We start from the raw sequence: 56,044 nt of genomic DNA on the forward strand, positions 1-56,044 counted from the left end.
TTCTTAAGCTGCTGAAATAACGCGGTGCTATCATTTTTATAAGCATTGGGCCAGATGTGAAACCAGATGAAATCCAGTGACTCGGGAGAGTTGTTTTTATACACGATAGTGACATTGCCTTTCAGCGCATTGCTTTTGTCGTCCAGTGCCACGTCAATTTTATAATCCAGGTGCTGTTGCCAGTAACCGTTCTGCGCAAAAATGGTAGTTGTTAAAGTTAGCAAAAGGGATAGGGATAATAATCTCACCATACATAATAATTTTTTGAAAGATAAGGAGAAAATCGAAAGCTGCGACATTAGCAACAGCCTAATGCAAACAGCTGTCTGCCGTTAAGGGTTTTGTAAAAAAGCTAAAAAAAGAAAAATACGAGCGCTGATATAGGGGTATAAGTCTACTTGACTGTATTTCATTTATGCAGCGATCGTCGCACCATTTAAAACAAAAAATAAAAATCATGAAAACAATAATTCAAAATTTTACTTTATTGGTGTTTAGTCTGTTATCAGCACATTTTTGCGAGGCCGGGGATTTTGAATTGGTAAAGGCGGGGCAGAATATTGCTCTTTACGAAAGATGGGTAAAACATAACGGCAATACGGTAAGGGAGTTGAAAGCCGATTTTATGGTAAAAGCAGCATCAGCAGAAGCAGTGGTAGCGTTGTTGAAGAATCCATCTAAAGGGCCGAGATGGAACACCAATGCCAGGAATTATAAAATTGCCTATACCAGCAACGATGCCGTTTGGCTAACTTATGTAAGGTATAAAATTCCCTGGCCTATGGATGATCAGGACTGTAGCCTGAAGTATTCCTTTAACAAAAGCGATTTAAACAATCCTGTTTGCAATATTTATTTCGAAGGCATCTATACCGAAAAGTTCCCGGTGTTAAAGAATGTAACACGCATAACCGGCACCAAAGGAAAATGGATGGTTGAAAAAGCAAAGGATGGGAACGCGAAAATTACCTACCAGATTGTGACGGACAAAAGTGCCAGTGTGCCACGCTGGGTGTCAGATCCCATTATCCACGATAATCTTTTCAAAACAATTACCGAGTTCAGGAAGCTGCTGGAGCAACCTTCCTGATTAAAAATAGTATTGGTGGAGTCAACTGAACCGGCAGGAGGTAGCGATAAAGCTTATCTCCTAGCCGGTTGTTTATTTACGAAGAGGCTTACCAGGATGAGACCTGCCGCAAAGCCGCCCACATGCGCTGCATAAGCTACGCCGCTGCCTTCGCGGCCCATGGCGCCCCATCCTTCAATTAATTGGAGAGCAATCCACAATCCCAATGCAATAAAAGCGTTAACCCTGAAAACAAAGGGGATGAAAAATATGCGGATCTTATTCTTGGGAAATAATAATAGGTAGCCTCCCAACACCCCGGCAATAGCTCCTGACGCTCCTACACAGGGCGTATACAGACCGGTATTGGAATAAGCTGAAATGGCTACATGCGCAACGGTTGCGAGGATGCCGCATAAAAGGTAAAAAATAAGGTATTTTCTGTGGCCCATTACATTTTCCAGGTTATCGCCGAATATCAGCAGGTAGAGCATATTGCCTATAATATGCCCGAAGCCACCGTGCATAAACATAGATGTAATAATAGTGCCGTAAATGGGTATAGGAGTAGCCCTCAGGCCGCCACCTACTATATCGCGGTTGGATAAAATCTCTTCCGGTACGGCAGCGTAGCTTGCCAGGAAAGCTTCGTTGTGCCCAGGCCCTGGGCAAAAACAAATACAACTATATTAATAGCTATTAAAAGATAGTTGATGTAAGGAGTAAGCACCCGTCCTGAATTGTCATCTCCAATAGGAATCATAAGCGTTGAATTTTTATGAAGTTGTTGTATTAAAGCCTATCAAAAAACCTGCCGTCTAACGTCTTAGCGAGGTTCCCCAGATTAAAATACACAGCATTACCACTAGTAAAATAATAAATGCGGGCTTCCAGGTTTCCCAAAAACTTTTCCCGCCAATTCTTCCTCTTTTTGCTGAAGTATTTCGATATAATTACTTTGAATGGTTTGCAGCTTTTTAAGATAGTCGCTCTGCGCGGTAGTTGGTATGGCCATCGTCAACTGCAGCAGTTCTTTTACGATGGCGTCATTAATGCCCGGTTCATTAAAATCATTCAGCAGGTTAACTCTTTCCTCGGTTAGTAGCAGGTCCAGTTCTTCTTTAATGCCGATTTTATTCATGCGGTAAATATCCATGCGGTGTATTTTGTCACTGGCCGATAATACCAGCTTCAACAGGTCTTCGGGCGTTCTTACCGGCTGTTCAAATAATTGACCGTTGGCTTTACTCAACCATCGCTCCTGCAGGTATTGATCTTTTTTACCCGGATTGGAAAGCGTTTCATAGGCTTCCTTAATTAATTCAAAATAGGCTAATGCTGATTGATTTTCGGGGTTTTTATCAGGATGGTATTGATGCGCCAACCTGCGGTACGCCGATTTTATTTCAGCCAGGTCGGCTGACTGGGGAATTTGTAGTATCTGATAATAATCAATAGCCATTGATGCGGCAAAATATGTTAATTATTTAAATAACAGGCAGGTATAGGTTAGGTTCATTTTTCTGTTCCTGTGCTGCGGATACATCTGAATACATTTTCTGTTATCACTTATTAAAAAATGTAAAATAAATCATAAAACCATAACGGCTATCAATTTTGGCAGCCTGCATACAACTTAATTGATGATTCCACGTCATATAAACAGAAGCGCAACTTCTGCAATTATTAAAAAAAATTACAATAAAATGAAACGATTTATCAACTCTTTAGGTATTGGACTGATGCTTGCTTTTGCAATGCTGCTGTCTAAACCTGTTGATGCGCAGCCGAGGGGAGGGGTGAGTATCAATTTTCAAACTTTCTACGATGAATTGAGCCCCTACGGAGAATGGATCGACTATCCGGAGTACGGGTATACCTGGAGGCCGCGTGTGGGATCTGATTTCCGCCCTTACTCTTCCAATGGATCCTGGGCCTATACGGCCGATAACGACTGGATGTGGAACTCAGGGTATGATTGGGGGTGGGCGCCTTTCCATTATGGCCGCTGGTTCCAGGATCCTTACTATGGATGGCTTTGGGTACCGGGTTATGAGTGGTCTCCGGCCTGGGTGAGCTGGCGTGGTGGTGGCGACTATTATGGTTGGGCGCCTATCCGTCCGGGAATCAGCATCAATATTGGGTTCGGCGGTTACAATCCTCCGTATGATTACTGGACTTTTGCACCCTGCCGTTATATGACCTCGATACACATAGGTCGCTATTTTTATCCTTATCGTAATAACGTAACCATCTTTAACCGCACTACCATCATTAATAATTATAATTATGGTCCGCGCGGCGGGGGGAACTACAGAGGTGGCAGAAATACTTATTACACCAATGGACCCCGCAGAGGAGATGTGGAAAGGTATACCGGTCGTATTAATGCGGTAACGGTTCGTAACTCAGAAAGACCCGGCAGAGCTACCGTTTCAAGAAATGCCGTTTCCGTTTACCGTCCAAGTGTTAGCAGAAGTGACAACCGTTCAACCTATGCTCCGCGTGATGTACAACGTTATGACAGGAACAGTGTTGCCAGCAGGGGGACTGACAGAAGCGGGGAAGGACAGCCGATGTTCGCAACACCCAGAGAGATAATGACTCAAGAGATTACAGGGTAAACTCAGCTCCCCGCCGGGAGGATGCTGTAAGAACTGACAGAAACACTGAAAATCGCGAGGCTGCTACCAGGCAGGAATCCTCCCGCAGGTTTGGAAATGATGCAGACAGGAATAGCCAGCGTAACGAGCAAATGATACAAAGAAATAATGAAGCCAGGGATCGCCAGCCACAGATGCAACGTTCACAGGAGAACAGATCGTCTATAGATCGTTCAGCAGAAATGAGGCAACGTAGTGAGGCTGCGCAGCAACAACGCTCCAATGAGATGAGACAACGTAATGAAGCAGCACAACAGCAGCGTTCGTCAGAGATGAGACAACAACGTGAAGCGAGTGCTCAGCGTGAAAGTCAGGCCAGAATGGAGTCTCAGCAGAGGTCAGTACAACAAAGGCAAATGGAGAGCAGGAGCAGGGAAGTACAGGTGCAAAGACAGGAGTCAGCTCCCAGAGTAGAACGCCAGGCTCCAAGCAGAAGTTTTGAAAGCCGCAGTTCCAGCCCTTCCCGCTCAATGAGCAGCGGCGGTGAAAGAAGCAGCCGTGGTGGTGGAGAAAGCCGTGGAAGAGGCCGATAAAAATGGGTGAGGTTTAGTTTTTTATATATTTAAAGTTTGCAAAACAGCTCCGGTTTTCCGGGGCTGTTTTTGTTTTGGGATGGTGTAGTAAACGATTGTGGCTTAGAGTGGGCTGATTTGCGTTGATGGTTTTACATCGATTGAAATATAGACTTTCCACAAATGCTGTGCTTTTAGTCTATTTTAGCACCTTATGAGCTATTCAATGATACAAACCATGCGATGGTATGGTGATAACGATGCTGTTTCGTTAAGTGATATACGCCAGTCTGGCGCTACCGGGATCGTCACTGCTTTACACCATATTCCTGTTGGAGCTATATGGACTCCCGAAGAAATTATTAAAAGAAAAGAAACTATTGAAGCCGCAGGATTAACCTGGGAAGTAGTGGAAAGCCTGCCGGTGCACGAGGATATTAAAAAGGGCAGTGGGAATTATACCGAGTGGATAGAGAACTATAAAGAGAGTTTAAAAAATCTTGCAGCCAATGGTATAAAAGTGGTTACTTATAATTTTATGCCGGTACTGGATTGGGTAAGAACCAATCTTGATTATCCTACTGAAACCGGTGCTTTATGTTTAAGATTTGGATGGAAAGAGTTTATAGCTTTTGATGTATATATTTTAAAGCGCTCCGGAGCGGAAGACGACTATAACGAGAACGATTTAAGAAAAGCCAAGGAGTTTTTTGATAACCTCAGTATCAGTGAAATTGATACGCTTAAAACCTCCTGCTTAATGGGGCTACCGGGCTCCGATGGTTTATTCACTACGGAGCAGGTATTGGATCTGCTGGATGAATATGGCAACATAACTGCCGAACAGCTACAACAAAATCTTTTTCATTCTTAAATGCAATTACACCAACGGCAGAAGAAGCAGGTGTGCAACTGGCGATACACCCCGATGATCCTCCATATCCTATATTGGGGCTGCCCCGTGTAATGAGCACCGCGTCGCATATCGAAGCATTAATCAATAATGTACCCTCTAAAAATGCAGGGCTTTGTTTTTGTACAGGGTCCTATAGCGCCCGCAAGGACAATGATTTGCTGGATATGATCAAAAGATTTGGAGACAGGGTTTATTTCCTGCATTTGCGTAGCACTGACAGGGACGAAGAGGGCAATTTTTTCGAGGCCAATCACCTGGAAGGGAATGGTAATATTGTTTCCATTATTCAATATGTAAGTCAGCTGCAAAAAGACCAGCAGCGCCGTATTCCTATGCGCCCCGATCATGGCCACCAGATGCTGGATGACCTGCAGAAGAAAACTTACCCGGGCTATTCAGCAATCGGAAGGTTAAAGGGCCTTGCAGAAATAAGAGGAGTAGAAGCCGCTATCCAACAATTACAATTATAAGCCGTCGAAGATAATATACAAAATGCCAGCGATTGACCGCTGGCATTTTTAATTACCATATATTGGATTTTAGTTAATGTAAGCCGGGTGTGCGATATAATGCTCGTTTCTCTGATTTTTAGCTTAATAGTAGGTGGAAAGCCTGGCTTCGCTCACATAATTGTATGGATTTAACTGTATTCTCGTGTGTTTTTATTTATTATTTAAAATATTAATATTTAAAAATTGTTAAAATATTACATAACTTTGACTATGATTTTTACATGAGGAGTTGATGATTTCATACAGCGAGAAAATATTATTAGATAAAAGTAGTCAGGGAGATGAAGAGGCCTTTAGCCATTTGTTTCTACAAAAAAGGACCGTCTCTATAGTTTCTTACTAAGGTTTTCACAATCCCCGAAGTGGTAGAAGACATTATCCAGGATGTATTCTTAAAACTGTGGTCAAGTAAAGAGCAGCTAACTTCGATAGAAAATCTGGATGCTTACCTGGTAACGCTTTCTAAAAATCAATTAATCAATTTAATCCGTCGCCGGGCGAAAGAATCGGATATCCTGGCTATTTTAGGCAGGGAAGGCCAGCGACACGAAATAAATAATGCGACGGAGAATTTAACGCTGACCGAGACAAAGGAAAAGCTTTCCGCAACCATTGAAAAGTTACCTCATCAGCAAAAAGTAGCCTTTTACCTGAGCCGGCAGGCTAATCTTAAACACGAGGATATCGCATCAATTATGCAGATCTCCAAAAATACGGTACGAAATCACATTATCCAGGCTATGCGTACACTGAAAAAGAGCCTCACCTCCTTACTGGTATCCGTTGCGATACATTTTTTTATTTTTTTAGGATGCACTAGTTCTCCGGCAATATTTGTTTGTCTTTAATAGTAACTGGATATAATACCAGAACTATGAAGCATTTATCTTATTATAAAAGTTTGATCCACAAATGGGGACGTCAATTAATTTCCGAAGAGGAAAAGGGCGAACTTTTTACCTGGATCAATGAAACGGCTACTGATGATGAACTTTTAGACATCATGCAGCATGAATATACCCTGGAAGGTATGGATAGTAGTGTGATGCCTGTAGATATGCAGGAACGCATTATGAAGCGTGTATTCAAGGCAAATGATCGCAAGGTAAAGACTGGCTCACGGTTTTGGAGTAAAAGAATATACTGGGCTGCTGCTGCTGTTTTTGTAATGGCTATTGCAGGGTATATTGCCTTAGTGCAACCATCCGCGAAGCCGGCGGCCAATATTGTCGCGGATATACCTGCCCCCGTTCTCAACAGGGCAGTAATTACCATGGGTAATGGTAATACGTTTTATGTAGACAGTATCGGGGAGGGACAAGCCCTTCATGTACCAGGTGGAGTTTTGCAAAAAAATGAGGATGGGCAGCTGGAGTATACAATAGATAAACAAGCTGCCGCTGCCGGCACCATGCTCAGTACCTTGTCGAACCCTAAAGGTAGTCAGGTACTACACGTTAAACTTACGGATGGCTCCATAGTTTGGTTAAATGCGGGTTCCAGCATCACTTATCCTGTTGTATTTAACGAATCCTCCCGCAAAGTCTCTATGAGCGGCGAAGCATATTTCGATATTGCTCATGATAAGAGAAGACCTTTTATCGTATCCAAGAAAGGAGTAGTAAATATAGAAGTGTTAGGCACCCGTTTCAATGTGGCTGCCTATCAGCAGCAGGCCAGAGTAACCCTGCTGGAAGGATCAGTAAAAATTTCAGCAGATTCGTTACAGTCGCAGAACGGGAAATTTAAAATGCTGAAGCCCGGCCAGCAGGCGGTTGTAAGCAAAGAAGAAATTCAGCTTACAGGTACTGATGTAGCACAGCAGGTGGCATGGAAGGATGGTTTCTTTAGTTTCAAGGATGACAATCTTTCATCTGTACTCGGCCAGTTGGCTGTATGGTACGACCTGGAGATTGTTTATAATAAATCAGATGATAAACGTTTGTTCAACGGGGAACTGTCAAGAAGCCTAAGCCTGAAACAGGTACTGGCTGTTTTAGAAGAATCAAATGTATCATTCAAAATAGAAGGCAAAAAGCTAATTGTAGCGCCTTAATAAAAAACCGCTCCGGCTGGACCCCGAAGCGGATGATGTTTAGTGTACATAAGAACTCTGTCGAATCTCTTATTATTTAACCAAACTATGCAAAGCTATGCATTTAATGAATTCCTCCTGCCCTGAAGGAGCGAGGCCCGAACCTAAACCACAAACTGTGCGCTTAGCATGTCGTGGGAAAAATTGTTGGTGGCATTTTATAATGTCCTCCTTTAACAGCCTTAACATGGGCGTGTTGTACAAACAGGCAGTTTCGCGAGGGTACGGGGTCAGCAAAAAAACTGTTTTAAAAATGAAATTTTCAGCAATTGTACTACTGGCTGCGATTTTATCCTGTTCTGCGGCTGAAGGCTATACCCAGTCTGTTACGCTTAGAGAGCGTGGAATATCGATAGAGCAGGCTTTGAAGATGATTCAAAAGCAAACAGGGTATGGCCTCTTTTATGATGCCAGTTTATTTGATAAGAGTAGTAAACTGAACATCAATGTAAAAATGTACCGGTACAGGAAGCGTTGCAGGCCAGTCTCGGCAACGAACGCGTTACTTATACTGTTGTCAACGGCGTTATCATTATAAAACCCGCAGTGATAAGATCAGTACCTGGTTCGGCTTTGAGTGCTTTGTCTTTGGGTATAGACGTTACCGGTCGCATTATAGGGGAGGATGGCGTAGCTATTGGGGGTGTATCCGTTCAGGTAAAAGGCAATCCGGGCAAGGGAACGGTGAGCAATAGTGACGGACGGTTTGTGCTTACAGATATTGATGAAAGCGCTGTATTAATAGTAACTGGCGTTAATATTGAGCCTAAGGAGGTAAAGGTGGGCCGTAAAAGAGATCTTGGAGATATAGTTGTCTATATTAAAATAGCTGCCCAGGAAGAGGTGAAAGTTATTAGTAACGGCTATCAAACCTTAAACAAAAATACGTTTACCGGTACAGCAGTGGCCATAACCGGTGAGGAGCTGAAAAGAGTAAGTACACAAAACCTGTTTCAGGCAATACAGGTTCTTGATCCTTCCTTCCGGCTGCTTGATAATAATTTTGCAGGATCCAATCCTAATAGTCTCCCAACCATTAATGTACGGGGTACTTCTGCCTTGCCTACCGGTAGTAATGATATTTTGAGGCGGGATAATATCACTGGTATGACCAATATGCCTGCTTTTATTCTGGATGGCTATGAAGTGAACGTACAAAAAATATTTGACCTTGATCTGAACAGGGTTGCTTCAGTTACCTTATTGAAAGATGCAGCCGCTACTGCAATTTACGGGTCGCGGGCCGCTAATGGAGTATTGGTAATTGTGACTAAATTACCCAAGGAGGGCAAGCTTCAGTTTTCTTACCAGCACGAAACAAATGTAATGGCGCCCGATCTTACCGGTTATGATGTGCTCAACGCTGCTGAAAAGCTGGAGTATGAGAAGAAAGCAGGTGTTTATACCGCTGGAACTGTGAATACCATTACGCAGGATGAGCTGGATGAATTGTATTATCACCGGTATAAAAATGTAGTGGGTGGGGTAAATACTTACTGGCTTTCCCAGCCACTGAGAACAGCTGTCGGACAGAAGCATGGTTTGTCGCTTGAAGGAGGGTCTAACACTTTTCGTTATGGTGCGGACCTGCGGTATCAAACCCGGCCGGGCGTGATGAAGGGCTCGGGCAGGGATCAGTATTCGGGAGGAATGTTCTTCAGTTATAATCTCAATAATAAGATAAGATTTCAGAATGAATTATCCATTACATCTGTAGAAGGCAGGGAGTCTCCTTATGGCAGCTTTACCTCTTATGTAACAATGAACCCCTATTACCCTAAAACAGATGAGAACGGGAATACTATCCAGAATGTAGATATATGGACGAGGCGTTCGGCCAGCGGTACGTATATATATGACTACGTATTAAACCCTATGTATAACGCTACGTTGAGCAGCTTTGATAAAAGCAAATACAATGAGATACTGAACAATTTTGCTGCCGAATTTGAAATTATAAAAACCTGAAACTGCGCGGGCAGATCAGCATGTTGAAGCGAATGAGCACCGGTGACCGCTTTGTATCGCCACTGGCTAATGAGTTTTATTTCTATGAAGCGGCCAGAGCCGATGAAAGAGGGAGCTATACCAGTAGTGGAAACGATGTAACTACCTGGGATGGTAATTTGCGGCTTAACTGGATCAAACAAACCGGCGGGCATGTTATCAATCTGGTTGCGGGTTCTAACATCCGTACCGACCGTTCGGATGCACGCTTTTTTACAGCAATTGGATTTCCTAATGACCGCTTTACCAGTATTGGATTCGCGAAAGGGTATGCTGAAAATGCAAAACCTAGCAGCAGCTTATCGGAGTCGCGATTGTTGGGTGTTTTTTCGAGCGTAAACTATTCTTTTAAAAACCGTTACCTGTTAGATGGTACAGTACGAATAGATGGGTCTTCTTTATTCGGAGCTAATAACCGCACAGCTCCTTTTGGATCTTTTGGTGTAGGCTGGAATATAGATAAGGAAGACTGGTTCAATGTACCGCAAGTGAGCCAGCTCCGTTTACGCTTTACAACGGGCCTTACCGGTTCGGTTCAGTTTGCTCCCTTCATGGCACAAACCACTTATTCCTACGATCAGAATAATTGGTATTCTTCAGGTCTAGGAGCTTATGTAAACACTTACGGGAATAGCGGCCTGTCCTGGCAAAAGACAAGTAATATGGATTGGGGACTGGATCTTGGATTGTTCAGGGACCGGATCTTCCTCTCTGCAAGAATTTACCGGAAACTTACCCGGGATATACTAACTGATATCAGTATCGCACCTTCTACTGGGTTCTCTACCTATAAGGATAACCTGGGAGACATGGAAAACAATGGATTTGAGGTAAACCTGCGGACAAACCTGGTACAGGATAAAAACTGGACTGTTGGTCTTATGGGCAATTTTGCACGCAATACCAATAAGATCGTAAAGATCTCTAACTCCTTAAAAAGCTATAATCAGCGGGCAGATGAGGCACAGCAGGGAGAGGACCTGAAAGCCGTTCCGCTATTGCGTTATAATGAAGGGCAATCGATATATGCTATTTATGCCGTGCCTTCATTAGGCATTGATCCGGAAAACGGGAAGGAGGTTTTTGTGAAGAGAGACGGCTCGCTTACCTACGAATGGGATGCCAGGGATATAACAGTGGTGGGAGAGAATACGCCAAAGCTGGAAGGATCTTTTGGTACTACACTGCGATACAAACAATTGATGGTGGTGGCTTTCTTCCAAACAAGGTTTGGAGGGGATATGTATAATCAAACCCTGGTAGATCGCGTGGAAAACGCTGATCCCCGCTATAATGTAGACAGGCGTGTGCTGGAGCAAAAATGGCAGCAGCCGGGAGATATTGCATTTTACAAAAACATAGCAGATCTGGGAACAACCCGCGTTTCCTCCCGGTTCGTGATGCCCGACAATCTGATTAATTTTTCATCACTTAATCTGACCTATGATGTTGAGCCCCGGTTGGTTTCCAGGCTTTCACTTACCGGACTTCGGTTGGGGATCACCGCAAATGACCTGGCCCGGTGGTCTTCAGTAAGAGTGGAGCGCGGAATTGATTATCCATTTGCGCGCAATATCAGTATAACCCTGCAAGCCATTTTCTAATTAACAAAAAGAGACATTATGATAAAAAGAAATCATATCCTAATATATCTGTTGGTTCTGACATTTTTCAGCTCCTGTAAGAAGTGGCTGGATATACAACCTGAAAGCCAGATATCGGAAGAAGTTTTATTTACTACCGAAGAAGGATTTAAGGAAGCGCTTATAGGTATTTATACACGCTGCACCAGAACTGATATTTATGGAAAAGAATTAACCATTGGTACGCCCGAAGTACTGGCACAAAACTATAGTATCAGTGCTAATGACCCCTTGCGCTATATGAAGACCAGGGCTTACGATTATAAAGACCTTAATTTTATTTCTCGCAAAGATGATATCTGGAAAGGTTTATACAACGCAATCGTTAATTGTAACCTGATACTAGGTAAAATAGATGAGAAAAAGGCCCTGTTTATGCCTGGTAACTATGAGTTGATTAAAGGCGAGGCCCTGGGGTTAAGGGCCTATCTGCATTTTGATGCATTAAGATTATTTGCTCCATCCTTTACCAGTAATCCCGCTGCTGCAGCGATCCCCTATGTAACGCAATACTCGAATAAAACAACGCCATTATCTACGGTAACCCAGGTGCTTGACTCAGTAATCTTTGACCTGGAGCGTGCCAAACAACTGTTAAGCAAAGACCTGATTCGGAATACATCTTATCGTGTAGGTTATCCAACACAAACCGATACGACACTGAATACAGAAGAGGGCGCGCGTGACCTTTTTTACATAACCGCAGGCACCGCCTCAATTATTACGCTGTATGCGGAACATTGGCGAGGGTACAGTTGTATAAAAACAACAAAGCGCAGGCCCTGGCTAATGCGCAGGAAGTGATCAATGCCAATAAGTTTCCCTGGACAAAGGCTGAAGATTTTTTAGCAGTAGATGAGGATAAGAAAGATCTCATGCTTTACAAGGAACTGATTTTCGGCTGGTTTATTCCCACAAAGGATGCAACCTATAACAGCGGTTGGTTTTCAGGTGGTGTTACCGGTATGTATCTAACGCAGGAGGCTTCACAGGACTTTTATGAAACCGGGACTATAGGCGGCAATGATATGCGATACAAGCAATGGTTTGCTACCGTGAATAATCAGACAAGCTACATTTCAGAAATACATAAGTATCGTAGAAACAGTTCCAGTACCGCCAGCACCGCAAATCTAGCCTACATGGTGGCCCCGGCAATACGGTTAAGTGAAATGTATTTTATTGCTGCGGAATGCATGTATGCCGCTAATCCTGCTGCCGCCACAGCTTTTATCGATGAAGTACGCAGTCACAGGGGGATTGGTGAGAAGATTACTGTAGCGAATGAAGCAGCCCTCCGCAGCGAGCTCCTGAAAGAATACCGGAAGGACCTGTTTGCTGAAGGACAATTGTTTTACGCTTTTAAAAGATTAAACCTCGCTATAACCGGCCAGAATGGTATAAGTTATCCTGCTTCTAATAACCTTTTTGTGCTTCCTCTACCAGATGATGAGATTATTTATGGTAACCGTTAAAAATAAAATTATGCGTCAATATATACTGATATTATTAAGCAAAAAAGGCTGTTACCTGTTATGTATGGTATTGCTCACTGCTGCCTGTAAAAAGGCGGAGCCTCTTACTTTTGATCATGCTGCTAACATATATTTCGATTTGTCTCAGGAGCAAAGAGATAGTATTTCCTACACATTTGCTTATGACCTGGCAAAAGCTGCGGATACCATAAACATTCCCGTTACTATTTCCGGTAAACGAATTTCGCAGGATCGTTTTTATACCGCTTATGTAGAAGCGGACTCTTCAACGGCTGTAGCCGGAATCCATTATAAACCGCTTGAACAGCAATATCCGATCCGGGCAGATCAAGGCAAGGCTGTATTGCCGCTGGTGGTTTATAACCGGCCAGACCTCGAAGACAGTTCCAGGACGATCATTTTAAAATTAAAAGCGTCCCCGGATCTGGGCATAGAAAATCCAACTATCATCAGGACAAGGGTAGTGCTTTCAGCGAGGCTGGAGCAGCCTGCATGGTGGATTATGTGGTGCGGCGCTTATTCGAGAACGAAGCATCAGCTATTCCTAATTGTAACGGGTATCACAGAGTTGTCTACCGCAGGACTGGATGCGCCGAAGAATTTGTACATCGCCAATCTGTTGACGGTGATGTTGAATAATCCTTTTGATTGGGTAGCCAATAATGCAGGCAAAGGCTATGTTCTGGAAGCCGTTACTCCGGGCAATACCAATACTTATTATTTCTATACACCTCAAAATCCAAACAAGAAGATATTACTGCAGAAAAATACCGGATCGGGAAGGTATTTCTTTATAGATGAAAATGGACAGGAAGTAAGATGAGGGCTTATTCGGTAAACATATATGAATGAAAGTTAAACAAAATAAAATGATCAGACAATACAGCTTTTTGTTGACGGTTTGCAGTGTTATACTCGTTTCCTGTTTTAAGGATAAAGGTAATTACGATGTAGTGCTTCCTGTAGAGCCGGTAATCTCCAACCTGGATACGGTATACACTGCTTATGTAGGCGATAGCCTAATTATTGAACCCGGGTAACGGCACCTGCCGGTGCAGATCTGGAGTTTGAATGGAGGATTTATGTACCTGAAGCTATCAGTGACACTTTATATCGCTTTAAGGGTTCCTCGCTACGCACTGTTTTTGGTTTGCAATCGCGTCGGTATCGTACCAAGCTAACGGTTCATAACAAAGCTGACGGGATGAAATATTTTCATTGGTTTGAGATACAGGGTGTAACCGAATTTACCAGGGGAACTACTGTTTTAAGCATTGAAAACGGAACAACGCAATTTTCTTTTGTAAAGCCTGATGGCACTGTACAGCCCAGGGTTTACGAAGCGATCAACAATAAAACCCTGCCCAATGATCCGCTGCATTTATTTTATCTTACCAATCAATTTACCGGGAATACGCCATTGGGGTACTGGATCATCACCAGAAATGGAGGGGTTCGTTTAAACATCAGCACATTGATGGAAGATGCGATAAATCCCAATACTTTAAAGGATAATTTTTTTACCCCGCCTTCCGTTATACAAGTTGGTTCTCTGCAAAAAAATCCACAGGGCGTAATGGTTGGCGTGATCAATGGCAGGTTTTATGGAGGGGCAACCACCACCTGGGATCAGTCGCCTACATATGGCATGTTTGGAGGGTTCGCCAACGGAGAATATGAGCTCGATCCTCATTTTATAATGACTAACATCAACAATAATATAACCTATATCGCTTTCGAAAAAATAAAAAGCAATTTATACGCATCAATTCTTATGGAGTACCTACTTACTTCGGTACGGATTACACGGTAGTGAACCGTTCGGTTTTTGATCCAACCAGTGTGGGAATGGATCTTACAGCAATGATACAGATTAACAGCACAGATACTTATGCTTATTGCAGAGATAATACCGGAATTGTGCAGGAGCTGATGTTTAACGTAAACTTCAGCGGGCCCTTTACTTTTACTGCGCGTCATAAGCGACCTTTTATAAAGCAGGAATTGTTTAACGCCAAAACCAAACTGATAGCCACCAGGAGTGGCGCTATTTATATCGCTTCCGGAACTGCCATCTATCGTTACAATCCACTCAACGAAGAGATGAGGATCTTAAATACGACTTTCGAGCGTGACGTAACCATGCTTAAACTTTCCGATGATGAGAATACGCTCATCGTAGGAACGGCCAACAGCCTGGTGTATTTAAACATAAGTGTAGGTAATTACGGGGACCTGCTCAGCAGGGTAGACGGGATTCCGGGATCACCGGTAGATATACAGATAAGAAATTAATTAATCGATCACCAGAAAAAGGAATATAATGAAGTCAATAAAAATTACGCTTGTGGCGATGGTACTAACTCTAAGTACAGCTGCACAGAAAAAAGCATTCAAATTAGAAGGTACTGCGCCAGCCAGTAAAGAAGGGGCAAAAATATACCTCGATTATCAGAATGAATCGGGTAGTGTTGCTGATTCAGCAATTATCAAAAACGGAAAATTTTCCTTTAAAGGTACTGTAGACGAGCCTGCTTATTCTCGCCTGATTCTGGATCATAAAAACCAGGGTAAATACTGGATTGCGAATGTAGGTGATCGTTTGTTTTTTTACCTGGCCAATGAAAACTATAAGATTGAGATTAAAGATTCAGTACAACATGCCCGGATCACCGGCTCACCTACACAGGCTGCCTTTCAATCGTATTTAAAAGAGATTGGCGGCGACTTTATGGTTATAATAGAAACAGCGAAAGCTACCATGGCCGCTATCCCGCAAAATGCACCAGATGCTAACGAGAGAGCAAAAGCTGTTTATGATTCTTTCGAACAAAAATTTGAAGATCGCAGGCTGAAAGAAATTGAATTTGCCAGGCGTAATCCGGGGTCCATCTTTGCGATAGACGCGCTTACTGATGCCGCCAATAAGCACTCACTTAGTTCACTGGAGCCAATCTTCTTGGCTCTGACCGATGAAGTACGCAACCTCAAGGGAGGCAAAGCACTGGACACAAGAATACTTGCCGAAAAGACGATCAAAATCGGGAATATTGCTCCTGTATTTTCTCAGGCAGACACCAGTGGGAAATTGGTTCATCTGGCCGACTATAGGGGCCAGTATGTATTGGTTGACTTCTGGGCCAGCTGGTGTAAGCCCTGCCGGGCAGAAAACCCGAACCTTAAAAAGGCCTATGAGCAATACAAAGACAAGCTCACAGTGATTGGTGTTTCGTTAGATGATAAAGATACCCGGGATGCGTGGATTGCTGCAATACATAAAGACGACCTGCCCTGGATACATGTTTCCGATTTAAAAGGATGGAGCAATGAAATAGCATTGAGGTACGGAGTACGGGCAGTTCCTCAAAACTACCTGTTGGATAAGGAAGGGAAGATCATTGCTTCCAATCTGCGCGATGAACGACTGCACGAGGTTTTGAGCGATGTTTTTTCGGGTAAAACACCCGTAGCTGATAAAGCTGAATAGAAATTGTTGATTCGGCAGGATTTAAAAGGGATTATTCGCACTACTACGAATAGTCCCTTTATTATTAGATCTTTGTTACGACTTTAAAAAGTTTGCATCACACCTGTTACGATATCCGGCCTTTCTGCAATTGGAAGATTAAAAGGACTAACCAAAGGTTAGCGGAGTTGGAATGGCGATACAGCAGCTAAGCTCTTAGTATAGTATTTTTAAGCAGGCCTGCATCAATCGCGATGCAGGCCTGCTTTATAATAAGTTCGCTAGTTTTATTAACGCCCGTCACCATCGAGCAAATTACCCAATCCCCTAAAATGCTGCCTTCTTCCTTACGGCTGGTAGTGGCAAAAGACAAAATGCGTGAAGCCAGTCGGCTTACCGGCAATGTCTGTATCCAAACGCGCCCCGGACCTGTTAAAGTGGCAAAAAGAATCCTTCGCCGCCAAACAGTTTATTTCTGATACCACGTATCATTTCAATCTCATAGCGGATGTTTTGCGTAAATCCTACCAGGCAGCCAGTGTCTATTTTTAATCGCTCCCCCGCCTGCAGGTCTTTATGAAATACATGGCCTCCGGCGTGAACGAAAGACATGCCGTCGCCCTCCAGCTTTTGCATAATAAATCCTTCTCCTCCAAATAGGCCGGTGCCCAGTCTTCTTTGAAATTCTATGCCCACAGCAACACCTTTTGCTGCGCAAAGAAAAGCATCTTTCTGGCAGACAACCTTGCCTCCCAGTGCTGAAAGATCGAGTGGTATGATCTTGCCAGGATAAGGAGAAGCAAATGACACTTTCTTTTTACCCTGACTTATGTTCGTATACGCTGTCATAAACAAACTTTCGCCCGTAAGTATGCGTTTACCGGCACTCATTAGTTTGCCCAATATGCCGCTGCCCTGGCTGGCCTGGCTGCCGTCGCCAAAAATGGTAGCCATATGAATGTCTTCGTCCATCATCATGAAACTGCCTGCTTCTGCAATAGCCGTTTCATTTGGATCGAGCTCAATGCTTACATATTGCATTTCTTCGCCAAAAATTTCATAATCTATCTCGTGACTTGATTTCATTGTGTATTATTTTGATGTTAGATGCTAAATATCGGATGTTGAATATTGGATGCCGGACCTGTTTGGTTAATATTGAACGTTAGCTACTTTGAACAGGTGGAATAACATGCAGCGCTGCATTTAGCTGCTCTTTATCCAGCTGGTTTTCCCAACGAGCAATAACCACTGTAGCTACGGCATTGCCCACCATATTTGTAAGGGCCCGGCATTCGCTCATGAACCGGTCTATGCCTAATATTAATGTCATTCCTGCTATCGGAACTTCAGGAACAACAGCCAGGGTAGCTGCCAAAGTTATAAAGCCTGCACCGCTTACACCTGCCGCTCCTTTCGAACTTAACATCGCTACCAATAATAATACGATCTGGCTTTCGAGGGGTAAATCGATATTGCAGGCCTGTGCTATAAACAGCGCGGCCAGGGTCATGTAGATATTAGTACCATCGAGGTTGAAAGAGTAGCCGGTGGGTACAACCAGTCCAACGATGGGTTTTGCACAACCCGCTTTTTCCATTTTCTGCATCAGGCTGGGCAAGCAGCTTCAGATGAGCTGGTACCGAGTACCAGCAGTAATTCGTCTTTTATATATTTTAGAAACCGGAAGATAGAAAAGCCGTTGTAGCGGGCTACTGCTCCCAATATTACAATTACAAATAGTAAGGAAGTTGCATAAAATGTTACAACCAATGCCAGTAAATTCCCGATGGAGGAGATGCCATATTTACCAATGGTAAAAGCAATGGCGCCAAAAGCCCCGATGGGCGCCAGTTTCATTAAAATAGCTACTACTTTAAAAATAGGGTAAGCAAGGGCTTCCATGAAATCAAGCACGGGCTTGCTTTTGGGCATGGTGGTGGATATGCCAATGCCGAATAGAATGGCAATTAACAGCACCTGTAAAATATTATCGCCGGTAAGCGGGCTTACTAAAGTTTTCGGAATAATATCGAATATGAATTTAACCAGTGAGTTATCGTGTGCTTTGTTTATATATTGCTCAATAGACGAGGCCTGCAGGGTGGTGGGATCGATATTAAGTCCTTTGCCCGGCTGTACAATATTGCTTACGATAAGGCCTATGATAAGCGCCAGTGTAGAAAAGGTAATGAAATATAAAAGGCTTTGCCCGCTACACGGCCTACTTTTTCATGTCGTTCATAGAGGCTATACCCACGGTAATGGTAACAAATATTACCGGGGCAATGATCATTTTGATCAAGGCAATAAAGCCGTCTCCCAGCGGTTTCATTTGCTCGGCAAGCGAGGGCTTAAAATAGCCTAGCAGGGCGCCTATTGTAATAGCTATTAAAACCTGTATATATAATACCTGGTAAAACTTTTTCTTTTGGGCAGGAGTATCGTTTGGATGCGCTTCAACAATCATTCGTTCATTTCTTTCCGGAAATATCGGAAAAATTATTCAAGCAGTTCTTTTGGAACGATCTTTTTAAAAAAGGCATCTTGTCGTCCTCCATTACTATAAATTTCCAATCGGTCAGATTTTTAGATTTGGCAATCACATCTTTTACCGAAAGGATCGTATAATAGCCTGTTGTTTTATTATAGGTTACATGAGGTTCGCCAAATTTCGATTGCAGTGTTAAGGTCAGTAGCTCATTTTCTGCGGAGGTAGAATCTGTTTCTGTAGAATCTACACCAAACCGCATCCGAAGTATATTGGAGTATTGCAGTTTTACAAAATGAGCGCTGTCGATTAACCTGGAATCGCCAATCTTCAAAACTTTGGCAGAATCGATATGGTAATCAAAGTCGGGCATATTGAAAATACTTTCCATTGCGGTTATCATTTGTTCCTTGGGAACCAACGTATACAGATCTTCGATAATGAAATCAGCGGCTGATTTGAAATCTTTCTTAATGATCAGGTTCGTATAGTGCATGAATTGTTGCTCCACCAGCTTTTTATAATCCTGGGCAATAGTGCTGTTGCACCAAACAGAGAAAATGATCAAGAGCGATAAGGTCCGGCTTTTCATGTACCTGGTTTGTAGTTGAATAAATTAGAATTTCAGGTTTCGGAAGTAGTACTGCTTGTCTTCGTCGGTGATCTCACGTGTGACTTTGCAGGGACTGCCCACGGCAATTACATTAGCCGGGATGTCTCTGGTAACAACGCTTCCTGACCCGATAACCGTGTTGTCGCCAATTGTGATACCCGGATTAATAACGGTATTACCTCCGATCCATACATTATTGCCAATGGTTACCGGGAATGCATATTCATAAGCCTCGTTCCTGGGTTCATAATGTATCGGATGCCCTGCTGTGTAAATAGCCACATTAGGAGCCAGTAATACATTATCGCCAATGGTTACAGGCGCACAGTCGAGGATAATGCTGTTATAATTAGAATAGAAATTTTCGCCAATAGTGATATTGTAACCATAGTCGCAATAGAACGGCGGCTCTATATGAAATTGCTTACCTGTGCGGCCCAATAGCTTTCTCAGGAGCGCATTGCGTTCTTCCAGTTTAAACGGATGCAGCTGGTTGATCTGGTAATTCAGATCTTTCGCCAGTTGGCGTTCCTCAAATAACTGGGGCTCGAAAGATTTATAGGCTTTTCCCGCCAACATTTTTTCTTTTTCCGTCATGAGATATGCATTGTTTTGTTGGTAAATGTAAGGTTTGTTTATTGCTCCGAAGTATACTCAGGATGCTGTGGTGGCAACTCTCTTACATTTTGTTCTTCTGTTACTACTTCTACGTGAACGGCATATTTAGATGGTTTGATACCTTCACTATATTTTTCAGCATATACCTGTGTAAACTCGGCACCAAAGTATAAAATAAAAGACGTGTAGTAAACCCAGAGTAAGATGATGATGATGGTACCTGCAGCTCCGAAAATCAGACCGGGACTGGACTTTGTAATATATAAATCAATAAGGAACTTTCCAATCCCAAACAATACTGTGGTAAAAGCGGCTCCTACAAATGCGGGTTTCCATTTGATGATCACATCAGGTAAAACCTTAAATATAACAGCGAATAAAAAAGTAATAACACCGAAGGTTAGCACGTTATTTAATATAAAGAAGAGCCAGCCCGATTCAACCGGAACCAGGTTTTGAAAGCGGGTTTGAACGCTGCCTAAAATACTGTTTAACACCAACGATACCAATAGCAAAAATCCCAGCGAAACAATTAGCCCAAAAGATTTGACACGGTTGGTTAAGAGCCCCCAAATTCCCTTTCTGGGTTTGGCTCTCACTTTCCATATGGTATTCAAACTATCCTGTATTTCGAGGAACACGGCTGTGGCGCCTATAATGAGTGAAACAATACCAATAATTAAAGCCATGGTTGTTTTACCGCTTAAACTAGCCTGGGTTACGATATTTTGTACCTGCGCCGCAATATTTTCATCGGTTAATTTGACTACTTCATCGTAGATCTTGTTCTCGATAATTTCCTTCTTATAAATAAGGCTTGCTGATGCAATTACAATTGTAAGCAGGGGTGCCATGGAAAATACCGTGCAATAGGCAAGTGAGGAACTAAGCTTGGGTACTTTATCTGCCGAAAACCCTTTGGCTGATGCGATCAGGAGATTACCTGTGTTTTTAAAAAATCTTTTTGACTTGCTGAGTACTTGCTTCATAAGGTGGCACTTAATTGAATATATAATCAGGGACTTATATTCAAGAATAAAGCCACAATACCTGTTTGATACAAAGAATATTGTTAATGGATGGTATAAGATCTTTCCTTAGAAAGGATAACCGATACCGATATTGAGGATCAGGTTTTGCTTGCGCCAGGCCGGGTCTCCGAAGTTGATCTGGTTAAATACCCAACGCTCGCCTGTAGGTAACCATGGTTTTCTAAAGGGCATTGCCAGGTCAAACCGAATAACGAAAATACTGGCATCTACTCTTAAGCCAACGCCACCGCCTACTGCAAATTCGTTTATAGCGCTGCCCAGCCTAAACCTGCTGCCCGCGCGCGATGTATCGGTTTTGGCTGTCCATACATTACCCGCATCTATAAAAACGGCACCATGCACAACGCTAAATAGCTTGGCGCGCAGTTCTCCATTCAGCATCATTTTTATATCGCCACCCTGGTCGGGGAAGGCAGTGCTATCCGGGTACCGATAAGTGCCGGGACCCAAAGAGCGAGCTCTGAATGCTCTTATGTCATTGCTACCGCCTGCGAAAAACTGTCGTATATATGGTAATACACTGCTGTTGCCAAACGGTAGTCCCAGCCCTAAGTTAGCCCTTCCTGCCAGTATCATGCCTGGGGACAGTTTGTAATAATCTCTGAAGTCTGTTTCTAATTTTACAAATTGGTTAACTGCTGTGTTGAATAATGTTTTTTGTCCCTGTGCGTTTGGCTTTAAAAAAGCATTAACCAGGCTGCCTGCCGTTTCTACCGTTCCCAGGAAGTACATCGTATTGCGCCTGAAGTCCTGAAACTGGTTGGTAAAAGCAAATTGATAGTTGGTACTGAAAATAAACTGGTTTTCATAGTTGCCTCTGAGGCTGGGCACTCTCGCTAATAGAGCATCCAGGCTATCGGTCGTTTTCAGCGTACGTACATAAGTAACAGAAAAAGGGTTGAAGTTATGATCTACAAATTGATTGCCCTTCCAGTTATAGCCAAATTCGGCATTGCCGGATAGCATGGTAAAATAAAGGGCCCGGTTTAACAATTGCCCTCCTACCGTAATATGCGTTTTAGGTACATAATTGCTGGCACTTTTAAAATTAATAGGAGCAATGATACGTGGGAAAATAAGCCTCGCGTTAGCGCTTACAGAATACGAGTTAGTTTTGGTGCCGCTTACCTGTGTTTCAAACCCACCGGCGATACTGGTCACCAACTGTTCTGCGCCTTTAAATAAATTACGGTTGGTATTAGATAGTTTTATTTCTGAACCTACAAAGTTGTTCGATTTGCTGGTACCCGTTACCTGCAAAGACATCGAACGCTTTTTTGAGGAGTAAGATAAAAATTGGCATCCAGCAGGTCGCTCTCGAGGGTATCCAATGGCCTGAACTCGGCTTTTACAAAACGGAAAGTACCCAGGTTGACCAGCCTGTTGAGGCTTAGGCTGTGATCGGCGCGGTTATATAGTTCATCCTGCTGGAAGAAAACCAGGCGATCAAAGATCTGAGGTTTATAAGTGTTTTGCGGATCGTAAATCTTAAAGTCCTTATATCTCACGGGTTTCGACAATCTTAATGCAGAGTCGCGCCTGATATTGTAATTCGGATAAATATTGATCTCGTTAATACGATAAGGTTTGAGTCCTTCAATAGGTGTGAGGTCTTTTATTTTTACATATATATTAGCCTTGTTACCTCCAATAGTGCTATCTACCTGCAGCAATAAAAAGTCAGGATTGAAAAAGAAATATCCCCGTTCTTTCAGGTCATTATCAATGCGTTCTCTTTCGCTGGTAAACACATCTATGTCGTAGAAAATACCTGGCTTTAATAAAGATTGATCAGCGCCGCGGCGAATGATATTGTTCAGGGCTGTAGGTTCCCTGGGAAATTTAATTTCATTAAGTGTATACCGGTCATGGGTAATGGCTTTGTATTCTGCATGACCTGTTCGACCTTTTACAACAGCTTCGCCGGTAACAGCAGCCTGCAGGTAGCCTTTACTGATAAGGTGGCTTTGCAATACGTTGATATTGTTTTGCAGGCGCAGATCGCTCATTAAAACGGGAGGTTCACCTAACTTGGTCCGAATCCAGTTGCGTAATCCTTTGGGCTTTTTAGGCTCACCTGCAAGTGCGTAAAAAGAAAGTTTGTAACGCATACCCAGTATTTTTTATTGGGTACTGGCCGCGTCATCTCTTCTAACGCGCTTTTCAAAGCTTTTTCTCCGGGAACTTTTTTCGCGCTATCGGGATTTATTTTTACTGAAGCGCCGGTATATAAAACCTGTCCTTCCTTCAATGCCTTTAGACCAGAGCAGGAGGCCACAGTAAGGGTAATAATTGCTATTGATAGTATGTTATAAAATGTCCGCATTCTTGTTTTTATTATCGTCGTATCTGCAACAGTGTATTAGGGTTGCTGCTGCCGCTCTCTTTGCTGTCTGCGTTGTTCGCGTTCTTTTCTTAGCTTTTCTTCACTTTTAAAACTTCTGAATATTTCATTGAACTGGTTGTAGTCCACGACCATTACAAATCCCAAACCGGTTTCAATGATCTGCCCTTCCACTACCAGGGTAGATTGATTGCGCCGGTAGGCCCTTAGCCTGTATCGGCCATCACGCGACAGCGCATATTCAATGTTTACATTACCGGCGATGTTAGCGCCGTTATTATTGTTCTGACCGCGCGCTCCCTCAAGTGCAAAATCGCTGCCAATTGTTACGGTTAACCGATCGTTCAGAAGCCGTTTGGAGAGGGCTACATTCAGGTCGGTACGTGTTTGCTGTGTTCCGGTACTGAAATCGTCCTGCGAGGTAAGGTCAAATGCTACGTCCACTCCTTTGATCAGGTCCGAAGCCAGGTTGTTTAACTGCTGCGTTAACAACCGGCTAACACTCTGGCGGGCCAGCATTTCCGGAGACGACCCACCAGCAAGGCTTTCAAACGGATTTTCTGATATAAAACGGTTTAATGCCAACACTGCAAAAACCTGTTTGTTAAGCTCGCTTGGGTTAGAGTTCACCTGCATTAACCGGGCGTTTACAATACCATCGATGGCGTTTCTTTCATTTTCCGGTAGTGCAATTTCAAAGTTTATTTTGGGTTTTAACAGCTGATCGGTCATTTTAAGGTATACCATAAACGGTAATTTTTGCCTGGCCCTGGTTTGGGTAGATTGATCTAATCCTCCCAATTGATCAGCAATTAAGTCAATCGGTGCCGTGTTTACATTGTACACCGCAGTAAGATCTACATTGGCTTCCGTAGGTGCACCTGTCCATTGGATATAACTACCTTGTTGCAACTCGAACTTTCTTTTCGCTAATCCACCTATTGACAGGTTATAATTGCCACCAGAAATAAGATAGCGTCCGGTCATTGCTATTTTCCCGCTCGGGTCCATGGTTAAATTTAATTCCGCTTCTCCTTTAACTAATAGCGCATCTCCGTTCGCAGGATCGACCACCACTGTAATTTCTGCCTCTTTTTCTGTCATCAGGTCCATCGATACATTAAAGCCTTTTAGTTTAGACCTTGTTAAGCTGTCTACGTTCAAAGCCTGGCGGTCGTTATTTGGTGGCGCATCCATATCAACAAATTCTACGATACCTTCCTGGCTTACAATATCTGGATCACTGTCTGGTATGGCAAAAAAGAAGCGGGTATCCTTATTAATTCTTAAAGACCCGGTTACTTCTGGTTTATTTAGATCGCCACCTACATTGGCGTTCAGGGTTAAAAAAACTTTCCCGTAAAAAGTTCATTATCCGCTGAAGTAGAATTTAATGCCATGAAATTAGTAGCCCTTAATCGCAGATCAAATCCAAAATCCTGATAATTGCTTGTTTTGATTAAGCCGTTTACAGTAAAGGCCTGGTTGGCAGAATCTCTTAAAGTAAAGTTGTTAAATCTTATCCCACTATTAATGAAAGAGATGTTCTCATCATTCAGTTTGAAATAGGAATTGAGTTGCGCCACATTGAGACCTGCATTTTTAAATCCTAAATTACCCAGCACTTTAGGCGCCGTTAAAGGGCCTTTGGCGGTTAGCTGCCCGGTTAACATGCCGGAGCCGTTTCTTATCTGGCCACTGCTAAGACTTTCAATGAATTTGAGATCGAAGCGGTTAATATTAACCGTCATATCCAAAGAGCCTTTGTCGTTAGTATAGTAGTAGCCTCCTATTTTTACATCATGCACACCAGTTAAAGCCACATCAACTTTAAAAGCATCTTTGGTGTAATTGTCTGCTAAAATTTTTACATCACCTAGCTGATCTTTTTGATAACGTAATTTGTTTATGGTCAGGTTGCCTTCAAATTGTGGCGACTCCTGCAGGTTCTTTACATCAACAGTTCCGTTAAGGGTGCCTCCTACCAAAGCTGTATCCTGCTCTGCATAGCGGGTGAGGGTTTCCAGCATAAAGTTTTTAAACTCCACTTTCACCGGAGCATTAGCCGTTGTAGCAGTACTGTTAATAGATAAGGATTGTCCGTTATTGCTGATCTCAAAATCACGTACATAAACGCCTGCCTGGCCATATTGTAGCAGATTGTTGGGCGCTACCTGCCAGCGGTCGTAATTCAACAATAGTTTTTGAGGATCAAGCGAGAACTGGTAGGTTTGATCAGCTACTTTAAAGTTTCCGCCAATAACGTATTTGTCCTGGCTTTTGCTATCTCTTAAAAAAACATTCACACCCAGAATATTGTTAGCGGCCGCACCACTAACAGCTGAATTGTATAATTGTATAGATGGGCTTTCCAGGCTTTTAATATTGAGTGCATACGCCAGCTGGGCGCTATCTTTATTATCAATATTGAGCGTTACATTCTTTACGTCGAAACTATCATATACTATATGCGGGAAACTGGCATTTACAATAAGGCTATCCATTTCTGTATCTAAAACTCCATTTAAATAAGACGGCGCAAATGTATACAGGGAGGGCACAAACTCTTTTAATAGTTTTGAATCGTGCACTATTACATTGAACCTCATTTTTTGAGGATCTGTTTTTTCACCGGGGCAAAGGCGTAGTATTTGTCGATCTCATTGATAAAGGCCTGGCCGATCTGCGTCAACTGATATTTGCCACTTAAGTCTGCATTGAGGATATCTGATTTTAAGGTGAGGGCGTTTTCTGTTTCTGTTGATAATGCGTTCAGGTAAATAGTGTCCAGGTTAATGACCCTGCCATCCATTGCCACCTGCAAGCTGGCTACATTCGCATTGCCATTCAGATAATCCGGATCAACTGTGGGAAAGTCGAGTGTGGCAATACCTGCAACCTTTAACTCAGAACTCGCAAAATTTAGCTTTTGCAGATCGATGTTCCTGAGGTCTACAGTACCCTTTAACGATGGATATTTGCCTGCTATATTGATGTTGGTGGCAATATCGAAATTGGCGTTGGAGTCAGTACTGCTTGCCTGCAATTGCAGTGCCTGTTTTGCATATTTGCCGTCCAGCTGCAGATCCCTGTAATTGTATTTATTATAGTAGGCGCTGTAAATAGTGCCTTTTACTGTAGCGTTGGCTGTTTGTGCAGAAGTGCCTGAACCCGCCACGTCAAGGAAGAGACTTACGGTTCCTACATCCGTTCTTTGTAGTAACCGCCCTACGTTAAACTGGCTCATATCCACTCTTGCTTTATAAGAAGGATTTTTAGAAGAACCGCCCATTGCTGCATTCACTTTTGCAGAGCCCATATCCGTACGCACATTCAGGTTGGTAGCGAACTTGCTGATGCTACCGGTGAATTTTCCATTGACAGCTATCTGGTTGGGTAACTCTATACTCGTGGGTAATGTGCCTTTTGGTAGTAAGGCGTTAAGGTCAGATTTGGAAGTGGTAAACTTCGCGATGTTAATATTGAACAAGGTATTGTCTACTTTAGGCAGGCCCTTAATGGTGCCGGAAATATCTACATTGGTATTCCTTAATCCACTTAACTGTAGCTGGCTGATATGAATGTCGTTTAATCGTCCCTTAATAAGCGCAGCCATGTTTAACTGTTGGTTGCGATAGGTGGCAGGAATGGAGGATACAAAGTAAGCGGCGTCTGCAAGACCAAAACTGATTTACGGAATTGGATATCCATATCCACCCGTTCAGGATTTTTAGTCAGGTCATCTTGCGAAGTATAGGTTACCAGAGAATTATTGTCGATATAGGTGTGTGGCGTTTTTACCAGCAGATCTTCTACGCTGATCTGCTTGTCATCATAGATTACTTTACCCCTTAATTCATTTAATACAAAACCGCTTGTGTCTGCCAGCTTACCACCGTTAATCGTAGCTTTAATACCCGCGCTGTCAATAGCAATATTTTCTCCGCTGATACCCAGGTTTTTTATATTCAGGTGATTAAAGTCCATTACTCCTTTCTCACGAGGCGCGGCGAGATTATCATACTTAATTTGGTTATTAGACAGAATGATTTTATTAAGGTAAAGACTGAATGAAGATTCCTGGGTACTATCTGCCGTTTTTTGAATGGCTTCTTCATTCGAAGGCGTAGGGCGGTAAGCAAAATCAATAACTGAATTGCTCAGCTCTCCACTGCTTGTTTGATACTTGCCCTGCGTCAGGTCGATCAGCAGGTCGTTAAAGTTGAATGTTTTTAGAAAAGCAAATGCTCTTGTGTCGGATAGCCGGTCATCATATTTTAGATCGATATCACTAAAGGCAAAATTTTTAACTTCTATCAATGGCAAGCGCCCTCCTGACTCTTTCTCCGTACTGTCAATTGCCGCATCTGCTTTTTGTTGCAGCACGGTTAAAGGCTTGTTCTGAAAATAGTGAAGCTTTGTATTGGCAAGTTCCAGCTTGTTCAATACATAGTGCATTTGCTCCAGGTCGAACTTATCTACTCTGGCACTTAATTTACCTAAGGAAACACCCGCATCATTGCCCACTACATCATCTTTGAATTTTATGCGGATATCATTAAAAGTGATCTTATCTAATTTTAGTTGTAAAGGAGCCGTAGAATCTTTAGGTGTTTCGGGTTCTTTTTCTGCCGATACAAAAGCGTCTACCAGGAACTGGTAATTAAAGCTGGTGTCAGGATTAAGCCGGTAAAGATTTGCATTAACATTATCCAGTTCAATATTACTGACGGCTATTCGGCTTCGGATCAGGCCGATCATATCTAGTTGAACAGCCAGGCGGCCTGCGTATAATAAAGTGTCTTTTTTAGATCCTGTACATAAAATTTGTCCAACTGCAAACCTGTCGGAAAGTTAATCCTTATCCGGTCCAGGCTGATCTCCGTGCCCGTTTTCGTTTTCAGGTAAGATACTACCTTGTCTTTTACAAAATTTTGTACAGCAGGTACTGTTAGTGATACAGCCACCAATATAACAAGCATAATGATGCTTGCAATAACCCACAGTATAATCTTTAAAACCTTACGTGCTACGCTACTCAAAAAATATTGTTTTTCAATATGAGAAATAATAGCTATCTCTTATTTGTCGACTCTCATCGACATTTGAAGATAGTCATTCCCGCAAAAGTATAATTTATACAAATTGCGTGCTACTTTTCCTGGTGTGGTAAAATTTACACAGTAGTCCCCGTTTTTCCGGAGATTAGGTATAAATCAGTCAGTTGGCTTGGTTTTGGTATTGGTTAAAACATCGGTTTGATAACATTAAAATCACCAGTATGCCTTATTTAAACAATACAAACAACACAAATGAAGTAGCCATATTTTACGAAGACCACGGGGCGGGGAAACCGGTGATATTAATTCATGGCTGGCCATTGAGCCACCGGTCCTGGGACACGCAGGTAACGCCATTGATTGAAGCGGGATACCGTGTCATTGCTTACGATCGCAGAGGTTTTGGCCAATCTGCTACAGAATGGAACCGGTATGATTATGATACTTTGGCTGCTGATCTCAACGCGTTGATCACGGGATTAGATTTAAATGATGTAGCATTAGTTGGATTTTCGATGGGTGGAGGAGAAGTGGTGCGCTACCTGACTAATTACGGGGCAGGCCGTGTTTCAAAAGCAGCTTTGATCGCATCGATCATTCCATTGGTTCCGCAAAAAGAGGATAACCCGGATGGTGTACCCCAGGATGAGCTGGATAAGATTGCCGAGGCATTAAAAACAGATCGTGTTGCTTTCCTGAAAGATTTTCATAAGAATTTTTACAATTATAGTTTGCTAAAGAAAGATGTAAGTGAAGCCAGATTGGAGGCTGACTTTATTGTGGCTTCCGGAGCATCTGAAAATGCTACGCAGAAGGCCGCTGAGGCATGGGCTACAACGGACTTCAGACCGGAACTTAAGAATGTTACCGTACCTACCTTGATCGTACATGGAGATTCAGATAATATTGTTCCTATAAAGACTTCGGCTGAGCAGGCGGCAAAGGGAATTGACAATAATGAGTATCACATTATTGAAGGTGCGCCTCATGGTTTAAATGTTACTCATTCGTTTGAGCTGAATAGCCTCTTGCTAAGCTTTTTGAACAAATAATTTTTCAAACTTAAAATGAAGAATAATGAAAGACAATAATGGAAGAGAATTTTTGGTGGAAGCTAAAGTAGGTGGCAAAATGCAGCAGGTGCAGATGTCGATTTCAGAAACTACGGATGGCGCCTCATTCTATATCTGCCGGGTAGAAGATGATGAGATTACCCAAATAAGGAAAGATGAGCAGGTGTGGAAGCAAATATGGGGAGAACTGGATGAAGCCGATGTAAAATCCATAGGCGAAGCAATTGAAGGTGCAGTGCTGGAAGAATAATTATTATAAAAGTAAATTGAAATGGAAACATCAAACAGTAATAAACAGGTGGAGGTTCTGAATGATCTCATCCAGATTAATAATGACCGTATAGCCGGATATGAAAAAGCGATAGAGGGTCTGGACGATAAAGAAAACGAGGATCTGAAGCTATTGTTCCGGCATATGATCAATAACAGTAGGGACTATAACGAGGCGTTGGAAAAACAAATTGGGTTATTTAACGGTGAACCGGCTTTGGGTACCTCCGGCGCCGGTAAGCTTTATCGTGCCTGGATGGAACTGAAAGCTTTTGTGACTGGTGGTGACAGGGCTGCTGTATTAAGTAGCTGCATTACCGGAGAGGAAACGGCTATCCGCGCTTACGAGGAGGCAATTGCTGATGAGGAACTGGTGACCGAATTGCAGCAATTGCTCCTTGATCAGTTGTCGGCTATTCAACAATCTTATCGTGAAATAGTGGCTTTAAGAGAAGTCGCAGAATAAAAACATAAACCTTAAATCCTTATCGTATGAAAAAGATATCATTTTTAATAATCATCGCATCAACTTCATTGATGCTACAAAGTTGCGAGTTGGTAGAAGGCATTTTTAAAGCGGGTATGTGGTGGGCTTTCTTCCTTGTTGCACTGGTGGTTATCGGCTTGTTTTGGTTACTGCGCAGAAAGTAGTTAACTAAAAGTGGCAGGCATTTTGTATATGTTATAAAAGAGATACCGGGGTTGAGATCAAAATAGTTGGATACTGCCCTGGTGCTCAAAAAATTAAATGACATTATATATGAGAGACGCTTTCACCAACAGCTCAAGAAACTTCGGCAGTAGCGACGCTGCAAGTGCCTTTCCTATCAGGTTTACCGGAGATGCCATTCAATACTTATCCGCGTCAATGGCCATTAATTTAAATGATTGGAAATGGCATGAAGAAGAGATCAACGGTCAAAAACATTGTGTAATAACCGACCGGTTGTTATTTGAAAAGTGATAGTGTTCTTTTTTGCCAGTCAGCAAATGTAACGCTGAACCTGGAAGAGCGGTTGTAACATGGTTATAACCGCTTTTTGTTGTACTAAACTATCTTTTAAAACGGTAATAATAGGATAGTTCATTGGGCTTTTCTGACAGCATATCAGCAATAATCTGCCTTCCCTGTATGGAAAAGGTAATGCCGTTACCTCCAAAACCCAAAACAAAGAACGCATTCTTAAAATCAGGATGAGGTCCGATATAGGGGAGACCATCTTTGGTTGAACCAAAAAGCCCGGCCCACATGATATCTTCTATAAACTGTACGCCGGGCATGAGTTCTTTCAGCTGTTTCATTAGCTCCCGGGATTTTTTTTTTTTGTTTTTTCCATAAATACTGATGAGGTATACTTACTGTCGCCACCACCTACCAATAATCGTCCATCATCTGTTGTTCGCATGTATAGGTAAGGTGTTCGGGTATTCCATACCAACAACTTATTCAGGCGGGTATTGATCCATATCTCCTCTTCGCTTACACAGGCAAAAGTACTGTGCAGATCAGCTATAGGTTCTTTAAACATCTTTACTGTTTCATACCCGGTGCAATAAATGATTTTTTTGCCTTTTATCCGTTTGCCGTTTTCTAGTGAAATGATGATGCCGTTGGTTTGATGCTCAATTTTTTTGATCTCTACCTGGTCATAAACTTTTAAACCACGTTGTGTATTGAGCTTGATCAGTTCATGTGCCAGCTTATAAGCATCAACACTGGCTGCTACAGAAGACAGAATGCCGCCATAGGATCGTAACCCGTAGGTTTGTCTTATCGCCGCGGGGCTAAGCCATTTTACACCCAGCTTATGTTGTTGGCGTACTTCAAACTCTTTATAAAGATCTTTTGCAGCTGCAGGCGTATGTGCGAGGTATAAAGAGCTCTTTTTTGAAACCCACAATCAATTTTTTCTGATTCGATTAACTGTTCTATCTCTTTTATGGCTTCTATCCCTGCTTTGTAGCATTGTGCGGCAGCGTCCGTTCCTATTTTCTTTTCCAATCGATACAATGGAACATCAATCTCATATTGCAACATAGAAGTAGTGGCAGATGTACTGCCTAGCGCAATATCATTTTTGTCTATTAAAACGGTGTCATAACCTTCTTTAACCAAAGCATCCGCAATCAGCGCACCGGTTATGCCCCCGCCTAATACGATTATATCGCTGGATATATTTTGCTGTATAGAAGGATAGGTGTGGAGCAGCCCGTTTTTTAAAAGCCAGAAAGACTCATAAGTTCTTAACCGCATACATGATTTTAATTAATAAACTGCTTAGACTTTAATACAAACCATATCACATAAACAATTATCAATCCAATTTTTTATATAATTATTATCCGGTTTTCAGGAACGATATTTGAAAAGATTAAACAAAACAATCGTGTGAGTCTGCTCAGTTTTACCAACAAAGGAATTTATTGCGCCAAGGGTGACTTTTATATTGACCCATGGCTGCCGGTTGATAATGCCATTATCACCCATGCGCATGGCGACCATGCAAAGTGGGGTTGCAAACATTACCTCGCGCATGAAGTATCTAAGCCTGTTATGCAGGCCAGGCTGGGCGCTGATATCAGTATTGAAACCCTTCCTTATGGTGAAAGTAAAATAATCAATGGGGTTAAACTTAGCTTGCATCCTGCCGGTCATATCGTAGGCTCAGCTCAGGTGAGACTGGAGCACAGCGGTTTTGTGAGTGTGGCATCAGGCGATTATAAAGTGGAGCATGATGGTATTTCAACACCATTGGAAATTGTAAAATGCAATGAGTTCGTAACTGAAAGTACTTTTGGGTTACCTATCTACAATTGGTTAAGCCAGCGGCAAATATTCAGTAATATCAGGAACTGGATATCCGGCAACCAGCACAACCAACGTACCAGCATCTTTATTGCGTATAGTTTGGGTAAGGCGCAGCGGTTGATGAAGGGATTGGAAGGTGTTGCTCCAATATTCGTACACAGTTCTATCGACAGGTTGAATAAAGCTATTGAAAGTGCAGGCATCCGACTGCCAGAAACTAAGTTGTGGTTGGCAGATATGCCAAAAGCGGATGTGCAGGGAAACATCGTCATCCTGCCTCCTTCGTTGTTGGGTACCAATGTTATCAAACGCATCCCTAACGGCGCCATTGCTATTTGTTCCGGTTGGATGCAGGTGAGGGGTAGCCGGCGTTGGCAGAGCGCAGATGCCGGTTTTGCGGTAAGCGATCATGCCGACTGGCAGGGCCTGCTGAATACGGTAAAAGCCACAGGAGCGGAACAGGTATTTGTTACACATGGCTACACTGCTACTTTTTCAAAATATCTAAATGAAATAGGTATCAGCGCCCGTGAAGTAGCTACCCAATACGGGAATGATGAAGAGGCCGGTGCAAAAGAGGAGGAGGCTACATGAAGTATTTTGCAAAATTGATACAGTCCCTGGAGATCAGCAATAAGACCAACGATAAGATTGATGCTATTGTTGACTATTTGAAAATTGCTCCTGATAATGATAAGCTTTGGTTGATCGCCTTATTTACAGGAAGACGACCCAAACGGCCGGTGAAGTCTACGTTGATCCGTGAATGGGCTTTGGAGTTGTCGGGATTACCCGAATGGTTGTTCCTGGAGTGTTATAGTAATGTGGGCGACCTGGGGAGACGATTAGCCTGATCTTACCTCAACCTCAGCATCATATGGAGAAAACCATTTCGCAGTGGATGCGTGAGCTGCTGGAGCTGGGGAGTAAAACGGATGAAGAAAAGAAGACTTATGTATTGGAAGCCTGGAACGGGCTGGATTATAGCCAGCGGTTTATATTTAATAAGCTGATCGGCGGAGGATTCAGGATCGGGGTTTCTTATAAATTATTGGTTAACGCATTGTCGAAATTTAGCGGTACCGATGAAAGTACCATGATGCATAGTATTATGGGAAAATGGGATCCGCTGGAAACAGAGTTTGCAGACCTGATTGGCGGGGCTCATGTAAACGCCGATAGCTCCAAGCCCTATCCCTTTTGCCTGGCCTATCCGATCGATAAACCTGTGGAGGAACTCGGCAATGCTGAAGAATGGCAGGCCGAGTGGAAATGGGATGGCATCCGCGGACAGATCATTAAACGGAATGATGAACTTTTTGTATGGAGTCGGGGAGAAGAGCTGGTAACGGACCAGTTTCCTGAATTGCAGCTGCTGGCTCCTCATTTACCTGATGGTACGGTTATCGATGGCGAGATATTAGCGGTAAAAGAAGGACAGGTGCTGAATTTTAACCAGCTGCAAAAAGATTGAACCGTAAAACTATATCGAAGAAATTATTGGAAGAAATACCGGCTGGTTTTTATGCCTATGATCTTTTGGAACATGTTGGTAACGATATACGGGAGCAAACATTTGCTGAACGCAGGCAACTATTAGAAGCGATCGTTGAAAAAGTTCCTTTCGGATATGTGTTATTATCTCCCGTAGTGAGCTTTAACGACTGGGCGCAATTGGGGGCGATACGCGAAGAGGCCAGGGATGTAAATAGTGAAGGGATTATGCTGAAAGCTAAAAATTCGAAATATCATGCAGGACGAAAGAAAGGTGATTGGTGGAAATGGAAGATCAACCCCTTGTCGATAGACGCAGTATTGATCTATGGTCAAAAAGGCAGCGGGCGCCGCAGCGCTTTTTATACGGACTATACTTTTGCTATAAGATCGGGCGATCAGCTGGTAACTATTGCTAAAGCCTATTCGGGGTTAACGGATAAAGAGATTAAAGAAGTAGATAAATTTATTAAGGCAAATTCATTGGAGAAATTCGGACCTGTACGAACAGTGAAGCCCGAGCTCGTTTTCGAAATAGGCTTTGAAGGCATAGCTGAAAGCAACCGGCACAAATCGGGCGTAGCCTTACGTTTTCCGCGCATCCTGCGTTGGAGACAGGATAAAAAAGCCGATGAGATCAATACGATTGATGATCTGAAAGAAATGTTGGCGAAATACGGGTAGGTAAGCCACCTGGTTGTAAATTCGGAAGTTAAAAAGTTTGTCAATTCAAGATATAGTGAAGCGTATTCAATCCACACCCGGCTACCAGATTGTTGAAGACTGGTTTTCTTCTTTGGGGAACCTGCCTTTTACTTTTCAGCAGGAGAGCTGGCAACGCTTTCACGAGGGTAAGTCGGGCCTGGTAATAGCGCCCACCGGTTTTGGTAAAACCTTTTCTGTTTTCTTTTCGGTGGTGATTCATTATCTCAATCATCCCAAAGAGTATGGTGATGGATTAAAGCTAATATGGATCACCCCTTTACGGTCGCTCGCAAAAGATCTTGGAAGAGCTATGTCTGAAGCACTGGCGCAGATTGGCCTGGATTGGGAAGTGGGTGTAAGAAATGGAGATACGTCTGTTTCGGAAAGGCAGAAGCAGGTAAAGCGGATGCCCGATGTATTGATCATTACGCCGGAAAGCCTGCATTTATTGTTTGCTCAAAAAGATAACACACGCTATTTTAAGTACCTCAAATGTATTGCTGTAGACGAATGGCATGAGTTGTTGGGTAGCAAACGCGGTGTGTTGACGGAGTTAGCCATATCAAGACTGAAATACATTGTCCCGGAGCTTCGTATCTGGGGTATCAGTGCTACTATCGGAAATATCGATGAAGCCTTGAAAGTGCTGATTCCCTACAAAGACATTGAACCTACTATCGTAAGATCTAAGGAGAAAAAGACAACAGAGATCATTTCAATTATCCCCGATGAGATCGAGGTATTGCCCTGGGCAGGGCACCTGGGTACCAAGATGGCCGCACAACTCGTTCCTATTATAAATGAAAGCCGTACCACGCTGATCTTTACCAATACCCGCGGACAAAGTGAACTATGGTACCAGGTGATGCTTTCTGTGGCGCCTGACCTGGCAGGACAGTTAGCTATTCACCACGGATCGATCGATATGGAGTTGCGCAACTGGATTGAAGAGATGTTACACACGGCACAGTTAAAAGCAGTAATCTGTACCTCCTCCCTGGATCTGGGGGTTGATTTTAAACCCGTGGACACCGTAATCCAGATTGGCTCGCCCAAGGGGTAGCGCGTTTCCTGCAACGTGCGGGTCGTAGCGGGCATTCGCCTTTTGAAACTTCGAAGATCTATTTCCTGCCCACACACTCGCTGGAGCTGGTAGAAGCTGCTGCTCTAAAGGAAGCTGCGCTAAAAGGTGTTATTGAAAGCCGGCAGCCCTTGGTGCAAACCTTCGATGTATTGGTACAGTACCTCGTTACTCTGGCAGTGGGTGAGGGCTTCCTGGAGGAGCATGTATATCAGCAGGTAAAGCAAACTTATGCCTTTAGCTATATAGAAAGAGATGAGTGGCTTTGGGCCCTGCGCTTTATTACCCAGGGAGGAGATGTACTAACGGCCTATGAAGATTTTCAAAAAGTAATTATTGAAGATGGCGTTTATAAAGTAAAGAACCGGCGCATTGCCATGATGCATCGCATGAACCTGGGGGTTATTGTAAGCGATCCGATGCTGAAAGTGAAGTTTCTGAGCGGGGGCTATATAGGGATGGTGGAGGAGTATTTTGTGTCGAAGCTCAACCCGGGTGATAAGTTCGGACTAGCGGGTAAAATACTGGAGTTTGTGATGATCAAAGATATGACGGTACTGGTGAAAAAGAGCACCGCTAAACGGGCGATTACACCTAGTTGGCTGGGTGGCCGGCTGCCCCTGAGTTCAAACCTGAGTGCTTTTCTGCGTAAAAAGTTCAGTGAGGCTTTGCGCCCGGGAGCAAAAGAGTTAGAGCTGAAAAAACTACATCCATTGTTTGTGCAGCAACAAGCTCATTCGCATATTCCCAAGGAAGGTGAATTTTTGATTGAGCTGATACAAACCCGTGATGGGCATCACCTCTTTATGTATCCTTTTGAAGGAAGGTTAGTACATGAAGTAATGAGCGCTTTGGTGGCTTACCGTATCAGCCGGGTGCAACCCATTAGTTTCTCTATGGCCATGAATGATTATGGCTTTGAGCTGTTAAGCGATCAGCCGATACCCATGGATAAGATCGATATGAACCAGGTGCTTTCTGCGGATAACCTTACAGAAGATATTGCCCGTAGTATTAATGCCGCTGAAATGGCCGGTCGTAAATTCAGGGATATATCTGTTATCGCCGGTTTGGTGATGAAGAACTACGCAGGAAAATATAAAACCGATAAAAATCTTCAGTCCTCTTCGGGTCTCATATTCAGGATCTTCGAACAGTATGATGCAAACAATCTTTTGATGCGGCAGGCTTACGAAGAGGTGTTTTACCAGCAATTGGAAGAGCCCCGACTTGCAGCAGCCCTGCAACGTATTCAACAAAGTAAGATCATTATTGTTAATGCTAAGGCTTTTACACCACTAAGCTTCCCTATAAAAGTAGATAGTTTGCGACAGGATCTGAGTAGTGAGGAGTTGGATGCTAAAGTGAAAAAAATGCAGGAGGAAGTGTTAAGGAAAGTGAACGGGAAGAGTCGATAATTAATAGTGAATAGTGAATAGTGAATAGTGAATAGTGAATAGTGAGTAGGAAGAAATGAATGATGAGTAGTAAATAGTGAGTGGAAGGAAGATAGTGTGGCTGTAAATAATTATAAAATAGCACCGATTATTGTTGAAATAGTTGAGGATTGTTGTTCTGGAAATGTCGATTCGCATCCGCATGAATCGGAATAATGGAAAACTGTAAATAGTACCGGTTAGTGTTGAAACAGATGGAAATAATTGTTCAAAATGAAATGCTGATGTTGTCTGCTTTACGCGCCATTTACTGGCCGCGTAAAAAACATTAATGTTGGCAGATATGCACCTGGGGAAAACCGGTTATTTCCGTTCTAAAGGCATTCCGATCCCTGCCACTGTAATGGATGCCGACCTGCAGCGCTTGTCTTTGCTTATCGATACCTATCAGCCGGAGACGATAGTTGTTGCAGGCGATATGTTTCATCATGACTATAATGCCGATATCGATTATTTTGCTGCCTGGCGACAACGGTATAATACTACCGGATTTGTTTTAGTGCCGGGTAATCATGATAAACTATTAAATATAGATTATCAGGCACTCAATATAAAGCTCACCGAAAAAAACATTTGTTGGAGCCATTCACCATTATACACCAACCTGGAAAAAGCCCCGATTCTTTTATGATCAGCGGCCATATCCATCCAGGCTATGCTATGGCCGGTCGTGCCAGGCAAGCCCTGCGGCTTCCCTGTTTTATTGTTGGGCCGCAACAGATCGTACTCCCTGCTTTCAGCTTTTTTACAGGCTTATACACGGGTCACCAGGCTGTAGACACCAATAGTTACTATCTAATTGGTAATGACAGTATTTTTAAGATTTAACTTCTTTTCGGCATGGTTTTTTGCACCATTGAATAAAAAATCACCGTATGGCAAAATTATCAAAAAAATCTACCGACCCTATTGATTCCCCAGCTGAAGTAAAAGAGAGTAAGGATCCTAAAATTGACCAGGATGTTCCTGGCTACCCCAGTCATCCATCAAGCAAGGAAGACATTAAAGAGAAAGATCCGGCTGGTAAGGCACATAAAAAATAACACAAACGCAATTGCGATCGCAATACACAAATCTTTAATTTCGTGGTTAATATATAAATCTTTAATCCTAAAAAGCATTTTACTTATGAAAAGAATGGCGCTTTCTTTAATGGCTATTTCTATGTTGGTGGGTGTGGCTAACGCTCAGTTAAAAGTGAACACCAAAGCTATCGGGGCGGTTGGCAAAGGTGTGAAAGCCGCAACTTACAGCGATGCAGATGCTGCCCGTGATGCTGCAGCAGGCGTTAAATGGATGGACGAGCACAATCCTGTAGCGGATGCGAATGATCCTTATGCTGTTCGTTTAAACAAAATCTTTGGCAAGCATAAGTCTGAAGACGGGCTTAACTTGAACTACAAAGTGTACAAAGTGGTTGATATTAATGCTTTTGCTTGTGCTGATGGCAGTGTTCGTGTATTTTCTTCTTTGATGGATATTATGAGCGATGATGAGCTGTTGGCAGTAATTGGCCACGAAATCGGGCATGTTAGAAATCACGACTCAAAAGATGCGATGAAAGCTGCTTTAACAAGGTCAGCGGTTGCGGATGCGGCAGGTTCTCAATCGGGCGTAGCTTCCGCATTAACTGAGAGTCAGCTGGGCGCTTTGGCCGAAGCCATGATGGACAGCAAGCACAGCCGTAAGCAGGAAACGGATGCCGATATGTACAGCTATGACTTTATGAAAAAGCATGGATATAATGTAATGGGAGCTTATAATGCATTTATGACATTGGCCAGTTTAAGTGAGGGCAGTGGTGCGCAGGCTTCTAAATTCCAGAAAATGATGAACTCTCACCCTGATAGCAAGCAGCGTGCAGAAGAGGTAAAGAAAAAAGCCCAGAAAGACGGTCTTTGGAAAGAGGCTGATATTAAGAAAATTAAATAATTAATGGTTCTTATGATTTTTAAAAAGCCAGCAATTTAAATTGCTGGCTTTTTAATGTTGTTTAGGTAAATAGCTCCTGGCTTTCCCTGTCGTCAGTAGGGATTTTTTTATAAAGTCGTCAAATTCAGGTCCTTCGTGATCGCTGTAAGCACCATAGGCATCCAGTATATAACTGATCTTGCCTTGTGTGTCCTCTACTAAATAAAGTACCGAATTGTCCGCGGGGTCCGAATCTCCCTCAAATCGGAATGTCTGGAATAGAAGCAGGTCATCCGGTTGATATACTTTGCCTAATTTCTCCGAAGCCATTTGCTTTTCATGATTCAGTTTGATCTCACTTTCTACTCCTTTTGTCTTAATTTCTCCAGTACCTGGCTCAATGTGGTCATTTCTGTGTGTTGTTGCATACCGGTCGATTTTAATGAGTTATAGCGTTCTCAGCTATAAACGGTACATAAATTAAGCCAAATTGTCTCTCCTGGGGCAGTACCAAAATCCTTGAATACGAGTTCTTATTTCTGCTTACTTTTGCGCTTCTTTCGAAGGAGCCTTCGGATACATTAATTTCTTATAAACTGAACTCAGCGCTTTTTATGAAGCAAAAGAATTATTACATCATAGATTTTGACAGCACTTTCACACAGGTAGAAGCATTAGATGAACTGGTAAGGATATCACTGAAAGACAATCCGGAGAAGGAGAAGATCTTTAAAAAGATTGAAGAGTATACCAACCTGGCTATGGAAGGAAAACTTTCTTTTTCGGAAAGTTTGGCAGAACGGGTGAAATTGCTGGGCGCTAATAAAGAGCATCTTAAGAAACTGGTAACGCATTTAAAAAAAAGTATCTAAATCCTTTTCAAGAAACGCCCCTTTCTTTAAAAAACATGCTGATGATGTTTTGATAGTATCTGGCGGGTTCAAGGAGTTCATTACGCCGGTGGTTAAAAAATTTCATATCAAAAAGGAGAATATATACGCGAATACTTTTTATTTGATAGCGAAGGCACCATAATCGGGTACGATAACACTAATCCTTTAAGCCAGGAAGGTGGAAAGGTAAAGCTGATGAAAGAATTAAAGCTGGAAGGAAACCTGTATGGTATTGGCGATGGCTATTCTGATTTTCAGTTGAAAGAAAGCGGTCATATTAAAAAGTTCTATGCTTACACTGAAAATATCTCCCGCAATAGTGTTACTGCCAAGGCAGACCATATTACACCCAGCTTTGACGAATTTCTATACCTCAATAAATTACCCGGATCTATCTCTTATCCTAAAAACAGGATCATTGCTATAGTAGCTGGTGATGTTCCCGAAGAAAGCATCGAATTGTTCAGGCAGGAAGGGCTGACGATAGTGCCGGAGCAGGAAGCAGATGATAAGACCATTCAAAAAGCAGGTATTCTGCTGGTAGCTGAAGGTGTAAATATAGATAGCAAAAGAATTAAAAAAGCGGCACGTTTAAAAGTGATCGGCTTTTGGGGCGCCGCACAAAACAGCCTGCCCGTTGAATTGTGCACTGAAAAAGGGATTGTTGTTTTTGATGCATCTAAAGTATCGTCCAAAGGATCGGTTGTTATTGCACAGCGAATTATCGATTTCATCAACAGGGGTTCTGTTCAGTATAGCATTAATTTCCCTGCTCTTCAATTAGCTGCCGTTACCAAAGCTCACCGCATCATTCATATTCACCGGAATGTTCCGGGTGTTATGGCGCATATCAATACGGTACTGGCAAAACATGCTATTAATATCGATGCCCAGTATTTAATGACCAATGCAACCATCGGGTATGTAATTATTGATATCAATAAAGAATATGATAAGCAACTGCTCAAAGAGCTGAAAAGTATTGAACATACCATCCAGTTCAGGGTACTGTATTAACAGCAGCGCTATACTCTTAGAGAGGCTATCAGATCACAATAATATTGTCGGAAAATTTCTGGCTTACAGACTTATTTTCGCCATTAATTTCAATGGTCATCATGCCATCGAACTCCTCCCTGGCAATAACCTTTATTTTGTTATTGATACCTAACCCCAGGCTTACTACATATTGTAAGAAAGAAGTGGAATTGTCTTTTACGGCAACCATTTTGCAGGAAGTGCCTGGTTCCGCTTTCGACAACGTTTTCTTAGATTGTTTCTGGAAAACACCTTTTTCGTTAGGTATAGGATCTCCATGCGGATCATATTCGGGGTACCTTAAAAACTGGTCCAGCTTGTTGATCAGTTTTTTGGAACGGATGTGTTCCAGCTCTTCCGCCACCTCGTGCACCTCGTCCCAGCTAAACTCCAGTTTTTCGTATAAAAAGGTTTCCCATAACCGGTGTTTCCTGATCACATCAATAGCCAGTTCCCTTCCTGGTTTGGTCAATTTTATTTTACCATACTTCTCGTAATGAACCAGCTTTTTGCTTTTTAACTTTTTGAGCATTTCAGTTACGGAGGCCGGCTTTACCGACAAAGAGGCCGCGAGCTCGTTGGTGCCGGCTTCTTCAGTGCCATTATCCAACCCGATTTTGAAAATCGTTTTCAAGTAATTCTCTTCCGTATATGAAAAATCCATCTTGCTGTTTTTTGTTGTTCTACAGCAAAGATAAAAAAATGACTTAAATATATTTGTTAGGTTAGCCTAACTATTATAGTTTTGTGTGGTAAACTTATAAATTCAAATGAAGAAGGCGTTGTTTTTTATCATGCTGCTTTACTGCTCGTTTATACAGTCGGCGGCTCAGTTATCATCAATAAAAGGAAAGGTTATAAGCAATGATGTAGGCGAATCCTGGGTAAATCTAAACCTGGAAAATACCAATTGGGCAACCGCTACAGATAGTGCCGGTAATTTTAGTTTAGATAGTATTGTGCCCGGGCAGTATAAACTGTCTGCAAGTCATTTGAATTATGAGCCCTATGCAAAAGAGATCACCCTGCGTTCGGGAGAAAGCCTGACAGTTAATATAGATCTCAGTGCCTTCGCAAAATCTGGTACGCTAAAGGATGTCGTTATTTCGGGTACAATGAAAGCCGTAAACCGGCTCGAAAGTCCGGTGCCGGTAGAAGTATATACTCCCGCTTATTTCAAAAAATCCAACGCCCAGCATATTCGATGCGTTACAGAACATCAATGGGGTAAGGCCACAGCTCAATTGCAATATTTGCAATACGGGTGACATTCATATCAATGGCCTGGAAGGGCCTTATACTATGGTGTTGATTGATGGCATGCCGATTGTTAGTTCCCTGGGATCTGTCTACGGTCTTTCGGGTATTCCTAATTCGCTGGTAGAAAGAATCGAGATTGTGAAGGGGCCGGCATCTTCTTTATATGGTAGTGAAGCGGTAGGTGGGCTGATCAACATTATTACACAGAAACCGCAAAACGCGTCGCGCATAAGTGCAGATTTGATGTCCACTACCTGGGGCGAGTACAATGCAGACCTGGGGTTTTCTTTAAATGCCGGCAGCAAGGCCAGCGTACTTACGGGTATCAATTATTTTAATTTTCAAAACAGGATAGATCGGAATAAGGATGATTTCACTGATGTTACTTTGCAGCACCGTATTTCTGTTTTTCAAAAATGGAATTTTGAAAGAAAAGAGAGCCGGCTTTTTAGTCTGGCAGGAAGATATATGTATGAAGATCGCTGGGGCGGAGATATGCGCTGGGACAAGCGTTATCGGGGAGGGGATGAAATTTACGGGGAAAGTATTTACACCAACCGTGCGGAAATACTGGGAAATTACCAGCTTCCTTTTAATGAAAAAATATTTCTTTCTTTCTCATTGATCAATCATGACCAGGATAGCCGCTATGGTACCACTTCTTATATAGCCAATCAAAAAATTGCTTTCGGCCAGCTGGTGTGGGACAAAAAATGGGGCCGGCACGATTGGTTGGCCGGCACTGCGCTCAGGTATACTTACTACGATGATAATACGCCTGGTACTGCCAATGCAGGTGGTTTGAACCAACCAGAGAAGACCTGGTTGCCGGGAGTTTTTTTACAGGACGAAATAACGCTTGCCGCAAAGCATAAGCTGCTGCTGGGTTTTCGCTATGATCATAATAATATACACGGCAGTATCTATACCCCCAGGATGGCTTATAAATGGTCGTTGAACGATAATAACATTATAAGGCTGAATGCAGGCACCGGCTTTAGGGTAGTGAACCTTTTTACTGAAGATCATGCGGCATTAACCGGCGCAAGAGATGTAATAGTGGAAGGGGATCTGAAGCCTGAAAGATCCTATAATGCGAATCTGAATTTTGTAAGAAAAATGCATTTTAGTTCGGGCGCATTTATCGGTTTGGATGTAACAGCCTTTTATACCTGGTTTACCAATCGCATAGTACCAGATTACGAAACCAATGTTAACCAGATCATCTATGGCAATCTTAATGGTCATGCCATTAGTAAAGGGATTAGCCTGAATACGGATATCAATTTTATTAATGGACTAAAATTTATTATAGGGGGCACCATAATGGAAAATACGCTCACCGAGAACGGACAAACGCAGCAGCAGATGCTTACAGAAAAATTCACAGGTACATGGGCCGTTTCCTATAAAATAAGACCACTGAAACTTTCTTTAGATTATACCGGTAATGTGTACAGTCCTATGCGGTTGCCGCTACTGGGCGATTTAGATCCAAGAAGCCCTGAATCGCCGTGGTGGAGTATTCAGAATATTCAATTCACTTACGATGGGTTTAAAAAGGTAGAACTGTATGCCGGTGTAAAAACCTGCTAAACTGGACTCCAGCGAAAAATGCACCTTTTCTTATAGCAAGATCGGGCGACCCTTTCGATAAAAATGTAGTGTTGATAATGACGGGCAGGTAGTACCTACTCCTGATAATCCCTATGCCCTTACGTTTGATCCTGCTTATGTGTATGCGCCTAACCAGGGGATAAGAGGATTTTTAGGAGTGAGGTTTAAATTGAATTAAAATGGTAGGGCTAAATAACATCGTTCGATGGGCAATTGTTTTGGGAAGCATTCTGCTTCCCGGCTTTTGCCTTGCTCAATTGAAAGCACATTCATTTGAAGAAATTGAAGGCTTGCAAAAAACGGCGCGGCGGCATTTAGTAGTTTTTGTTTATACTAACTGGTGCCGTTATTGTGATGCGATGAAGACAACCGTTTTTAAAAACGAAGCCGTAGCCCGAACTTTAAACGAGGACTATTACTTTGTTCAGCTGAATGCGGAAGAAAAGAAAGATATTTTATTGAATAACCACCGGTTTAAATATAAGCCCAATGGCAGGAATACCGGAGTTCATGAATTGGCGACTGCACTGGCAACCATTGATGGTAAACTTACTTATCCGGCTTTGGTAATTCTGAACGCTAAACTTGAAATAGTTTTCCAATATAGCGGATGGCTCAACCATAAAGAGCTGGGTACCGTGTTAAGAACTGTTTCGGAATAAAGGAATCATATAACAGGTGTTTATTTTACTTCAAATGTTTCTCTCAGTCTTATATCCTTCGAAGAAGCGCCGACCATGATCCTGAATGAACCAGGTTCTATGACAGGTTTTAAATCCTTGTCCAGCATTGATAGTTGCTCTGGTCCCAGTACAAATGATAGCTGCCGGCTTTGGCCCGCTTTTAAATGAATCCGCTGAAAGCTTTTTAACTCCATTACAGGACGGGCTACAGAAGCTAATTCATCGCGCAGGTATAATTGAATCACCTCATCACCATCTCGTGATCCCGTATTTTTTACCGTGAGTTGTATGCAGATGCTGTCAGAGGCGCCGATCTGTTTTTTATCCAACACCAGGTTGCTGTACTCAAATTGTGTGTAGCTAAGCCCAAATCCAAATGGAAATAACGGTTGTCCCGAAAGATTATTGTAATCGTCACCCCGGCCAGTAGGCTTGTGATTATACACGAGTGGAAGCTGTGCCTCATGTACCGGGAAGGTAACAGGTAAACGGCCAGCCGGGTTATAATCGCCAAAGAGTACATCAGCAATGGCTCTTCCTCCTTCCTCACCTGCATACCAGGTATGCCCGATCGCCTTTACTTTGTCCGCCCACTGTTGCATCGTAATGGCGCTGCCGCCTACTAATAGTACAATAACAGGCTTGCCAGTAGCAGCTACTGCCTGTATTAATGCTTCCTGCTGACCAGGCAGGCTTAGCATAGCCCGGTCCAGGAACTCGCCTTCAGTAATACCGGCCACAACAATGGCCACGTCCGCTTTACGCGCTGCAGCAACTGCGTCTTTCATCTTTTGCGAGCTATTATCCGGCTTTCCTTCGTTCCATACCAGCTTAATGGTTCCATTGCCATTGGTTTCATAAAACTCAACTTTGATACGGTATTTTTTCCCGGCCTCAAAGCTGTAATTTTTCAGGCTGGTATGGTAGGATAGCTTTTGCCATTGGTCTACTACTAACTTGTCATTGATATAGAGTTTATAGCCATCATTGCCTTCGATCCCTATTTTGTAGTTGCCTGTTTGGGGTGCTTTTAAATCTCCTGTCCAGCGAACGGCATAGAAATCCCGGTTTAATTTTGCATCAGGTGCATAAAGCGTCCATAGAAAATCAATAGCAAGATCGGTTCTTGTTAATTCAGGCTTCATCATCATATCCCTGCCTGAAAAGTATTCGGCATTAAGACCCGGTTTCCCATTGTGGGATAAAAATTTTGTTGGGATTACTTTATAGCTGCTGTCATGTCGTCCCGGACCTTCTGCATAGTATATTGTGGTGTTGCTGCCCAGCTTTTCTTTAAATGCATCCAGCATGTTTATTTTTTATACCCTTCTCCCGCGTAACCGCCCAGCCTGGCTTCCACGGCATCGGGTCCGATAAGCGCTATGGTTTTGGTTTTTTTAGATAAGGGTAATGCCTGCTGTTCATTTTTCAGTAACACGAAAGATTTTCTGGCAGCGTCTAAAGCAGTTGCCTTTCCTTGCTGAAGTAATTGGATATTGTTGGGTGTTTCGGTGACGTATGGATGCTCAAATAATCCCAGTTCAAACTTGGCGCGTAATACCCGCGATACCGCATCGTCAATCCGGGCCTGGCTGATCTTGCCATTCAAAAACGCCGGCATAAATAATTTATGGTGTTCGTAATCGGTTTGGAATATCACATCCAGTCCGCCGTTGATGGCGTGTGCACCACTTTCTTCATAATCTTTGGCGGTATAATGTAGCACTGCTTCACCACCTACCGCATTAGCATCTGAAATGACAAATCCCTTGAACCCCCATTCTTTTTTAAGCTTATCTATCAGCAACCAGTGATTGGCTGAGGCTGCAGTGCCATCCAGAGAGTTGTAAGCCGTCATAATTGATCGGGCACCCGCTTTTTTAATGGCATCAATAAAGGGAGGGAAATGTATCTCGCTCAGCATGCGCTCATTGAAATGGATCGGATAACTATCCCTGCCGCCGTCGCCAACATTGGCTACAAAATGTTTAGGTGTAGTAATGATGCCTCTTTGTTCAAAGGCGCTCATGAAAGCTACGCCCATGGCACTGGTAAGATAAGGATCCTCGCCATAAGTTTCTTCCGTACGTCCCCAGCGTACATCTGAAGCAATGTTTACCACTGGCGACAGTATTTGCCGGATACCTCTTTCTTTTACCTGGTTGGCAATATCGGACGCTACCTGATGAACTATGGCTCGGTCCCAGGTGGCTGCAAGACCTATTGCTTGTGGAAAAGCAGTAGACTGACTTCTTACCAAACCATGCAGGGCTTCATCAAATGCAATAATAGGAATGCCCAGCCGGGTTTGTTCAACAAAATATTTTTGAATGCTATTAATTTTCCTGATGACCATAGTGGCATCTTCCTGGGTATTATAACTAAGCAATTGACCCGCCGCATCGCCTTTAGCCTTGGCGCTTACCTGGAACCCGAATAACCCGTTTTTGTATTGATCAGGTCCGGTATCGTCAAGGTCGCCAGGTATCATGAAGAGTTGCCAGAATTTTTCTTCCGGCGTCATACGGGCCAACAGATCAGCCACCCTTTTTTCTACCGGTTGATTTTTGTCCTTATATAAATATTGCTGGCTGTTTGCATTAACTACCCAAACGAATAATAAGCAAATAAAGACAACCCTGCGGCTCATTGCATTCATAATCTATAATCTTATGTTGCAATGTAAAGAGTATATCTCAGAATGCTATACCCGCCTGACAGTTTTAAAAAGTTTGATAAAGCGCAAGAAAAAGCCGGCTTGGTAGCCGGCTCTTGTGTTATTTGTTCTGTAACGCTATGGATAAAACTTCTTCCATCTTATCTACATAATGAAATTTGAGTCCTTTAATAAACGAAGCTTCTACTTCTGTAACATCCTTTTCGTTCTGTGCACAGAGAATAATCTCTTTCAATCCGGCACGTTTAGCGGCCAGTATCTTTTCTTTAATGCCGCCTACCGGTAGTACCTGTCCTCGTAAAGTTATTTCGCCTGTCATGGCCAGGAAGGGTTTTACTTTTTGCCGGTAAGTGCTGACGCAATAGCGGTCATCATGGTAATACCTGCACTGGGGCCATCTTTAGGAGTAGCTCCCTCCGGAACGTGTATATGTATACTCTTTTTGCCGAAAATAGTCGGATCAATATGGTATTGGGCTGCGTTGGATTTCAGGTAACTTAAGGCAGTGGTAGCACTTTCTTTCATTACGTTGCCCAGGTTCCCGGTTAAGCTCAGGTCTCCTTTTCCATCGCTCAGGCTGGCTTCAATAAACAGTATATCGCCTCCCACATAGGTCCAGGCCAGCCCCACGGCCACACCAGGTGAGTTTACAGCCTTGTACAGGTCGCTGCTATATTTGGGTTTCCCTAGTATTTGCAGCAGTTCTTCAGCCGAAAGAGATGTACTCAGCACTTCTTCCATGGCTATTTTTTTAGCCCTGTTACGCATAATGCTGGCAATTACTCTATCCAGCTCACGTACGCCGCTCTCACGGGTATAATCAGCAATCAGGCGCTCCAATACCTTATCGCCAATCTTAAAGCTGCTTTTGGGTATACCATGCATTTCTTTTTGCTTGGGCACCAGGTGGCGCTTGGCAATTTCTATTTTTTCTTCGATAGCATAGCCACTCAGGTTGATGATCTCTAACCTGTCTCTTAAAGCCGGCTGTATATTTTGCAGATTGTTGGCTGTAGCAATAAACAATACTTTACTCAGGTCGTATTCGAGCTCCAGGTAATTATCGTAGAACGTATTATTTTGTTCCGGATCTAACACTTCGAGCAATGCACTGCTGGGGTCGCCACGAAAATCATTACCTACTTTGTCGATCTCATCTAATACAATTACCGGGTTACTGCTTTTGGCCTTGCGAAGCGATTGCAGGATACGGCCGGGCATGGCGCCAATATAGGTTTTACGGTGCCCGCGTATTTCACTTTCATCATGTAAGCCACCCAGGCTTAAACGGATATACTTACGTCCCAATGCGCTGGCAATACTTTTACCCAAAGAAGTTTTTCCGATTCCGGGAGGGCCGAAAAAGCAAAGTATGGGACTTTTCATGTCTCCTTTCAGTTTCAAAACAGCCAGGTATTCCAAAATTCTTTCCTTGATCTTGGCCATGCCGTAATGATCATTATCTAAGGTCTTTTGGGCGTTTTTCAGATCATATTGATCATCGGTATAATCATCCCAGGGCAGGTCTAGCATCAGGTCTACATGATTATATACCACTGAGTAGTCAGGCGTACTGGGATGCATCCTTTCCAGCTTTTCAATTCCTTTCTGAAAAGCTTCTTTTTTGCAGTGGCAGGCCATTTCTTTAACTCTGCCTTTTTTGCATTTCTTTTATTTCCTGGGAATTGGAGTCGCCTCCTAGTTCTTCCTTAATGCTTTTTAGTTGCTGCTGAAGGAAATAGTCACGTTGCTGCTTGTCGAGTTCTGTGCGGGTTTTATTGGTTACCTTATTTTTCAACTCTACGAACTGCAGTTCTTTTTGCAGCAATTCCATCAAGTTTTCTGCGCGCTGCTTAATATCGGTCAGTTCCAGCAATTTTTGCTTTTCCAGTATCGATGTATTGAGATTGCTACTTACAAAGTGGATCAAAAAAACAGGGCTTTCAATATTTTTCAGGATCAAGGTCGCTTCAGAGGGTAGATTGGGCGACTGCTGGATAATATTGGTCGCAATGTCTTTAATATTGGAAATATATGCTTCAAAATCACCATCTTTAGGAACCTCGTTCTCTGTAATTTTAGAGGTTCTGGCTTTAAAGTAGGGGTCTTCAGTAGTTATTTCTTCAATAAAAAATTTGCTTCTTCCCTGTATAATAACAGTGGTGCCGCCATCGGGCATTTTGATCAGTTTAATGATCTTGGCAATCGAACCAATCTTTTCCAGGTCATCAATTCCAGGTTCTTCTACATTTGAATCTTTTTGAGCCACTACGCCTACAAGTTTATCGCCTTTGTAAGCGTCGTTTACCGCCTGTATGCTTTTATCGCGTCCTACAGTAATGGGTAATACTACTCCCGGAAATAAAACAGTATTTCTAAGGGGCAGAATGGCTATTTCATCAGGAATGATATCCTGGCTATCGTCGGTTTCGTTCTCATTAAGCGGAAGTATCGGCATAAAATCCATGTCATCTTCAGGCTTCAAAAACACTTTGCTAAAATCCATAATATTTATTTTTGAGACAAACTGTCATATAACAGCTTTATAACCATTGCGGTTAAGCTAATATATGAAAGGGTATATGAAGCGGCAATATTAATGCCATGCCACCTATTACCGAAAACTTGTCGCAGAAAAAATACGCTGGCGAAATGAGCAGCTATAAAACTGACAGTACTGTGTTAAGCAAGAAGCTAAAAAGCAATGCCAAGACTTACCTGCAATGCCTGGTTTTTCCATTGGTCCTGGTTGACTACCTGGCTTACATTGCTTAGTCCCACAACATAGCGTGCGGTTACTCTGAATGCGCTGAAATGCAGGGCAGCGCCGCCTACCATAGAAAAATCACCCTTTTTGAAGGCATCCTGGCCATTCTCAAGCAATTTCTTGTCTTTGTTCAGGAGTATGCCAAATTGCGGCCCGGCTTCAATATGTATGGGACCAACAACGCGCAGGTTGAGCAAAATCGGAATCGATAAATAATTGAGTTTGGCTTTTATCTGGTCATTTTTGAAATTCGGTAAAGTATTGGTAAAAGAGGTATCGGTAGTAGCAGAAGTTTGTGAGAACAATACCTCAGGGTTAATGCTTACTTTATCGCCCAGGCCGATTTCAGCAAATCCACCCAGGAGGTAACTATAGTTGAATTCTTCTTTGAAGCTTTTACCATCTATTTTTCCTGCATTTACACCTGCTTTTATACCTATATGAAACTGCGCATTTACAGAAAAGGTAGAGAACAGTGCTATTGCAGCAATGATAAAAAGACGCTTGGTCATTGTTTTTAGTTTAGAGGGTGAAGGTTTAAAAAACAAAAGTAAGTTTTTTCGTCCTTCCCTACGCCAGTTCTATCACGGTAATTTCAGGTAGAATACCCACCCTGCCAGGGTAGCCAATAAATCCAAATCCCCGGTTTACGTATAGTTTTTGTTGTTGCTGTTCGTATAGGCCCGCCCAATGCTTGTACACGTATTGTACGGGGCTCCATTTAAATCCCGGGATCTCCACACCGAACTGCATTCCGTGGGTATGGCCGCTTAAGGTAAGATCAACATCGGTGTATCGGGTGCTTACTTCTGTATCCCAATGCGAGGGATCATGGCTCATTAATATTTTAAAAGGATAATTAGCCGCTCCCTGCATCGCCTTAGCCAGGCTGCCATAGCTGTGAAAGCTGCCCCGGCCGCTAATATTTTGTACGCCTACCAGGCCTATCGTGGCGCTGTCTTTTTCCAGCGGCAGATGCTCATCCAGCAACAGTCGCCAACCCATATCAGCATGTATTTTCTTTAAACTTTCCAGGTTAGCTGCTTTTTCAGCCGGTGTTTTCCAATTCACGTAATCTCCGTAATCATGATTGCCTAGTACCGAGTAAACACCCATGGGCGCTTTAAGGCGACTAAATATTTTCTGGTATTCGCCCACTTCGTCGCTTTTGTTATTAACCAGGTCCCCGGTAAATAGTATCAGGTCAGGGTTTTGGCTTAAAATCAGGTCTATACCTTTATTTACGGCATTTAGATTGGTAAAGCTGCCTGTATGGATGTCAGAAATATGTACAATCTTAAAACCTTTAAAAGCCGCCGGTAAGTTGACAAAGGGGATTTTTACATTTTTTACCTGGTAATTATATTTATTGTTTAACCCATAGATAAACGAGGCAAACATAGTGCCTCCTGAAATAATGCAGCCAGGTTAAAAAAGAGGAGCGGGATATGCGATCACCCGTAGTACCTGCAATCTCGCTTATTTCGTTATTGGGCGAGAATATTTTCCCGGCGATCCATTGCACGGCGCGGCGCAGATCATCTATAAAGAAGAACAGTGCCCCGATCAGTTTACCCAGGAATAGCGCAAATACAAGCACAAAAAGTATACTTCGCAGCGCTTTGTGTTGTTCGCTGGCCTGGAAATAGGGTAACACGAATATTAATAAAACGAGTGCGATTGCTGAAAATGCCCAATAAGCTACAGTGAAAACGGCCCTGCTTTTGGTACCGGATATAAACAGAGATCGGATAGAAAAAATACGTACAGGTCGATCAATACCATTGCTACGATCAGTATCCACCAAAAAGGCCCATTGCGCATATTATATTATTTTGTTATCAAAACTAAGGAATTGCATATTGGTTGACGTTTTAAGACAAAAATCCCTTTAAATATTAGCCAAGAACTATCGGCGGAAGCATACAATCTAATAAACAGTTGCCCCAAAAACTTTACATTTGCGTTTCGCCGCGATTTACGAGTTTTTTCATCTTAATCATCTTTAATCGTGGGTAAAAAATTATGGCAAAAATAATTGGAGTTGCAAACCAAAAAGGTGGTGTAGGTAAAACCACAACGGCTATAAACCTGGCTGCCAGTTTTGCAGTGCTGGAATATAGAACATTGTTGGTAGATGCTGATCCACAGGCAAATAGCACCACGGGTGTAGGATTTGATCTGCAAAATATAACGCAGAGCCTGTACGACTGTATGGCGAATCAAACCCCTGCCCAAAACGTTATACTGAAAAGCGATATTCCTAACCTGGACCTGATACCTTCTCATATTGACCTGGTAGGTGCAGAAATAGAAATGATCAATTATCCCAACAGGGAAACAGTACTGAAGGAAATTCTGGGAGCCGTACAAGATCAGTATGATTTTATCGTGATCGATTGTTCTCCTTCCTGGGACTGATCACCGTAAATGCCTTAACGGCTGCTCAGTCGGTAGTGGTGCCGGTACAGTGTGAATTTTTGCATTAGAGGGATTGGGAAAGTTGCTGAATACGATCAAGATAGTACAGAGTCGCCTCAATATGGATCTGAAAATTGAAGGAATTCTGATGACGATGTACGATGCACGTCTTCGATTATGCAACCAGGTAGTGAACGAAGTGCGCCGTCATTTTGATGAGCTGGTATTCAGTACCATTATTCACCGTAATTCCAAACTGAGCGAAGCCCCAAGCTTCGGTAAACCGGTAATATTGTATGATGGTAACAGCAAGGGTTCGGTAAACTATCTGAATCTGGCAAAAGAGATTTTACAGAAGAATAATCTTACGAGAATTCCAAACGAAGAAAAGATACTGGAGTAGTTTATGGTTGATCGGTTGACTTGTTGACTAGTTTACAAGTCCGGCGGTAACCAGTAAACCAATTAACCAGTAAACTAATTAACAAAAAATGGCTACACAAAATCTAATAAAGACGCATTGGGGAAAGGAATCCGCTCGCTTTTAGGCAGCATTGATGCGGAGTTAAAGAGTGGTACCGGCGACTTAAAAAAAACAGTGGTAGAAGCGGCTACCAATATTTCTAAGATTCCTCTTACAGATATTGAGACCAACCCTAAACAACCGCGTACTGATTTTGATGAGCAGGCTTTACAGGAATTAGCTCAATCCATCAAAATACATGATATTATACAGCCGCTTACCGTTTCCAAAATGGCAAACGGCAAATACCGGCTGATTGCAGGCGAGCGTAGGTTGCGCGCTTCAAAAATAGCAGGACTAAAAGAAGTGCCCGCCTATATCAGGCAGGCGAATGACGCGGAGCTGCTGGAACTGGCTTTGCTGGAAAACTTACAGCGGGAAGATCTGAACGCAGTGGAAGTAGCGTTGAGCTACAAACGCATGATGGATGAGCTGGAGTATACACAGGATCAGGTGGCAGAGAGAATGGGTAAAGACAGGAGCACGGTCGCCAATTTTATCAGGTTATTAAAGTTGCCACCCGATATTCAACTGGCAGTGAGAAGCAGTGTTATTTCGATGGGACATGCGCGCGCATTGATCAATGTAGATACGGTAGACAGGCAGCTATTTATTTTTAAGGAAATAAAAGATAAAGGATTGTCTGTAAGACAAACCGAAGAGCTGGTTAGAAACCTTTATAAAGAAGGCGGGGCGGCTAAAAAAACGGCGAAGAGCAGCCTGTCCTCACCATTTCAACGTATTGAAGACAAATTGGCTACTCAATTTGATACCCGTGTAAAGCTCAAGCATAGCTCGAAAGGAAACGGACAGATTACTTTTGATTATTACTCGGTAGAAGAGCTCAATAAGCTGTTGCAAAACTTTAACGTGTCTATCGACTAACTTTAACGTGGCAATAGATTAATCTGTATTTTATTTGCACCATGCGCATAGTTACAAAACTTTTTCTTTCTGCTTTATTCTGCACTTTATTGCACCTGGGCGCAGCTCAGGCACAAACAGTGGATACGACTGTTGCGCGTCAGTTACTGGCGGCGCGGGATACAGTTGTGAAGCCTACTATTAAAAATCCGGCTTTTAAAGAAACGGACAGTGCAAAGCTCAAAGATCCCAACGCCCGCATTCCCAGGGTGGCAGCATTAAGGTCTGCTATTTTACCAGGCTGGGGGCAGATCTATAACAAAAAGAACTGGTATTTTAAAGTACCTGTTATATATGCGGCGCTGGGTATTACGGGAGGCATCTTTGTCAACAATATTACCTGGTACAATCGTACTAAATATGCTTACAGGGTAGCCATTAACATTCAAAATGGAACCGATACATTAGGCAGTGCCGCCTATAATAAAGTGTATGAAAGCATCCGGCGTGTTTTTTTGACGGAAGCCAGGGCGTTCAGCCTGAATACCTGAGAACCAACAGGGATTACTTTAGAAAAAACGTAGACTACTCGGCAATCTACTTTCTGATAGCCTGGGGCTTAAATGTGGTAGAAGCTACGGTAGGCGCCCATTTGAGCAGTTTTGATGTTTCTCCTGATCTTTCGTTTAAAGTGCAGCCTGGCTACAGTGAAATGGCGGGTACCACAGGTTTCAGCTTAGTGCTGAAGGTTAAATAAGCAGCTAAAAAATATTAATTGAAATTATGAAGATCGCATTGATTGGATATGGTAAAATGGGTAAAGCTATTGAAGCCATTGCATTGGAAAGAGGCCATGAGGTGGTTTTGAAAATAGATGAGGCCAATATCGCAGATTTTAACCAGGAGAATATAGCGAAAGCGGATGTGGCCATTGAATTTACAGGACCACATACGGCTTATGAAAATATCCTGAAACTAATTGAACTCGGCGTACCTGTTATAAGCGGGTCTACCGGCTGGCTGGATAAGATAAGGGAGGTAGAGCAATTAATTATTGATAAAAATGGGGCCTTTATTTATGCCAGCAATTTTAGTGTGGGGGTGAACCTGTTTTTTGAGCTGAATAAAAAGCTGGCTGCATTAATGCACCCGCATAAGGAGTATCATGTATCCCTGGAGGAAATTCACCATACCCAAAAAGAGATGCGCCAAGCGGAACAGCGATAACGCTTGCAGAAGGCGTTATGGAGACTTACCAGGCTATGACGAAATGGGTGAATGATGTAGCGCCTCAATCGGACGAATTATTAATTGTAAGCAAACGTATTGATCCAGATCCCGGCACACATACCATCCGGTATACTTCCGAAATAGATGATATTACTATTACGCATTCAGCGCATAGCCGTAAAGGATTTGCGCTCGGAGCTGTGGTGGCTGCCGAATTTTTGAAAGATAAAAAGGGGACCTTTACGATGAAAGAGGTACTGGGCTTGTAAAAGAATATATAGTAAGATGTTAAACGCGCTACTTTGTAGGGCGTTTTTTTATGTTATGATGCTATAATGTTAAAAGTAGAAAACCTGTACTATTTTAACTTGCTTTAAAATAATTGTATAGTTTATTTGTCAGATGTATTCAAAAACAAAACTAGTTGCTGTATTGGTAACATTACTGCTCGTATCTCAGCATTTGCTAATCGCTCAACCCGCTGATAGCACCTATATAGCCAGAAAAAGCGCATACCCGGAAAAGCCGCCATTCGTTCTGCTTTACTACCCGGTTGGGGTCAGGTATATAATCGCAAAATATGGAAAGTGCCGATCGTATATGGAGCATTGGGAGTTACCGGTGGTTTATTTGCTTACAATTTAAACTGGTACAAAAAATTTCGTTCAGGTGTCAGAGTGGGAGATTATCTGATGAAAAGCAGTGTTGATCCCA

At 42.7% G+C, this 56,044-nt stretch carries 68 protein-coding genes and 5 pseudogenes (2 of these 73 running past the window's edge); 44 read left to right on the top strand and 29 right to left on the bottom strand.

What is annotated here, in order from left to right:
- Positions 1-251, bottom strand: the 5' portion of a protein-coding gene (locus tag MKP07_RS14920; protein WP_240847903.1) for a M1 family metallopeptidase. 1,324 nt of this gene lie to the left of the window's left edge; the window shows 251 of its 1,575 coding nt (coding positions 1-251); it begins with the start codon at positions 249-251; its stop codon lies off the left edge, out of view.
- 206 nt (positions 252-457) lie between these two features.
- Here MKP07_RS14920 and MKP07_RS14925 point away from each other — a divergent pair, with 206 nt between their 5' ends.
- Positions 458-1,090, top strand: coding sequence for an START domain-containing protein (locus tag MKP07_RS14925; protein WP_240847904.1), 633 nt, complete (start codon positions 458-460; stop codon positions 1,088-1,090).
- A gap of 53 nt (positions 1,091-1,143) precedes the next feature.
- Here the strand turns inward: MKP07_RS14925 and MKP07_RS14930 are convergent, their stop codons facing one another.
- The 3 genes from MKP07_RS14930 to MKP07_RS14940 form a co-directional block, all read right to left on the bottom strand.
- Positions 1,144-1,596 carry a rhomboid family intramembrane serine protease gene (locus tag MKP07_RS14930; protein WP_240847905.1) on the bottom strand — a complete coding sequence of 151 codons (453 nt, stop codon included), beginning with the start codon at positions 1,594-1,596 and terminating at the stop codon, positions 1,144-1,146.
- Between the two features lie 62 nt (positions 1,597-1,658).
- Complete coding sequence (locus MKP07_RS14935; RefSeq protein ID WP_240847906.1) at positions 1,659-1,832, bottom strand: hypothetical protein; 174 nt, start codon at positions 1,830-1,832, stop codon at positions 1,659-1,661.
- 102 nt (positions 1,833-1,934) lie between these two features.
- Entirely contained in the window at positions 1,935-2,531 is a 597-nt protein-coding gene (locus tag MKP07_RS14940) for a J domain-containing protein (protein WP_240847907.1), read from the bottom strand.
- 244 nt (positions 2,532-2,775) lie between these two features.
- Here MKP07_RS14940 and MKP07_RS14945 point away from each other — a divergent pair, with 244 nt between their 5' ends.
- The 15 genes and pseudogenes from MKP07_RS14945 (at position 2,776) to MKP07_RS15015 (ending at position 16,400) form a co-directional block, all read left to right on the top strand.
- Positions 2,776-3,693 carry a DUF6600 domain-containing protein gene (locus tag MKP07_RS14945; protein ID WP_240847908.1) on the top strand — a complete coding sequence of 306 codons (918 nt, stop codon included), beginning with the start codon at positions 2,776-2,778 and terminating at the stop codon, positions 3,691-3,693.
- 131 nt (positions 3,694-3,824) lie between these two features.
- Positions 3,825-4,265, top strand: coding sequence for a hypothetical protein (locus MKP07_RS14950; RefSeq protein WP_240847909.1), 441 nt, complete (start codon positions 3,825-3,827; stop codon positions 4,263-4,265).
- Between the two features lie 217 nt (positions 4,266-4,482).
- Positions 4,483-5,630 (top strand): annotated as a pseudogene (uxuA, locus tag MKP07_RS14955) (mannonate dehydratase).
- Between the two features lie 404 nt (positions 5,631-6,034).
- The gene (locus MKP07_RS14960) at positions 6,035-6,520 is read left to right on the top strand and encodes a sigma-70 family RNA polymerase sigma factor (RefSeq protein ID WP_240847910.1); all 486 of its coding nucleotides are present in this window, start codon (positions 6,035-6,037) and stop codon (positions 6,518-6,520) included.
- Between the two features lie 26 nt (positions 6,521-6,546).
- On the top strand, positions 6,547-7,728 hold the full coding sequence (locus MKP07_RS14965; protein WP_240847911.1) for a FecR family protein: 1,182 nt from the start codon (positions 6,547-6,549) through the stop codon (positions 7,726-7,728).
- Between the two features lie 292 nt (positions 7,729-8,020).
- Entirely contained in the window at positions 8,021-8,305 is a 285-nt protein-coding gene (locus MKP07_RS14970; RefSeq protein WP_240847912.1) for a hypothetical protein, read from the top strand.
- A gap of 8 nt (positions 8,306-8,313) precedes the next feature.
- Positions 8,314-9,735, top strand: a complete 1,422-nt coding sequence (locus MKP07_RS14975; RefSeq protein WP_240847913.1) for a TonB-dependent receptor plug domain-containing protein — start codon at positions 8,314-8,316, stop codon at positions 9,733-9,735.
- Positions 9,736-9,767: 32 nt separating this feature from the next.
- Positions 9,768-11,378: a SusC/RagA family TonB-linked outer membrane protein gene (locus tag MKP07_RS14980; RefSeq protein ID WP_240847914.1), complete on the top strand. Its 1,611-nt coding sequence runs from the start codon at positions 9,768-9,770 to the stop codon at positions 11,376-11,378.
- A gap of 18 nt (positions 11,379-11,396) precedes the next feature.
- Positions 11,397-12,221, top strand: a complete 825-nt coding sequence (locus MKP07_RS14985) for a RagB/SusD family nutrient uptake outer membrane protein (RefSeq protein WP_240847915.1) — start codon at positions 11,397-11,399, stop codon at positions 12,219-12,221.
- Positions 12,173-12,892, top strand: a complete 720-nt coding sequence (locus MKP07_RS14990; RefSeq protein ID WP_240847916.1) for a RagB/SusD family nutrient uptake outer membrane protein — start codon at positions 12,173-12,175, stop codon at positions 12,890-12,892. The genes MKP07_RS14985 and MKP07_RS14990 overlap by 49 nt, the downstream gene beginning before the upstream one ends.
- 10 nt (positions 12,893-12,902) lie before the next feature.
- A complete protein-coding gene (locus tag MKP07_RS14995) occupies positions 12,903-13,736 on the top strand; it encodes a DUF4843 domain-containing protein (RefSeq protein WP_240847917.1) in 834 nt (277 codons plus the stop codon).
- Between the two features lie 46 nt (positions 13,737-13,782).
- The gene (locus MKP07_RS15000; protein WP_240847918.1) at positions 13,783-13,953 is read left to right on the top strand and encodes a hypothetical protein; all 171 of its coding nucleotides are present in this window, start codon (positions 13,783-13,785) and stop codon (positions 13,951-13,953) included.
- Between the two features lie 164 nt (positions 13,954-14,117).
- Positions 14,118-14,726, top strand: coding sequence for a hypothetical protein (locus MKP07_RS15005; protein WP_394803570.1), 609 nt, complete (start codon positions 14,118-14,120; stop codon positions 14,724-14,726).
- The gene (locus MKP07_RS15010) at positions 14,726-15,208 is read left to right on the top strand and encodes a hypothetical protein (protein ID WP_240847919.1); all 483 of its coding nucleotides are present in this window, start codon (positions 14,726-14,728) and stop codon (positions 15,206-15,208) included. Before MKP07_RS15005 ends, MKP07_RS15010 begins: the two co-directional genes overlap by 1 nt.
- A 28-nt stretch (positions 15,209-15,236) precedes the next feature.
- A complete protein-coding gene (locus MKP07_RS15015) occupies positions 15,237-16,400 on the top strand; it encodes a TlpA disulfide reductase family protein (RefSeq protein ID WP_240847920.1) in 1,164 nt (387 codons plus the stop codon).
- Between the two features lie 187 nt (positions 16,401-16,587).
- On the opposite strand, the gene MKP07_RS42560 is transcribed toward MKP07_RS15015, so the two are convergent.
- The 14 genes and pseudogenes from MKP07_RS42560 to MKP07_RS15090 all read right to left on the bottom strand — a co-directional run bounded on the left by MKP07_RS42560 (position 16,588) and on the right by MKP07_RS15090 (position 28,539).
- Entirely contained in the window at positions 16,588-16,782 is a 195-nt protein-coding gene (locus tag MKP07_RS42560; protein ID WP_240847921.1) for a hypothetical protein, read from the bottom strand.
- A gap of 29 nt (positions 16,783-16,811) precedes the next feature.
- Complete coding sequence (locus MKP07_RS15025) at positions 16,812-17,465, bottom strand: AIM24 family protein (protein ID WP_240847922.1); 654 nt, start codon at positions 17,463-17,465, stop codon at positions 16,812-16,814.
- 79 nt (positions 17,466-17,544) lie between these two features.
- Positions 17,545-18,572 (bottom strand): annotated as a pseudogene (gene dctA / locus MKP07_RS42565) (C4-dicarboxylate transporter DctA).
- A 31-nt stretch (positions 18,573-18,603) separates the two neighbouring features.
- A complete protein-coding gene (locus MKP07_RS38625) occupies positions 18,604-18,849 on the bottom strand; it encodes a cation:dicarboxylate symporter family transporter (RefSeq protein WP_262919314.1) in 246 nt (81 codons plus the stop codon).
- Between the two features lie 4 nt (positions 18,850-18,853).
- Positions 18,854-19,462 (bottom strand): hypothetical protein, encoded by a 609-nt coding sequence (locus MKP07_RS15040; RefSeq protein ID WP_240847924.1) that lies wholly within the window; start codon positions 19,460-19,462, stop codon positions 18,854-18,856.
- Between the two features lie 24 nt (positions 19,463-19,486).
- Positions 19,487-20,080, bottom strand: coding sequence for a sugar O-acetyltransferase (locus MKP07_RS41190; RefSeq protein ID WP_317235827.1), 594 nt, complete (start codon positions 20,078-20,080; stop codon positions 19,487-19,489).
- A gap of 38 nt (positions 20,081-20,118) precedes the next feature.
- Positions 20,119-21,090 carry a YihY/virulence factor BrkB family protein gene (locus MKP07_RS15055; RefSeq protein ID WP_240847925.1) on the bottom strand — a complete coding sequence of 324 codons (972 nt, stop codon included), beginning with the start codon at positions 21,088-21,090 and terminating at the stop codon, positions 20,119-20,121.
- Between the two features lie 108 nt (positions 21,091-21,198).
- Positions 21,199-22,419 (bottom strand): translocation and assembly module lipoprotein TamL, encoded by a 1,221-nt coding sequence (gene tamL / locus MKP07_RS15060; RefSeq protein WP_240847926.1) that lies wholly within the window; start codon positions 22,417-22,419, stop codon positions 21,199-21,201.
- The gene (locus MKP07_RS15065) at positions 22,404-23,264 is read right to left on the bottom strand and encodes a BamA/TamA family outer membrane protein (RefSeq protein WP_240847927.1); all 861 of its coding nucleotides are present in this window, start codon (positions 23,262-23,264) and stop codon (positions 22,404-22,406) included. The genes tamL and MKP07_RS15065 overlap by 16 nt, the downstream gene beginning before the upstream one ends.
- Before the next feature lie 251 nt (positions 23,265-23,515).
- Complete coding sequence (locus MKP07_RS15070; RefSeq protein WP_240850852.1) at positions 23,516-24,838, bottom strand: translocation/assembly module TamB domain-containing protein; 1,323 nt, start codon at positions 24,836-24,838, stop codon at positions 23,516-23,518.
- Between the two features lie 2 nt (positions 24,839-24,840).
- Complete coding sequence (locus MKP07_RS15075) at positions 24,841-26,106, bottom strand: translocation/assembly module TamB domain-containing protein (RefSeq protein ID WP_240847928.1); 1,266 nt, start codon at positions 26,104-26,106, stop codon at positions 24,841-24,843.
- Positions 26,103-27,113 (bottom strand): AsmA family protein, encoded by a 1,011-nt coding sequence (locus MKP07_RS15080; RefSeq protein WP_240847929.1) that lies wholly within the window; start codon positions 27,111-27,113, stop codon positions 26,103-26,105. Before MKP07_RS15080 ends, MKP07_RS15075 begins: the two co-directional genes overlap by 4 nt.
- 2 nt (positions 27,114-27,115) lie before the next feature.
- Positions 27,116-28,258: a hypothetical protein gene (locus MKP07_RS15085; protein ID WP_240847930.1), complete on the bottom strand. Its 1,143-nt coding sequence runs from the start codon at positions 28,256-28,258 to the stop codon at positions 27,116-27,118.
- Between the two features lie 2 nt (positions 28,259-28,260).
- Entirely contained in the window at positions 28,261-28,539 is a 279-nt protein-coding gene (locus tag MKP07_RS15090; RefSeq protein ID WP_240847931.1) for a hypothetical protein, read from the bottom strand.
- A 239-nt stretch (positions 28,540-28,778) separates the two neighbouring features.
- Here MKP07_RS15090 and MKP07_RS15095 point away from each other — a divergent pair, with 239 nt between their 5' ends.
- From MKP07_RS15095 to MKP07_RS15115, 5 genes are all read left to right on the top strand, one after another.
- On the top strand, positions 28,779-29,609 hold the full coding sequence (locus tag MKP07_RS15095; RefSeq protein WP_240847932.1) for an alpha/beta fold hydrolase: 831 nt from the start codon (positions 28,779-28,781) through the stop codon (positions 29,607-29,609).
- 25 nt (positions 29,610-29,634) lie between these two features.
- Positions 29,635-29,880 carry a hypothetical protein gene (locus tag MKP07_RS15100; protein ID WP_240847933.1) on the top strand — a complete coding sequence of 82 codons (246 nt, stop codon included), beginning with the start codon at positions 29,635-29,637 and terminating at the stop codon, positions 29,878-29,880.
- Positions 29,881-29,901: 21 nt separating this feature from the next.
- Entirely contained in the window at positions 29,902-30,366 is a 465-nt protein-coding gene (locus MKP07_RS15105) for a ferritin-like domain-containing protein (protein WP_240847934.1), read from the top strand.
- A 26-nt stretch (positions 30,367-30,392) separates the two neighbouring features.
- Positions 30,393-30,551, top strand: a complete 159-nt coding sequence (locus MKP07_RS15110) for a phosphatidate cytidylyltransferase (protein ID WP_240847935.1) — start codon at positions 30,393-30,395, stop codon at positions 30,549-30,551.
- 109 nt (positions 30,552-30,660) lie between these two features.
- A complete protein-coding gene (locus MKP07_RS15115) occupies positions 30,661-30,864 on the top strand; it encodes a hypothetical protein (RefSeq protein ID WP_240847936.1) in 204 nt (67 codons plus the stop codon).
- Positions 30,865-30,953: 89 nt separating this feature from the next.
- On the opposite strand, the gene MKP07_RS38630 is transcribed toward MKP07_RS15115, so the two are convergent.
- Both MKP07_RS38630 and MKP07_RS42570 read right to left on the bottom strand, forming a co-directional pair.
- The gene (locus MKP07_RS38630) at positions 30,954-31,202 is read right to left on the bottom strand and encodes an NAD(P)/FAD-dependent oxidoreductase (RefSeq protein ID WP_262919315.1); all 249 of its coding nucleotides are present in this window, start codon (positions 31,200-31,202) and stop codon (positions 30,954-30,956) included.
- A pseudogene (locus tag MKP07_RS42570) lies at positions 31,202-32,154 on the bottom strand (NAD(P)/FAD-dependent oxidoreductase). The gene MKP07_RS38630 and the pseudogene MKP07_RS42570 overlap by 1 nt, the downstream one beginning before the upstream one ends.
- Before the next feature lie 135 nt (positions 32,155-32,289).
- On the opposite strand from MKP07_RS42570, the gene MKP07_RS15130 reads away from it, so the two are divergent.
- The 10 genes and pseudogenes from MKP07_RS15130 to MKP07_RS15175 all read left to right on the top strand — a co-directional run bounded on the left by MKP07_RS15130 (position 32,290) and on the right by MKP07_RS15175 (position 39,378).
- A complete protein-coding gene (locus tag MKP07_RS15130) occupies positions 32,290-33,303 on the top strand; it encodes a ligase-associated DNA damage response exonuclease (RefSeq protein WP_240847938.1) in 1,014 nt (337 codons plus the stop codon).
- Positions 33,300-33,563, top strand: a complete 264-nt coding sequence (locus tag MKP07_RS15135) for a hypothetical protein (protein ID WP_240847939.1) — start codon at positions 33,300-33,302, stop codon at positions 33,561-33,563. The genes MKP07_RS15130 and MKP07_RS15135 overlap by 4 nt, the downstream gene beginning before the upstream one ends.
- A gap of 257 nt (positions 33,564-33,820) precedes the next feature.
- A pseudogene (locus MKP07_RS42575) lies at positions 33,821-34,437 on the top strand (ATP-dependent DNA ligase); the annotation flags it as partial.
- Entirely contained in the window at positions 34,432-34,887 is a 456-nt protein-coding gene (locus MKP07_RS42580; protein ID WP_240850853.1) for an ATP dependent DNA ligase, read from the top strand. The pseudogene MKP07_RS42575 and the gene MKP07_RS42580, both read left to right, overlap by 6 nt.
- 37 nt (positions 34,888-34,924) lie before the next feature.
- Positions 34,925-35,971, top strand: a complete 1,047-nt coding sequence (locus tag MKP07_RS15150) for a DEAD/DEAH box helicase (protein ID WP_240847940.1) — start codon at positions 34,925-34,927, stop codon at positions 35,969-35,971.
- A 152-nt stretch (positions 35,972-36,123) separates the two neighbouring features.
- Entirely contained in the window at positions 36,124-37,407 is a 1,284-nt protein-coding gene (locus MKP07_RS15155; protein WP_240847941.1) for a DEAD/DEAH box helicase family protein, read from the top strand.
- A 310-nt stretch (positions 37,408-37,717) separates the two neighbouring features.
- On the top strand, positions 37,718-38,077 hold the full coding sequence (locus tag MKP07_RS15160; protein ID WP_240847942.1) for a metallophosphoesterase: 360 nt from the start codon (positions 37,718-37,720) through the stop codon (positions 38,075-38,077).
- On the top strand, positions 38,074-38,274 hold the full coding sequence (locus MKP07_RS15165; RefSeq protein ID WP_240847943.1) for a metallophosphoesterase family protein: 201 nt from the start codon (positions 38,074-38,076) through the stop codon (positions 38,272-38,274). The genes MKP07_RS15160 and MKP07_RS15165 overlap by 4 nt, the downstream gene beginning before the upstream one ends.
- Before the next feature lie 47 nt (positions 38,275-38,321).
- Positions 38,322-38,489, top strand: a complete 168-nt coding sequence (locus MKP07_RS15170) for a hypothetical protein (RefSeq protein ID WP_240847944.1) — start codon at positions 38,322-38,324, stop codon at positions 38,487-38,489.
- Between the two features lie 85 nt (positions 38,490-38,574).
- Positions 38,575-39,378, top strand: a complete 804-nt coding sequence (locus MKP07_RS15175) for a M48 family metalloprotease (RefSeq protein ID WP_240847945.1) — start codon at positions 38,575-38,577, stop codon at positions 39,376-39,378.
- A 51-nt stretch (positions 39,379-39,429) separates the two neighbouring features.
- Here MKP07_RS15175 and MKP07_RS15180 read toward each other — a convergent pair whose 3' ends face one another.
- Positions 39,430-39,687 (bottom strand): hypothetical protein, encoded by a 258-nt coding sequence (locus MKP07_RS15180; RefSeq protein ID WP_240847946.1) that lies wholly within the window; start codon positions 39,685-39,687, stop codon positions 39,430-39,432.
- A 284-nt stretch (positions 39,688-39,971) separates the two neighbouring features.
- Between MKP07_RS15180 and MKP07_RS15185 the strand changes: the two genes are divergently transcribed.
- Complete coding sequence (locus tag MKP07_RS15185; protein WP_240847947.1) at positions 39,972-40,229, top strand: HAD family hydrolase; 258 nt, start codon at positions 39,972-39,974, stop codon at positions 40,227-40,229.
- A 216-nt stretch (positions 40,230-40,445) separates the two neighbouring features.
- Positions 40,446-41,267 (top strand): Rossmann-fold NAD(P)-binding domain-containing protein, encoded by an 822-nt coding sequence (locus MKP07_RS15190; RefSeq protein ID WP_240847948.1) that lies wholly within the window; start codon positions 40,446-40,448, stop codon positions 41,265-41,267.
- 28 nt (positions 41,268-41,295) lie between these two features.
- Here the strand turns inward: MKP07_RS15190 and MKP07_RS15195 are convergent, their stop codons facing one another.
- Positions 41,296-41,952 carry a metal-dependent transcriptional regulator gene (locus MKP07_RS15195; protein ID WP_240847949.1) on the bottom strand — a complete coding sequence of 219 codons (657 nt, stop codon included), beginning with the start codon at positions 41,950-41,952 and terminating at the stop codon, positions 41,296-41,298.
- A 106-nt stretch (positions 41,953-42,058) separates the two neighbouring features.
- Between MKP07_RS15195 and MKP07_RS15200 the strand changes: the two genes are divergently transcribed.
- The 3 genes from MKP07_RS15200 to MKP07_RS15215 all read left to right on the top strand — a co-directional run bounded on the left by MKP07_RS15200 (position 42,059) and on the right by MKP07_RS15215 (position 44,827).
- Positions 42,059-42,556: a carboxypeptidase-like regulatory domain-containing protein gene (locus MKP07_RS15200; protein WP_240847950.1), complete on the top strand. Its 498-nt coding sequence runs from the start codon at positions 42,059-42,061 to the stop codon at positions 42,554-42,556.
- Positions 42,507-44,144, top strand: a complete 1,638-nt coding sequence (locus MKP07_RS15210) for a TonB-dependent receptor plug domain-containing protein (RefSeq protein ID WP_317236019.1) — start codon at positions 42,507-42,509, stop codon at positions 44,142-44,144. Before MKP07_RS15200 ends, MKP07_RS15210 begins: the two co-directional genes overlap by 50 nt.
- 200 nt (positions 44,145-44,344) lie before the next feature.
- Complete coding sequence (locus MKP07_RS15215; protein ID WP_240847951.1) at positions 44,345-44,827, top strand: thioredoxin family protein; 483 nt, start codon at positions 44,345-44,347, stop codon at positions 44,825-44,827.
- 20 nt (positions 44,828-44,847) lie between these two features.
- On the opposite strand, the gene MKP07_RS15220 is transcribed toward MKP07_RS15215, so the two are convergent.
- The 7 genes and pseudogenes from MKP07_RS15220 to MKP07_RS15255 all read right to left on the bottom strand — a co-directional run bounded on the left by MKP07_RS15220 (position 44,848) and on the right by MKP07_RS15255 (position 52,099).
- A complete protein-coding gene (locus MKP07_RS15220) occupies positions 44,848-46,158 on the bottom strand; it encodes a glycoside hydrolase family 3 C-terminal domain-containing protein (RefSeq protein ID WP_240847952.1) in 1,311 nt (436 codons plus the stop codon).
- A gap of 2 nt (positions 46,159-46,160) precedes the next feature.
- Positions 46,161-47,507, bottom strand: coding sequence for a glycoside hydrolase family 3 protein (locus MKP07_RS15225; protein WP_240847953.1), 1,347 nt, complete (start codon positions 47,505-47,507; stop codon positions 46,161-46,163).
- A gap of 118 nt (positions 47,508-47,625) precedes the next feature.
- Positions 47,626-49,166, bottom strand: a pseudogene (gene lon / locus MKP07_RS15235) (endopeptidase La).
- A gap of 4 nt (positions 49,167-49,170) precedes the next feature.
- Complete coding sequence (locus tag MKP07_RS15240; protein WP_240847956.1) at positions 49,171-50,031, bottom strand: LON peptidase substrate-binding domain-containing protein; 861 nt, start codon at positions 50,029-50,031, stop codon at positions 49,171-49,173.
- Positions 50,032-50,219: 188 nt separating this feature from the next.
- A complete protein-coding gene (locus tag MKP07_RS15245; protein WP_240847957.1) occupies positions 50,220-50,804 on the bottom strand; it encodes a porin family protein in 585 nt (194 codons plus the stop codon).
- A gap of 58 nt (positions 50,805-50,862) precedes the next feature.
- On the bottom strand, positions 50,863-51,693 hold the full coding sequence (locus MKP07_RS15250) for a metallophosphoesterase (RefSeq protein WP_240847958.1): 831 nt from the start codon (positions 51,691-51,693) through the stop codon (positions 50,863-50,865).
- Positions 51,659-52,099 carry a hypothetical protein gene (locus tag MKP07_RS15255; RefSeq protein WP_240847959.1) on the bottom strand — a complete coding sequence of 147 codons (441 nt, stop codon included), beginning with the start codon at positions 52,097-52,099 and terminating at the stop codon, positions 51,659-51,661. The genes MKP07_RS15250 and MKP07_RS15255 overlap by 35 nt, the downstream gene beginning before the upstream one ends.
- Before the next feature lie 218 nt (positions 52,100-52,317).
- Here MKP07_RS15255 and MKP07_RS41195 point away from each other — a divergent pair, with 218 nt between their 5' ends.
- The 8 genes from MKP07_RS41195 to MKP07_RS15285 form a co-directional block, all read left to right on the top strand.
- Positions 52,318-52,713, top strand: a complete 396-nt coding sequence (locus MKP07_RS41195; RefSeq protein ID WP_317235829.1) for a ParA family protein — start codon at positions 52,318-52,320, stop codon at positions 52,711-52,713.
- Between the two features lie 73 nt (positions 52,714-52,786).
- Positions 52,787-53,116, top strand: coding sequence for a ParA family protein (locus tag MKP07_RS41200; protein ID WP_317235830.1), 330 nt, complete (start codon positions 52,787-52,789; stop codon positions 53,114-53,116).
- A gap of 117 nt (positions 53,117-53,233) precedes the next feature.
- Positions 53,234-54,121, top strand: coding sequence for a ParB/RepB/Spo0J family partition protein (locus MKP07_RS15265; protein WP_240847960.1), 888 nt, complete (start codon positions 53,234-53,236; stop codon positions 54,119-54,121).
- 41 nt (positions 54,122-54,162) lie between these two features.
- Positions 54,163-54,651, top strand: coding sequence for a DUF5683 domain-containing protein (locus MKP07_RS15270; protein ID WP_262919319.1), 489 nt, complete (start codon positions 54,163-54,165; stop codon positions 54,649-54,651).
- Positions 54,648-54,857 carry a DUF5683 domain-containing protein gene (locus MKP07_RS38645; RefSeq protein WP_262919767.1) on the top strand — a complete coding sequence of 70 codons (210 nt, stop codon included), beginning with the start codon at positions 54,648-54,650 and terminating at the stop codon, positions 54,855-54,857. The genes MKP07_RS15270 and MKP07_RS38645 overlap by 4 nt, the downstream gene beginning before the upstream one ends.
- A gap of 26 nt (positions 54,858-54,883) precedes the next feature.
- Entirely contained in the window at positions 54,884-55,327 is a 444-nt protein-coding gene (locus MKP07_RS15275) for a 4-hydroxy-tetrahydrodipicolinate reductase (RefSeq protein WP_240847961.1), read from the top strand.
- A gap of 17 nt (positions 55,328-55,344) precedes the next feature.
- Positions 55,345-55,599, top strand: a complete 255-nt coding sequence (locus MKP07_RS15280) for a dihydrodipicolinate reductase C-terminal domain-containing protein (RefSeq protein ID WP_240847962.1) — start codon at positions 55,345-55,347, stop codon at positions 55,597-55,599.
- A gap of 243 nt (positions 55,600-55,842) precedes the next feature.
- Positions 55,843-56,044, top strand: the beginning of a protein-coding gene (locus MKP07_RS15285) for a DUF5683 domain-containing protein (RefSeq protein WP_317236020.1). It continues 284 nt past the right edge of the window; only the first 202 of its 486 coding nucleotides appear in the window; the start codon lies at positions 55,843-55,845; the stop codon falls past the right edge of the window.

This window comes from Paraniabella hibiscisoli, assembly GCF_022512515.1.
Taxonomy (GTDB): domain Bacteria; phylum Bacteroidota; class Bacteroidia; order Chitinophagales; family Chitinophagaceae; genus Niabella; species Niabella hibiscisoli.

Excerpts from the sequence above, each read along its gene's own strand:
- MKP07_RS41195 (WP_317235829.1), top strand. The coding sequence starts at position 52,318 with ATGGCAAAAATAATTGGAGTTGCAAACCAAAAAGGTGGTGTAGGTAAA.
- MKP07_RS15185 (WP_240847947.1), top strand. The coding sequence starts at position 39,972 with ATGAAGCAAAAGAATTATTACATCATAGATTTTGACAGCACTTTCACA.
- MKP07_RS15280 (WP_240847962.1), top strand. The coding sequence starts at position 55,345 with ATGGAGACTTACCAGGCTATGACGAAATGGGTGAATGATGTAGCGCCT.
- MKP07_RS15165 (WP_240847943.1), top strand. The coding sequence starts at position 38,074 with ATGATCAGCGGCCATATCCATCCAGGCTATGCTATGGCCGGTCGTGCC.
- MKP07_RS15115 (WP_240847936.1), top strand. The coding sequence starts at position 30,661 with ATGAGAGACGCTTTCACCAACAGCTCAAGAAACTTCGGCAGTAGCGAC.
- MKP07_RS15200 (WP_240847950.1), top strand. The coding sequence starts at position 42,059 with ATGAAGAAGGCGTTGTTTTTTATCATGCTGCTTTACTGCTCGTTTATA.
- MKP07_RS15005 (WP_394803570.1), top strand. The coding sequence starts at position 14,118 with ATGAAATATTTTCATTGGTTTGAGATACAGGGTGTAACCGAATTTACC.
- MKP07_RS15160 (WP_240847942.1), top strand. The coding sequence starts at position 37,718 with ATGTTGGCAGATATGCACCTGGGGAAAACCGGTTATTTCCGTTCTAAA.
- MKP07_RS15015 (WP_240847920.1), top strand. The coding sequence starts at position 15,237 with ATGAAGTCAATAAAAATTACGCTTGTGGCGATGGTACTAACTCTAAGT.
- MKP07_RS15180 (WP_240847946.1), bottom strand. The coding sequence starts at position 39,687 with ATGGCTTCGGAGAAATTAGGCAAAGTATATCAACCGGATGACCTGCTT.
- MKP07_RS15075 (WP_240847928.1), bottom strand. The coding sequence starts at position 26,106 with ATGAGGTTCAATGTAATAGTGCACGATTCAAAACTATTAAAAGAGTTT.
- MKP07_RS15040 (WP_240847924.1), bottom strand. The coding sequence starts at position 19,462 with ATGAAAAGCCGGACCTTATCGCTCTTGATCATTTTCTCTGTTTGGTGC.
- MKP07_RS15080 (WP_240847929.1), bottom strand. The coding sequence starts at position 27,113 with ATGGCTGCGCTTATTAAGGGACGATTAAACGACATTCATATCAGCCAG.
- MKP07_RS15220 (WP_240847952.1), bottom strand. The coding sequence starts at position 46,158 with ATGCTGGATGCATTTAAAGAAAAGCTGGGCAGCAACACCACAATATAC.
- MKP07_RS14940 (WP_240847907.1), bottom strand. The coding sequence starts at position 2,531 with ATGGCTATTGATTATTATCAGATACTACAAATTCCCCAGTCAGCCGAC.
- MKP07_RS14995 (WP_240847917.1), top strand. The coding sequence starts at position 12,903 with ATGCGTCAATATATACTGATATTATTAAGCAAAAAAGGCTGTTACCTG.
- MKP07_RS42580 (WP_240850853.1), top strand. The coding sequence starts at position 34,432 with ATGCTGAAAGCTAAAAATTCGAAATATCATGCAGGACGAAAGAAAGGT.
- MKP07_RS14925 (WP_240847904.1), top strand. The coding sequence starts at position 458 with ATGAAAACAATAATTCAAAATTTTACTTTATTGGTGTTTAGTCTGTTA.
- MKP07_RS15095 (WP_240847932.1), top strand. The coding sequence starts at position 28,779 with ATGCCTTATTTAAACAATACAAACAACACAAATGAAGTAGCCATATTT.
- MKP07_RS15105 (WP_240847934.1), top strand. The coding sequence starts at position 29,902 with ATGGAAACATCAAACAGTAATAAACAGGTGGAGGTTCTGAATGATCTC.
- MKP07_RS15175 (WP_240847945.1), top strand. The coding sequence starts at position 38,575 with ATGAAAAGAATGGCGCTTTCTTTAATGGCTATTTCTATGTTGGTGGGT.
- MKP07_RS15275 (WP_240847961.1), top strand. The coding sequence starts at position 54,884 with ATGAAGATCGCATTGATTGGATATGGTAAAATGGGTAAAGCTATTGAA.
- MKP07_RS38630 (WP_262919315.1), bottom strand. The coding sequence starts at position 31,202 with ATGAAACAGCTGAAAGAACTCATGCCCGGCGTACAGTTTATAGAAGAT.
- MKP07_RS15270 (WP_262919319.1), top strand. The coding sequence starts at position 54,163 with ATGCGCATAGTTACAAAACTTTTTCTTTCTGCTTTATTCTGCACTTTA.
- MKP07_RS14965 (WP_240847911.1), top strand. The coding sequence starts at position 6,547 with ATGAAGCATTTATCTTATTATAAAAGTTTGATCCACAAATGGGGACGT.
- MKP07_RS15085 (WP_240847930.1), bottom strand. The coding sequence starts at position 28,258 with ATGATCGGCCTGATCCGAAGCCGAATAGCCGTCAGTAATATTGAACTG.
- MKP07_RS15170 (WP_240847944.1), top strand. The coding sequence starts at position 38,322 with ATGGCAAAATTATCAAAAAAATCTACCGACCCTATTGATTCCCCAGCT.
- MKP07_RS14935 (WP_240847906.1), bottom strand. The coding sequence starts at position 1,832 with ATGATTCCTATTGGAGATGACAATTCAGGACGGGTGCTTACTCCTTAC.
- MKP07_RS15110 (WP_240847935.1), top strand. The coding sequence starts at position 30,393 with ATGAAAAAGATATCATTTTTAATAATCATCGCATCAACTTCATTGATG.
- MKP07_RS15025 (WP_240847922.1), bottom strand. The coding sequence starts at position 17,465 with ATGAAATCAAGTCACGAGATAGATTATGAAATTTTTGGCGAAGAAATG.
- MKP07_RS15135 (WP_240847939.1), top strand. The coding sequence starts at position 33,300 with ATGAAGTATTTTGCAAAATTGATACAGTCCCTGGAGATCAGCAATAAG.
- MKP07_RS14985 (WP_240847915.1), top strand. The coding sequence starts at position 11,397 with ATGATAAAAAGAAATCATATCCTAATATATCTGTTGGTTCTGACATTT.
- MKP07_RS15100 (WP_240847933.1), top strand. The coding sequence starts at position 29,635 with ATGAAAGACAATAATGGAAGAGAATTTTTGGTGGAAGCTAAAGTAGGT.
- MKP07_RS15250 (WP_240847958.1), bottom strand. The coding sequence starts at position 51,693 with ATGTTTGCCTCGTTTATCTATGGGTTAAACAATAAATATAATTACCAG.
- MKP07_RS15190 (WP_240847948.1), top strand. The coding sequence starts at position 40,446 with ATGAAAGAATTAAAGCTGGAAGGAAACCTGTATGGTATTGGCGATGGC.
- MKP07_RS15245 (WP_240847957.1), bottom strand. The coding sequence starts at position 50,804 with ATGACCAAGCGTCTTTTTATCATTGCTGCAATAGCACTGTTCTCTACC.
- MKP07_RS14945 (WP_240847908.1), top strand. The coding sequence starts at position 2,776 with ATGAAACGATTTATCAACTCTTTAGGTATTGGACTGATGCTTGCTTTT.
- MKP07_RS15065 (WP_240847927.1), bottom strand. The coding sequence starts at position 23,264 with ATGCGTTACAAACTTTCTTTTTACGCACTTGCAGGTGAGCCTAAAAAG.
- MKP07_RS14950 (WP_240847909.1), top strand. The coding sequence starts at position 3,825 with ATGATACAAAGAAATAATGAAGCCAGGGATCGCCAGCCACAGATGCAA.
- tamL (WP_240847926.1), bottom strand. The coding sequence starts at position 22,419 with ATGTCTTTGCAGGTAACGGGTACCAGCAAATCGAACAACTTTGTAGGT.
- MKP07_RS41190 (WP_317235827.1), bottom strand. The coding sequence starts at position 20,080 with ATGACGGAAAAAGAAAAAATGTTGGCGGGAAAAGCCTATAAATCTTTC.
- MKP07_RS15215 (WP_240847951.1), top strand. The coding sequence starts at position 44,345 with ATGGTAGGGCTAAATAACATCGTTCGATGGGCAATTGTTTTGGGAAGC.
- MKP07_RS15225 (WP_240847953.1), bottom strand. The coding sequence starts at position 47,507 with ATGAATGCAATGAGCCGCAGGGTTGTCTTTATTTGCTTATTATTCGTT.
- MKP07_RS14980 (WP_240847914.1), top strand. The coding sequence starts at position 9,768 with ATGAGCACCGGTGACCGCTTTGTATCGCCACTGGCTAATGAGTTTTAT.
- MKP07_RS15240 (WP_240847956.1), bottom strand. The coding sequence starts at position 50,031 with ATGGATTTTAGCAAAGTGTTTTTGAAGCCTGAAGATGACATGGATTTT.
- MKP07_RS14970 (WP_240847912.1), top strand. The coding sequence starts at position 8,021 with ATGAAATTTTCAGCAATTGTACTACTGGCTGCGATTTTATCCTGTTCT.
- MKP07_RS15000 (WP_240847918.1), top strand. The coding sequence starts at position 13,783 with ATGATCAGACAATACAGCTTTTTGTTGACGGTTTGCAGTGTTATACTC.
- MKP07_RS38625 (WP_262919314.1), bottom strand. The coding sequence starts at position 18,849 with ATGATTGTTGAAGCGCATCCAAACGATACTCCTGCCCAAAAGAAAAAG.
- MKP07_RS14930 (WP_240847905.1), bottom strand. The coding sequence starts at position 1,596 with ATGCACGGTGGCTTCGGGCATATTATAGGCAATATGCTCTACCTGCTG.
- MKP07_RS15055 (WP_240847925.1), bottom strand. The coding sequence starts at position 21,090 with ATGAAGCAAGTACTCAGCAAGTCAAAAAGATTTTTTAAAAACACAGGT.
- MKP07_RS15195 (WP_240847949.1), bottom strand. The coding sequence starts at position 41,952 with ATGGATTTTTCATATACGGAAGAGAATTACTTGAAAACGATTTTCAAA.